General features: G+C 52.5%; 52 protein-coding genes, 3 tRNA genes and 1 pseudogene (2 of these 56 running past the window's edge). 26 read left to right on the forward strand and 30 right to left on the reverse strand.

What is annotated here, in order from left to right:
* Positions 1–1,977, forward strand: the 3' portion of a protein-coding gene (locus RSJ68_06440; protein WNU96118.1) for a BCCT family transporter. The gene continues 51 nt to the left of window position 1, outside the view; 1,977 of the gene's 2,028 nt are visible here — the last part of the coding sequence; the start codon falls outside the window, past its left edge; it ends in the stop codon at positions 1,975–1,977.
* A gap of 244 nt (positions 1,978–2,221) precedes the next feature.
* Here the strand turns inward: RSJ68_06440 and RSJ68_06445 are convergent, their stop codons facing one another.
* Positions 2,222–3,196, reverse strand: a complete 975-nt coding sequence (locus tag RSJ68_06445; GenBank protein WNU96119.1) for an IS5 family transposase — start codon at positions 3,194–3,196, stop codon at positions 2,222–2,224.
* Positions 3,197–3,390: 194 nt separating this feature from the next.
* Between RSJ68_06445 and argS the strand changes: the two genes are divergently transcribed.
* The gene (gene argS / locus RSJ68_06450; protein ID WNU96120.1) at positions 3,391–5,289 is read left to right on the forward strand and encodes an arginine--tRNA ligase; all 1,899 of its coding nucleotides are present in this window, start codon (positions 3,391–3,393) and stop codon (positions 5,287–5,289) included.
* Between the two features lie 164 nt (positions 5,290–5,453).
* On the opposite strand, the gene RSJ68_06455 is transcribed toward argS, so the two are convergent.
* Together RSJ68_06455 and RSJ68_06460 are read right to left on the reverse strand one after the other, a co-directional pair.
* On the reverse strand, positions 5,454–6,449 hold the full coding sequence (locus tag RSJ68_06455; protein ID WNU96121.1) for an ornithine carbamoyltransferase: 996 nt from the start codon (positions 6,447–6,449) through the stop codon (positions 5,454–5,456).
* Positions 6,450–6,584: 135 nt separating this feature from the next.
* Entirely contained in the window at positions 6,585–7,394 is an 810-nt protein-coding gene (locus tag RSJ68_06460) for a methylated-DNA--[protein]-cysteine S-methyltransferase (GenBank protein WNU96122.1), read from the reverse strand.
* Between the two features lie 253 nt (positions 7,395–7,647).
* Between RSJ68_06460 and RSJ68_06465 the strand changes: the two genes are divergently transcribed.
* Positions 7,648–8,205, forward strand: coding sequence for a YbhB/YbcL family Raf kinase inhibitor-like protein (locus RSJ68_06465; protein WNU96123.1), 558 nt, complete (start codon positions 7,648–7,650; stop codon positions 8,203–8,205).
* Here the strand turns inward: RSJ68_06465 and RSJ68_06470 are convergent.
* The 11 genes from RSJ68_06470 to RSJ68_06520 all read right to left on the reverse strand — a co-directional run bounded on the left by RSJ68_06470 (position 8,183) and on the right by RSJ68_06520 (position 19,145).
* On the reverse strand, positions 8,183–8,998 hold the full coding sequence (locus RSJ68_06470; GenBank protein WNU98362.1) for a helix-turn-helix transcriptional regulator: 816 nt from the start codon (positions 8,996–8,998) through the stop codon (positions 8,183–8,185). The two genes, RSJ68_06465 and RSJ68_06470, sit on opposite strands and share 23 nt — an antisense overlap.
* A gap of 1,043 nt (positions 8,999–10,041) precedes the next feature.
* Positions 10,042–11,187 (reverse strand): succinyl-diaminopimelate desuccinylase, encoded by a 1,146-nt coding sequence (gene dapE / locus RSJ68_06475; protein ID WNU96124.1) that lies wholly within the window; start codon positions 11,185–11,187, stop codon positions 10,042–10,044.
* Positions 11,188–11,355: 168 nt separating this feature from the next.
* Positions 11,356–12,297 carry a ribosome biogenesis GTPase YlqF gene (gene ylqF / locus RSJ68_06480; protein WNU96125.1) on the reverse strand — a complete coding sequence of 314 codons (942 nt, stop codon included), beginning with the start codon at positions 12,295–12,297 and terminating at the stop codon, positions 11,356–11,358.
* Between the two features lie 157 nt (positions 12,298–12,454).
* Positions 12,455–12,685, reverse strand: a complete 231-nt coding sequence (locus tag RSJ68_06485) for a protocatechuate 3,4-dioxygenase (protein WNU96126.1) — start codon at positions 12,683–12,685, stop codon at positions 12,455–12,457.
* Positions 12,686–12,727: 42 nt separating this feature from the next.
* Positions 12,728–13,582, reverse strand: a complete 855-nt coding sequence (gene rapZ / locus RSJ68_06490; protein ID WNU96127.1) for an RNase adapter RapZ — start codon at positions 13,580–13,582, stop codon at positions 12,728–12,730.
* Positions 13,563–14,525, reverse strand: coding sequence for an HPr(Ser) kinase/phosphatase (gene hprK, locus RSJ68_06495; protein ID WNU96128.1), 963 nt, complete (start codon positions 14,523–14,525; stop codon positions 13,563–13,565). The genes rapZ and hprK overlap by 20 nt, the downstream gene beginning before the upstream one ends.
* A 3-nt stretch (positions 14,526–14,528) precedes the next feature.
* Complete coding sequence (ptsN, locus tag RSJ68_06500) at positions 14,529–14,978, reverse strand: PTS IIA-like nitrogen regulatory protein PtsN (protein ID WNU96129.1); 450 nt, start codon at positions 14,976–14,978, stop codon at positions 14,529–14,531.
* A gap of 281 nt (positions 14,979–15,259) precedes the next feature.
* A complete protein-coding gene (ubiA, locus tag RSJ68_06505; GenBank protein ID WNU96130.1) occupies positions 15,260–16,177 on the reverse strand; it encodes a 4-hydroxybenzoate octaprenyltransferase in 918 nt (305 codons plus the stop codon).
* Between the two features lie 434 nt (positions 16,178–16,611).
* Complete coding sequence (locus RSJ68_06510; GenBank protein ID WNU96131.1) at positions 16,612–17,355, reverse strand: pseudouridine synthase; 744 nt, start codon at positions 17,353–17,355, stop codon at positions 16,612–16,614.
* 116 nt (positions 17,356–17,471) lie between these two features.
* Positions 17,472–18,335: a UTP--glucose-1-phosphate uridylyltransferase GalU gene (galU, locus tag RSJ68_06515; protein ID WNU96132.1), complete on the reverse strand. Its 864-nt coding sequence runs from the start codon at positions 18,333–18,335 to the stop codon at positions 17,472–17,474.
* Positions 18,336–18,527: 192 nt separating this feature from the next.
* Positions 18,528–19,145, reverse strand: a complete 618-nt coding sequence (locus RSJ68_06520) for a CoA pyrophosphatase (protein WNU96133.1) — start codon at positions 19,143–19,145, stop codon at positions 18,528–18,530.
* A 174-nt stretch (positions 19,146–19,319) separates the two neighbouring features.
* Between RSJ68_06520 and RSJ68_06525 the strand changes: the two genes are divergently transcribed.
* From RSJ68_06525 to RSJ68_06590, 14 genes and pseudogenes are all read left to right on the forward strand, one after another.
* Positions 19,320–21,179, forward strand: a complete 1,860-nt coding sequence (locus RSJ68_06525) for a tetratricopeptide repeat protein (GenBank protein WNU96134.1) — start codon at positions 19,320–19,322, stop codon at positions 21,177–21,179.
* A 55-nt stretch (positions 21,180–21,234) separates the two neighbouring features.
* Positions 21,235–21,822 carry a lipoprotein insertase outer membrane protein LolB gene (gene lolB, locus RSJ68_06530; GenBank protein ID WNU96135.1) on the forward strand — a complete coding sequence of 196 codons (588 nt, stop codon included), beginning with the start codon at positions 21,235–21,237 and terminating at the stop codon, positions 21,820–21,822.
* A gap of 27 nt (positions 21,823–21,849) precedes the next feature.
* On the forward strand, positions 21,850–22,695 hold the full coding sequence (gene ispE / locus RSJ68_06535) for a 4-(cytidine 5'-diphospho)-2-C-methyl-D-erythritol kinase (protein ID WNU96136.1): 846 nt from the start codon (positions 21,850–21,852) through the stop codon (positions 22,693–22,695).
* Positions 22,696–22,701: 6 nt separating this feature from the next.
* A tRNA-Gln gene (locus tag RSJ68_06540) sits at positions 22,702–22,777 on the forward strand.
* An 11-nt stretch (positions 22,778–22,788) separates the two neighbouring features.
* Positions 22,789–22,864: transfer RNA gene (locus tag RSJ68_06545), tRNA-Gln, on the forward strand.
* A gap of 11 nt (positions 22,865–22,875) precedes the next feature.
* Positions 22,876–22,951: transfer RNA gene (locus RSJ68_06550), tRNA-Gln, on the forward strand.
* 244 nt (positions 22,952–23,195) lie between these two features.
* The gene (locus tag RSJ68_06555) at positions 23,196–24,179 is read left to right on the forward strand and encodes a ribose-phosphate pyrophosphokinase (protein WNU96137.1); all 984 of its coding nucleotides are present in this window, start codon (positions 23,196–23,198) and stop codon (positions 24,177–24,179) included.
* 66 nt (positions 24,180–24,245) lie between these two features.
* Entirely contained in the window at positions 24,246–24,818 is a 573-nt protein-coding gene (locus RSJ68_06560; GenBank protein ID WNU96138.1) for a 50S ribosomal protein L25/general stress protein Ctc, read from the forward strand.
* 334 nt (positions 24,819–25,152) lie between these two features.
* Positions 25,153–25,263: pseudogene (locus RSJ68_06565) on the forward strand (IS5/IS1182 family transposase).
* A gap of 15 nt (positions 25,264–25,278) precedes the next feature.
* On the forward strand, positions 25,279–25,596 hold the full coding sequence (locus RSJ68_06570; GenBank protein ID WNU96139.1) for a helix-turn-helix transcriptional regulator: 318 nt from the start codon (positions 25,279–25,281) through the stop codon (positions 25,594–25,596).
* 48 nt (positions 25,597–25,644) lie between these two features.
* A complete protein-coding gene (gene glnD / locus RSJ68_06575; protein WNU96140.1) occupies positions 25,645–28,206 on the forward strand; it encodes a [protein-PII] uridylyltransferase in 2,562 nt (853 codons plus the stop codon).
* A 333-nt stretch (positions 28,207–28,539) separates the two neighbouring features.
* Positions 28,540–29,157 carry a hemolysin III family protein gene (locus tag RSJ68_06580; GenBank protein ID WNU98363.1) on the forward strand — a complete coding sequence of 206 codons (618 nt, stop codon included), beginning with the start codon at positions 28,540–28,542 and terminating at the stop codon, positions 29,155–29,157.
* A gap of 118 nt (positions 29,158–29,275) precedes the next feature.
* Positions 29,276–30,169 (forward strand): DMT family transporter, encoded by an 894-nt coding sequence (locus tag RSJ68_06585; protein WNU96141.1) that lies wholly within the window; start codon positions 29,276–29,278, stop codon positions 30,167–30,169.
* 23 nt (positions 30,170–30,192) lie between these two features.
* A complete protein-coding gene (locus RSJ68_06590; GenBank protein ID WNU96142.1) occupies positions 30,193–30,552 on the forward strand; it encodes an STAS/SEC14 domain-containing protein in 360 nt (119 codons plus the stop codon).
* Positions 30,553–30,628: 76 nt separating this feature from the next.
* Here RSJ68_06590 and RSJ68_06595 read toward each other — a convergent pair whose 3' ends face one another.
* Both RSJ68_06595 and RSJ68_06600 read right to left on the reverse strand, forming a co-directional pair.
* Complete coding sequence (locus RSJ68_06595; GenBank protein WNU96143.1) at positions 30,629–30,853, reverse strand: branched-chain amino acid ABC transporter; 225 nt, start codon at positions 30,851–30,853, stop codon at positions 30,629–30,631.
* An 82-nt stretch (positions 30,854–30,935) separates the two neighbouring features.
* Positions 30,936–31,139, reverse strand: a complete 204-nt coding sequence (locus RSJ68_06600) for a cold-shock protein (GenBank protein WNU96144.1) — start codon at positions 31,137–31,139, stop codon at positions 30,936–30,938.
* Between the two features lie 312 nt (positions 31,140–31,451).
* On the opposite strand from RSJ68_06600, the gene clpS reads away from it, so the two are divergent.
* Positions 31,452–31,763 (forward strand): ATP-dependent Clp protease adapter ClpS, encoded by a 312-nt coding sequence (gene clpS, locus RSJ68_06605; GenBank protein WNU96145.1) that lies wholly within the window; start codon positions 31,452–31,454, stop codon positions 31,761–31,763.
* Position 31,764: 1 nt separating this feature from the next.
* Complete coding sequence (gene clpA / locus RSJ68_06610) at positions 31,765–34,050, forward strand: ATP-dependent Clp protease ATP-binding subunit ClpA (GenBank protein ID WNU96146.1); 2,286 nt, start codon at positions 31,765–31,767, stop codon at positions 34,048–34,050.
* Between the two features lie 68 nt (positions 34,051–34,118).
* On the opposite strand, the gene RSJ68_06615 is transcribed toward clpA, so the two are convergent.
* Complete coding sequence (locus RSJ68_06615) at positions 34,119–34,484, reverse strand: transcriptional regulator (GenBank protein ID WNU96147.1); 366 nt, start codon at positions 34,482–34,484, stop codon at positions 34,119–34,121.
* 144 nt (positions 34,485–34,628) lie between these two features.
* Here RSJ68_06615 and RSJ68_06620 point away from each other — a divergent pair, with 144 nt between their 5' ends.
* On the forward strand, positions 34,629–35,606 hold the full coding sequence (locus tag RSJ68_06620) for a factor H binding family protein (protein WNU96148.1): 978 nt from the start codon (positions 34,629–34,631) through the stop codon (positions 35,604–35,606).
* 120 nt (positions 35,607–35,726) lie between these two features.
* Positions 35,727–37,148, forward strand: coding sequence for a surface lipoprotein assembly modifier (locus tag RSJ68_06625; GenBank protein WNU96149.1), 1,422 nt, complete (start codon positions 35,727–35,729; stop codon positions 37,146–37,148).
* A 286-nt stretch (positions 37,149–37,434) separates the two neighbouring features.
* Here the strand turns inward: RSJ68_06625 and RSJ68_06630 are convergent, their stop codons facing one another.
* The 3 genes from RSJ68_06630 to RSJ68_06640 form a co-directional block, all read right to left on the reverse strand.
* Positions 37,435–38,310, reverse strand: a complete 876-nt coding sequence (locus RSJ68_06630) for a metal ABC transporter permease (GenBank protein WNU96150.1) — start codon at positions 38,308–38,310, stop codon at positions 37,435–37,437.
* 106 nt (positions 38,311–38,416) lie between these two features.
* On the reverse strand, positions 38,417–39,142 hold the full coding sequence (locus RSJ68_06635) for a metal ABC transporter ATP-binding protein (GenBank protein ID WNU96151.1): 726 nt from the start codon (positions 39,140–39,142) through the stop codon (positions 38,417–38,419).
* A gap of 521 nt (positions 39,143–39,663) precedes the next feature.
* On the reverse strand, positions 39,664–40,647 hold the full coding sequence (locus tag RSJ68_06640) for a porin (GenBank protein WNU96152.1): 984 nt from the start codon (positions 40,645–40,647) through the stop codon (positions 39,664–39,666).
* Positions 40,648–40,961: 314 nt separating this feature from the next.
* Between RSJ68_06640 and RSJ68_06645 the strand changes: the two genes are divergently transcribed.
* The 5 genes from RSJ68_06645 (at position 40,962) to RSJ68_06665 (ending at position 48,490) form a co-directional block, all read left to right on the forward strand.
* Positions 40,962–42,587 (forward strand): peptide ABC transporter substrate-binding protein, encoded by a 1,626-nt coding sequence (locus tag RSJ68_06645; GenBank protein WNU96153.1) that lies wholly within the window; start codon positions 40,962–40,964, stop codon positions 42,585–42,587.
* Between the two features lie 249 nt (positions 42,588–42,836).
* Entirely contained in the window at positions 42,837–44,633 is a 1,797-nt protein-coding gene (locus RSJ68_06650; GenBank protein WNU96154.1) for an aminopeptidase P family protein, read from the forward strand.
* A 328-nt stretch (positions 44,634–44,961) separates the two neighbouring features.
* Positions 44,962–45,882: an oligopeptide ABC transporter permease OppB gene (gene oppB / locus RSJ68_06655; GenBank protein WNU96155.1), complete on the forward strand. Its 921-nt coding sequence runs from the start codon at positions 44,962–44,964 to the stop codon at positions 45,880–45,882.
* A 72-nt stretch (positions 45,883–45,954) separates the two neighbouring features.
* Positions 45,955–46,863: an oligopeptide ABC transporter permease OppC gene (gene oppC / locus RSJ68_06660; protein ID WNU96156.1), complete on the forward strand. Its 909-nt coding sequence runs from the start codon at positions 45,955–45,957 to the stop codon at positions 46,861–46,863.
* A gap of 22 nt (positions 46,864–46,885) precedes the next feature.
* Complete coding sequence (locus RSJ68_06665; protein WNU96157.1) at positions 46,886–48,490, forward strand: ABC transporter ATP-binding protein; 1,605 nt, start codon at positions 46,886–46,888, stop codon at positions 48,488–48,490.
* A 489-nt stretch (positions 48,491–48,979) separates the two neighbouring features.
* On the opposite strand, the gene RSJ68_06670 is transcribed toward RSJ68_06665, so the two are convergent.
* From RSJ68_06670 to RSJ68_06715, 10 genes are all read right to left on the reverse strand, one after another.
* Positions 48,980–49,249 carry a hypothetical protein gene (locus RSJ68_06670; GenBank protein ID WNU96158.1) on the reverse strand — a complete coding sequence of 90 codons (270 nt, stop codon included), beginning with the start codon at positions 49,247–49,249 and terminating at the stop codon, positions 48,980–48,982.
* A 1-nt stretch (position 49,250) separates the two neighbouring features.
* Complete coding sequence (locus tag RSJ68_06675) at positions 49,251–49,640, reverse strand: phage holin family protein (GenBank protein WNU96159.1); 390 nt, start codon at positions 49,638–49,640, stop codon at positions 49,251–49,253.
* 205 nt (positions 49,641–49,845) lie between these two features.
* Positions 49,846–50,280 carry a DUF883 family protein gene (locus RSJ68_06680; protein ID WNU98364.1) on the reverse strand — a complete coding sequence of 145 codons (435 nt, stop codon included), beginning with the start codon at positions 50,278–50,280 and terminating at the stop codon, positions 49,846–49,848.
* A 274-nt stretch (positions 50,281–50,554) separates the two neighbouring features.
* Positions 50,555–51,445: a succinate--CoA ligase subunit alpha gene (gene sucD / locus RSJ68_06685; GenBank protein ID WNU96160.1), complete on the reverse strand. Its 891-nt coding sequence runs from the start codon at positions 51,443–51,445 to the stop codon at positions 50,555–50,557.
* A 10-nt stretch (positions 51,446–51,455) separates the two neighbouring features.
* Positions 51,456–52,622 carry an ADP-forming succinate--CoA ligase subunit beta gene (gene sucC / locus RSJ68_06690; GenBank protein WNU96161.1) on the reverse strand — a complete coding sequence of 389 codons (1,167 nt, stop codon included), beginning with the start codon at positions 52,620–52,622 and terminating at the stop codon, positions 51,456–51,458.
* Between the two features lie 98 nt (positions 52,623–52,720).
* Positions 52,721–53,008 (reverse strand): hypothetical protein, encoded by a 288-nt coding sequence (locus tag RSJ68_06695; protein ID WNU96162.1) that lies wholly within the window; start codon positions 53,006–53,008, stop codon positions 52,721–52,723.
* Positions 53,009–53,207: 199 nt separating this feature from the next.
* Positions 53,208–54,641: a dihydrolipoyl dehydrogenase gene (gene lpdA, locus RSJ68_06700; GenBank protein ID WNU96163.1), complete on the reverse strand. Its 1,434-nt coding sequence runs from the start codon at positions 54,639–54,641 to the stop codon at positions 53,208–53,210.
* Positions 54,642–54,835: 194 nt separating this feature from the next.
* On the reverse strand, positions 54,836–55,105 hold the full coding sequence (locus RSJ68_06705) for a hypothetical protein (protein ID WNU96164.1): 270 nt from the start codon (positions 55,103–55,105) through the stop codon (positions 54,836–54,838).
* Between the two features lie 194 nt (positions 55,106–55,299).
* Complete coding sequence (gene odhB / locus RSJ68_06710; protein WNU96165.1) at positions 55,300–56,487, reverse strand: 2-oxoglutarate dehydrogenase complex dihydrolipoyllysine-residue succinyltransferase; 1,188 nt, start codon at positions 56,485–56,487, stop codon at positions 55,300–55,302.
* A 112-nt stretch (positions 56,488–56,599) separates the two neighbouring features.
* A protein-coding gene (locus RSJ68_06715) for a 2-oxoglutarate dehydrogenase E1 component (GenBank protein ID WNU96166.1) crosses the window boundary here: on the reverse strand, positions 56,600–57,671 show its end. 1,757 nt of this gene lie beyond the right edge of the window; 1,072 of the gene's 2,829 nt are visible here — the last part of the coding sequence; its start codon lies off the right edge, out of view; its stop codon occupies positions 56,600–56,602.

The raw sequence follows: 57,671 nt of genomic DNA on the forward strand, positions 1-57,671 counted from the left end.
GTTTCCGTTACGCTGTCCTTCGTGCTGCTGGTCATCGGCATCGCGCTTTTGATTCCGCAGCAGGCAGAAACCGTCCTCAATGCCGCTAAAACAGGCATTTTCAAAAACTTCAGTTGGTTTTACATCTTGGCATTTTCAGCCTTCTTCTTCTTCCTGCTCGCACTTTCGGTCAGCAGCTTCGGCAACATCAAGCTGGGCAGCAACGAAGAAGAGCCTGAATTTAGCTTTTGGTCTTGGCTCGCCATGCTGTTCGCGGCGGGTATGGGCGTCGGGTTGATGTTTTTCGGCGTCGCCGAACCGCTCACCCACTACCTCTCCCCCATCACGGAAGGCGGCGACGGGATCAAACAGCAAGACGCTTTGCTCCATACGCTTTTCCACTGGGGCGTACATGCCTGGTCGGTTTACGCCGTCATCGCCTTGGCGCTTGCCTATTTCGCCTTCCGCTACAAACTCCCGCTCTCGTTGCGTTCCTGCTTTTATCCGTTATTGAAAGAGAAAACCGACGGCAAGGCGGGCGACATCATCGACATACTTGCGCTGGTCGCCACCCTGTTCGGCATCATTACCACGCTCGGCTTCGGTGCGACGCAGCTGGGCGCAGGCTTGGAGCAACTCGGCTGGATTAATGAAAACACCTTTTCCATGCAAACCGTCGTGATTTTCATCGTCATGGGCATGGCGATTGCATCCGCAGCCTCCGGCATAGGCAAGGGCGTGAAAATATTGAGCGAATTGAACTTGACATTTGCCTTCGCGCTAATGTTTTTCGTCCTCGCCACCGGCCCGACCCTCCATCTGCTCTCCGCCTTCAACGACAACCTCGGCACTTACCTGAGCAACCTCGTACAACTCAGTTTCAAAACATACAGCTACGAACAAAACCATACCGAATGGTTCGGCGGCTGGACCATCTTATACTGGGCATGGTGGTGTTCTTGGGCGCCTTTCGTCGGACTCTTCATCGCCCGCATCTCGCGCGGACGCACCATACGCGAATTCATTTTCGGCGTTTTGGCGGTTCCCTCCCTGTTCTGCGTCATCTGGTTCACCATCTTCGGCGACACCGCCATCTGGATTAACGACCACACCGCAGCAGGCGCATTGGGCGAATTGACCGGCACGCCCGAAAAACTCCTCTTCCGCTTCCTCGAATACCTCCCCCTGCCAACCCTCACAGGGCTTGTCAGCCTTATGGTGATCGCCCTCTTCTTCATCACCTCCGCCGACTCCGGCATTTACGTCCTCAACAACATCGCCTCCCGTGACAAAAGCCTGACCGCCCCGCGCTGGCAGGCAGTGATGTGGGGGCTGTTGATGTCTGCCGCCGCTATCGTCCTTTTGCGCTTCGGCGGACTGCCCACCCTGCAAACCATGACCCTCATCGTCGCCCTGCCTTTCGCCATGCTCATGCTGATCATGTGTTTCAGCCTCTGGCGCGGATTAAACGCCGACCACAAATACTTCACGACCGCCGTCACCCCCTCCAGTGTCTATTGGAGCGGCGACAACTGGCAGGACAGGCTCGAACGCATGCTGAACCAAACACAGGAACAAGACATCCTCAAATTCCTCAAAACCACCGCCCTGCCCGCCATGCGCGAACTGAGCGAGGAGCTGTCCGACAAATACAGCCTGAGCGTCGACATCCAAACCCACTTTGACCGCGAAGAGCCTGCCGTCGAATTCACCATCCACAAAGAGTCCCTGCGCGACTTCATGTACGGCATTAAAACCATCAAGCGCGAAGTGTCCGAACAGCTTATCAAAGACGGCCACCTCCCGCACATCCGCCACAACGTAACCTACGAGCCCTACACCTACTTCTTCGACGGCCGCAGCGGCTACGACGTGCAATACATGAACCGCCGCGAACTCATCGCCGACATCCTCAAGCAGTACGAGCGTTACCTCAACCTCCTGACCGATGTCGGACAAGAACTCATGTCGCACCGGCAAACCGAATTGGCAGAATAAGTTTTTGTTTAAATAAATTGCAACAAAGGTCGTCTGAAAACTGGATTTCCCGTTTTCAGACGACCTTTTGTCATGCGTACAACAAACTACACATTCCGAGACCTTTGCAGAAAAGCCCTTCCCTCGACAGCCGAAACCCAAACACAGGTTTTCGTCTATTTCCGCCCCTAATTGCTCCTGATTTTACCCAAACACCCCCTTAATCCTCCCCGGACGTCCCATAATCAGGCATCCGGGTTACCTTTTAGGCGGCAACAGGCACACTTAGCCTGTTAGCCGCTTTCAACAGGTTCAAACACATCGCCTTCAGATGGCTTTGCGCACTCACTTTGAGCAGACCAAAATAGGCTGCCCGGGCGTAGCGGAACTTGCGGTGCAGCGTCCCGAAGCTTTGTTCGACCACATAACGGGTCTTCGACAAATATCGGTTGCGGTGGGCTTTGCGCATAATGCCGTCTAACAACTGATGCTCTTTCAGATGTTGCCGGTTTTCCTTGCTGTCGTAGCCTTTGTCGGCATAAACGGTCGTACCTTCGGCAATACCCTCCAACAAAGGGGAAAGATGGTTGCACTCATGGGTATTGGCAGGAGTGATGTGCAGTTTCTCGATATAGCCTTCCTCATCGGTACGGGTATGTTGTTTGTAACCGAGTTTGTAGAGGCCGTTTTTCTTTGTCCGGCGGGCATCGCTGTCTTTGCTCGGTGTGGTTTGGCCGCTGACTTGTCCTTCCTCGTCGACTTCTATGGCCTGACGCTGTTTGCTGCCGGCGGTCTGAATAATGGTGGCGTCAATGACGGCGGCGGATGCCTTCTCTAATTTTAGGTTTTTTTCGGCCAGTTGTCGGTTAATCAGTTCCAGCAATTCGGACAGGGTGTCGTCTTGCGCCAGCCGGTTGCGGTAGCGGCATAAGGTGCTGTAATCGGGGATGCTCAGTTCGTCAAAACGGCAAAACAGGTTGAAGTCGATGCGGGTGATGAGGCTGTGTTCGAGTTCGGGATCGGAGAGGCTGTGCCATTGTCCGGGCAGGACGGCTTTGAACATGGACAACAGGGGATAGGCGGGACGGCCGCGGTGGTCTCTAAGGTAACGGGTTCTTTGACGGTTCAGGTATTGTTCGATCGGTTGCCAATCAATCACCTGATCCAACTTCAATAGCGGGAAGCGGTCGATGTGTTTGGCGATCATGGCTTGTGCGGTTTGCCGGAAGAAGGTGCTCATAGGAAATCCCCTAAATGTCTTGATGGGAATTTAGGGGATTTCGGCAAAGGTCTCATCGTCTGAAAACGGGCATGGCAGGTTACGCCGAAACTGTCCGCATTTTTTCAGACGACCTTTCACCTTAGCCCTGTTTCAACACCCCAAATTCTTTTAAAATACCGCCTGATTTGAATTTAACCGAGAGACCGAATTTCATGAACCTACATCAAACCGTCGAACGCGAAGCCGCCACCGCCTTTGCCGCCGCAGGCATCGCCGACAGCCCCGTTGTTTTGCAGCCGACCAAAAACGCCGAACACGGCGATTTCCAAATCAACGGCGTAATGGGTGCGGCGAAAAAAGCCAAACAAAATCCGCGAGAGTTGGCACAAAAGGTCGCCGAAGCATTGGCGGACAATGCCGTGATTGAAAGCGCGGAAGTGGCCGGCCCGGGCTTCATCAACCTGCGCCTGCGCCCCGAATTTCTCGCCCAAAATATTCATGCGGCTTTAAACGACGCGCGTTTCGGCGTGGCAAAAACCGACAAACCGCAAACCGTCGTTATCGACTATTCCTCGCCCAATCTGGCAAAAGAGATGCACGTCGGCCATCTGCGTTCCAGCATCATCGGCGACAGCATTTCGCGCGTGTTGGAATTTATGGGCAACACCGTCGTCCGCCAAAACCACGTCGGCGACTGGGGTACGCAGTTCGGCATGTTGGTCGCTTATTTGGTTGAGCAGCAAAAAGACAACGCCGCATTTGAACTGGCGGACTTGGAGCAGTTTTACCGCGCCGCCAAAGTGCGCTTTGACGAAGATGCCGCCTTTGCCGACACCGCGCGCGAATACGTTGTGAAACTGCAAGGCGGCGATGAAACCGTGTTGGCGTTGTGGAAACAGTTTGTCGATATTTCGCTCTCGCACGCCCAAGCCGTTTACGACACGCTGGGCTTGAAGCTGCGCCCTGAAGACGTGGCGGGCGAATCGAAATACAACGACGATTTGCAGCCCGTGGTCAATGATTTGGTTCAAAAAGGTCTGGCTGTTGAGGACGACGGCGCGAAAGTCGTGTTCTTGGACGAGTTCAAAAACAAAGAAGGCGAACCTGCCGCATTTATCGTGCAAAAACAAGGCGGCGGCTTCCTTTACGCCTCCACCGATTTGGCGTGCCTGCGCTACCGCATAGGCCGTCTGAAAGCCGACCGCCTGCTGTACGTCGTCGACCACCGCCAAGCCCTGCACTTCGAACAACTTTTCACCACTTCCCGCAAAGCAGGCTATCTGCCGGAAAATGTAAAAGCCGAGTTCATCGGTTTTGGCACTATGATGGGGAAAGATGGAAAACCATTCAAAACGCGTTCAGGTGACACTGTCAAATTAGTTGATTTATTAGACGAAGCAATAAAAAAAGCTGCAATAGTTATCAAGGAGAAAAGCCACCTAGCACAACTGTTAGAAAAAATCCAAAACGCATTCCATGTTGATGTCCAGCTTGGTGATTTAAAAATTAAATTAAATACCGATGAATTAATTATTACATTAAATGACAACTATAGTGCAGCTATTCCTTTAAGTAAGCAATTCACAATTAAAGATGCTAATAATGTAGCTGAATATAAGGATGTAGCTTTCGATAATATTTTTGAAAACTCCAAAAAAATTGGCATCGGCGCGGTTAAATACGCCGACTTGAGCAAAAACCGCACCAGCGATTATGTGTTCGACTGGGACGCCATGCTCTCGTTTGAAGGCAACACCGCCCCCTATCTGCAATACGCCTACACCCGCGTGCAAAGCGTGTTCCGCAAAGCCGGCGAATGGGACGCAACCACGCCAACCGTTTTGACCGAACCGCTGGAAAAACAGCTTGCCGCCGAGCTTCTGAAATTCGAAGACGTGCTGCAAAGCGTGGCGGACACGGCGTATCCGCACTACCTCGCCGCCTACCTCTACCAAACCGCCACCCTGTTCAGCCGCTTCTACGAAGCCTGCCCGATACTCAAAGCCGAAGGCGCAACTCGCAACAGCCGCCTGCAACTGGCGAAGCTCACCGGCGACACGCTGAAACAAGGCTTGGATTTGCTGGGCATTGATGTGTTGGATGTGATGTAAGGCATTTCCCATAAGCAAAGGTCGTCTGAAAACGGATTTTCAGACGACCTTTGTCTATGTAATGAATAATGGTGATTCTCAAAAATAGGATAACCCGCTGCCGCCATTTCCATCCATGGGAACAGCAGCGGTTAACAGTTTTCTATTTCGGCATTACGTTGAGATTAATCCCCCAACGCCGCCACCATCACCGCTTTAATCGTGTGCATCCGGTTTTCCGCTTGGTCGAACACGATGCTGGCTGGGCTTTCGAATACTTCTTCCGTTACTTCCACGCCGTTTAAGCCGAAGGTTTCGTAAATCCATTCGCCGACTTTGGTTTCGCGGTTGTGGAAGGCGGGCAGGCAGTGCATGAATTTGACCTGCGGGTTGCCCGATGCCGCCATCAGTTCGGGGGTAACGCGGTAATCTTTCAATAAATCAATGCGTTCCTGCCACGCCTCTTTCGGCTCGCCCATGCTGACCCACACGTCGGTATGGATAAAATCGACGCCTTTGACGGCTTCTTCCGCGTTTTCGGTGAGCAAAATCTTTCCGCCGGTTTCTTCGGCGACGGCGCGTGCGCGGGCGACGATGTTTTCAGACGGCCACAAGGTTTTCGGTGCGCCGATACGCACGTCCATACCGAGCTTCGCGCCCAACACCAGCAGCGAATTTGCCATGTTGTAACGCGCGTCGCCGACGTAGGCAAACGCGGTTTGGTTCAAGGGTTTGCCGCTGTGTTCGCGCATGGTCAGCGCGTCGGCGAGCATTTGGGTCGGGTGGAACTCGTTGGTCAGACCGTTGAACACAGGCACGCCGGCGTATTTCGCCAATTCTTCGACCATGTCCTGCCCGAAGCCGCGATATTCGATGCCGTCGTACATTCTGCCCAAGACGCGGGCGGTGTCTTTGATGCTTTCCTTATGCCCGATTTGGCTGGCGGACGGCTCCAGATAAGTTACCCCCGCCCCTTGGTCGCGCGCGGCGACTTCAAACGCGCAGCGGGTGCGGGTCGATGTTTTTTCAAAAATCAGGGCGATGTTCTTCCCTTTCATCCGCTGCACTTCGCGCCCTGCCTTCTTAGCGGCTTTCAACTCGGCAGCAAGGTCGAGGTAGGCGGTGATTTCTTCGGGTGTAAAGTCTAAAAGTTTCAGGAAATGGCGGTTTTTCAGGTTCATATTCGTATTTCTCCTTTCCGGCAGGTCGGGCGTTGATGAGCAATCTGCCGCTGCTCTATTTTAGTCAGATCGGATTTTCGAATCCGATCATTTCAATCGGCGTTGTCGGATACCAGTATCGGACCCACCTCAAAATCAAAACAAGGTCGTCTGAACTTCGCCGCGTTCCAAAGCAAGCAGCGACTGTTTGCGGTTCAAGCCGCCTGCGTAGCCGGTCAGCTTGCCGTCGCTGCCGATAACGCGGTGGCAGGGAATCAGGATGGACACTTTGTTCTGCCCGTTGGCGGCGGCAACGGCGCGGACGGCTTTAGGATTGCCCAAACACTGCGCCTGCTCCTTGTAGCTGCGCGTTTCGCCGTAAGGAATCGCCAAGAGCGCATCCCATGCCTGCTTTTGAAATTCGGTACCGATCTGCTCCAAAGGCGTGGCAAAGGTTTTCAGACGACCCTTGAAGTATACGTCCAATTCCTGCCGCAGAAGTTGCGTTCGCTCATCTTCCCGAAACACAAACCGTCCGCGCAAGGCTTTTTGGACGGCGGTGATTTCCTGCTCCATATGCTTCTGCCCGACAAACTCCAGCAAACACAAACCCTTGCTGCCAAATACCGCCAGCATCTCACCCAAAGGCGTGGCAATGGCGGCGGAGGTCAGTTCGTTCGGACTGTCGGGATAACTCGCTTCCAACAAACGGATGGCACGGCGGATACGGACATATTCTTCAGGCGCGCAGCCGATACGGTCGATAAAATCCTGCTCGAACTGCTTGGCTTCGTGTTCCGTCAGATTGGGATACGGCATGACTTCACACTCAAAAACTTGGGTTTCGAGCCAATGGCGGATTTCATCCCATTTTGACGGCAGATTGTTTAAGGAAGGCAGGGTAATCATTCGTTTGCTCCGTATCTCTATCATGGATTGGACGGCAAAATCCCCAATTTTCGCCATTCCCGCACGCCGATGCAGGAACGGGCTACGACGGAAATCTTGAGGGTTGGGTTGCGGCAATTCCTAAATATTCGATATTTCTAAAGCCTCAGGGAAAGGAATTAAAGACTTCAGACGACCTGCAAAGGGTCGTCTGAAACCACGATTTTTGCATTTGCGCATTTCGGCACATCATCCAACCGTTTCGGCACATTCCTGCCGCCGTTGACAGCCTATAATGAATCCACTTATTCATCAAGCAAAGGAATCATCTATGCAAACCCGCATCCTCTCCGCAGTACTGCTGGCTTTTTCAACCGCTGCCTTTGCCGAGGGCGCATTCACGCTGCAATTCGACAACCCGTCCAAAGACGGCGGCTTCACGCAAAACCAGCTTTTGAGCGCGCCTTACGGCTTTGGCTGTTCGGGCGGCAATGCTTCGCCCGCGCTGTCGTGGAAAAATCCGCCCGCAGGGACAAAAAGTTTCGTCCTGACCGTTTACGATAAAGACGCGCCGACCGGCCTGGGCTGGATGCACTGGGTGGTCGCCGACATTCCCGCCGATGTCCGCCGCCTGCCCGCAGGCATTACCGCGCAAGGCGGCAGGCTGCCCAAAGGCGCACTGCAAACCCGCACAGACTTCGGCACTCCGGGCTACGGCGGCGCGTGTCCGCCCGAAGGCAGGAAACACCGCTACGAATTCACGCTCACCGCGCTGAAAGTCGCCAAGCTGCCGAACATCACCGCCGAATCTACACCCGCGCTGGTCGGTTTCTTTACTAAGGCAAACAGCTTGGGCGAAGCAAAATTCACGGTCGAACACCGACGCTGACCTGCCCCGTGCGCCGATATGCCGCCGGCTCCGCTTCCGAGCGAACCGCCGACGGCACGCAACCGAACCGCTCTTTGAAGCGCGCGCTGAAACGGGACGGGCAGTCATAGCCGACCGCGCCGGCAATCTGCGCCACCGGCCATTGCGTAACCTGCAACAGCGTCAGCGCGCGCATCATGCGTACATCCGTCAGCAGCGTACGGAAATTCGTGTCCTGCCGCGCCAACCGCCGCCGCAACGCAGCCTCGCTGCAATTAAGCCGCTGCGCCAACATCGCCGATGACCAGTCCGCAGCCATATCGGCGGTAATCAGTTTGCGGATTTGCCGCATCAGGTTGACGCCTTCGTACACGGCAAAACCGATGCCGTCATGCTGCAACCACGCCAACACGCCGCAAAGCGCGGCCTCCGCCGCATTGTGCGGCACTTCTTCATCCGCCAGCACCGCAGCCGCATAATCAAACGCCGCGTTCATCCGCCCGGGGTGCGGCAGCTTCACCGCATCGCACACTGCCTGCGCCGTCCCGTATTGTGCGGCAAACCTTTCTATGGCTTCCTGTTCGAAAGCAATCCATTGCGCCTGATAGAGGTCGTCTGAATCGGGAATATTGATGACGTCAAACGTCTGCCCGCCTGCCAACGCGACCGCTTCACCCGCCGCAATCCTCAATTCGCGCCCCGCCCACCGCAGCTTCTTGCATCCGCGCCGCACGATAACCACGGTCGGTTCATGTACCGCCACACTGCGGTACAAGGCGGTATGATGTTGCACGATGCCGCCTAAAGCACCCAATCGTTCACGCGTATGAAAGTAATTTGACGGCACGGTTATATTCCTCAATGTTTCAACACACAGGGCTGCACATAAGCGCAGCCCTGTTTACCCTGATTTGGAAGGGGTTACTTCCCAAAAAATAAACCAAAATTCTACTGCCCTGAAAGGCCGGGTTTCAACCATATTCCGTCGGCGTACCTGCAACTTGGCTCCCTCCCCTGCGGGGGAGGGTTGGGGAGAGGGTAAAACGGGGCAGATACAGACAATATTTCCGTTGCCGTCCTAATGCCTTCTCCCTAACCCTCTCCCACGGGAGAGGGAATGGATTGCCGTTCAAATAAATCGTTCTACATAAAAATCAATGCGTTATCTCGAACTCACGTTAGGCCTAATCAAATTGTCGGACATCCATATCCGACAAGCAATCTGCTTTTCAGACGGCCTTGCAAATTTAAGTTTGACATGCGTTCGAAATAAGGCAGTTAATGCGAAGCGAAATTCCGTCGGCGTGCCTGCAACTTGGCTCCCTCCCCTGTGGGGGAGGGTCGGGGAGAGGGTAAAACGGGGCAGATACAGACAATATTTCCGTTGCCGTCCAATGTCCTCTCCCTAACCCTCTCCCACGGGAGAGGGAATGGATTGCTATTCAAATAAATCGCTCCACATAAAAAATCAATGCGTTATCTCGAACTCACGTTAGGTCTAATCAACTTGTCGGACATCCATATCCGACAAGCAATCTGCTTTTCAGACGGCCTTGCAAATTTAAGTTTGACGTGCGTTCGAAATAAGGCAGTTGATGCGAAGCAAAATTCCATTGGCGTACCTGCAACTTGGCTCCCTCCCCTGTGGGGGAGGGTTGGGGAGAGGGTAAACCGGGGCAGATACAGACAATATTTCCGTTGCCGTCCCAATGCCCTCTCCCTAACCCTCTCCCACGGGAGAGGGAATGGATTGCCGTTCAAATAAATCACTCCACATAAAAATCAATGTGTTATCTCAAACTCACGTTAGGTTCAATCAAATTGTCGGACATCCATATCCGACAGCCCATCTTCTTTTCAGACGGCCTTTTCAGCCAACAACCGCGCCAATATCCCCTCATACACCGCCGACAGCTTCGGAATATCGTCCAGCCGCACGTTTTCGTTGATTTGGTGGATGGTGGCATTGGACGGGCCTAATTCGATGAGTTCTTTCGCAATGGCTTTGATGAAGCGTCCGTCCGAAGTGCCGCCGGTGGTGGACAATTCGGTCTCTACGCCGCAGGTTTCGGCAATGGCGGCGCGTGCCACGTCGGTCAGTTTGCCCGCGTGGGTCAGGAAGGGCTGCCCCGAACACGACCACTGCAAATCGTATTGCACACCGTGTTTGTCCAAAATGGTGTGAACGCGTTGTTTCAGCCCTGCTTCGGTGGACTCGGTGGAGAAGCGGAAATTGAATTTGACGTTCAGCTCGCCCGGAATGACATTGGTCGCGCCTGTACCGCCGTTGATATTGGAAATTTGAAAGCTGGTCGGCGGGAAGTATTCGTTGCCTTCGTCCCAGACTTCCTGCGTCAGCTCTAACAAGGCCGGGGCAAAAGTGTGGACGGGGTTGATTGCCAAATGGGGATAAGCAATATGTCCTTGCTTGCCTTTGACGGTCAGGTTGCCCGACAGCGAGCCGCGTCGGCCGTTTTTAATCATATCGCCCAATTTGTCCACGGCGGTCGGCTCGCCGACGATGCAGTAGTCGATAAGCTCGTCGCGCGCTTTCAACACATCGACGACTTTGGTCGTACCGTCCAGCGCGTCGCCCTCTTCGTCGGAAGTAATCAGAAGCGCAATGCTGCCTTGGTGGTCGGGATGTTCGGCAACGAAGCGTTCGCAGGCGGTAACGAAGCAGGCGATGCTGGTTTTCATGTCCGCCGCGCCGCGCCCGTATAATCTTCCGTCGCGCTCGGTCGGCTCGAACGGGGGCGAATCCCATTTTTCAACAGGGCCCGTCGGCACGACGTCGGTATGCCCTGCAAAACAGACGACGGGAGCCTGCGTGCCGCGTCGCAACCAGATGTTTTTGGTGTCGCCGAAATGGAGTTCTTCAGCCGCAAAACCGATTTTGTGCAGGCGTTCGGCAAGCAGTTTTTGGCAATCTCGGTCGTCGGGGGTAACGGACGGGCGGGAAATCAACGCTTTGGCGAGTTCTAGGGATTGGGTTTCGGTCATTTTTTGGTTTTCTTGTTGATTGTGAATATTTGGAACAGGTCGTCTGAAAATAAGTTTCGGGTTTCAGACGACCTTTTTGTAGCAAATTATATAGCGTTCGATGCTTGAATTCATTCCTATGCGGAAATGGAGACACGGATATTTTCTATTTTAGCCCACCATACCGCCCTACTCGTCCGCAGGCTTCTGCCCTTTACGTTCTGCCTTTCTGGCTTCGCGAATGGCTTTGAGTTCGGCTTCTTTTTGGCGGGCTTTTTTGAGCCATGTTTCCCATTGGTTCGGCGTTTCGAGGGTGATTCTGCCGATTTTGCCTTCGCGGAAGTCGGTGAGGATGTTTTCGGCGGCTTTTTGGTAGTTGACCCGTCCGCCGCTGAGGACTGCGCCGCGTTTTTTGGCTATCCATTCAAGCCAGGAGTTGTCGTCCCAGTGGCTGCTGGGATCTTTGTCGGCTTGGTAGCGTTCTTGCAACATGGGGAGGTAGTGGCGGCGGAGGTAGTCTAAAAGCTCAAGGGCGACTTCTTCTTCGTCCAGCGCGTTGCGTCCGACTGCGCCGCCGGCGGCGAGGTTGTAGCCGCCTTCTTCGACGATGATTTTCGGCCACAGCATTCCGGGGGTGTCGTAGAGCCAGAAGTCGTCGGCGAGGAAGAGGCGTTGTTCGGCTTTGGTGATGCCGGGTTCGTTGCCGGTTTTGGCGGATTTTTTGCCTATCATGCCGTTGATGAGGGTGGATTTGCCGACGTTGGGGATGCCGCAGATGAGGACGCGCAGGGGTTTTTCTATGCCTTGGCGGTGGGGAATCATGGCGCGGCAGGCTTGGGTGATTTTGCCGTGTGCGCCGGTTTCGGAGGAATCGAGGGCGATGGCGCGGGTGTCGGGGCGGCTATTGTAGTGTTCGAGCCAGATTTTGGTGCGCTCGGGGTCGGCAAGGTCTTGTTTGTTGAGGATTTTGAGTTTGGGTTTGCCTTTGGAAAGCTGGGCAAGCAGGGGGTTTTCGCTGGAGGCGGGCATACGCGCGTCCAGCATTTCAATCACCATATCGACGCTTTTGATGCGTTCGGCGATGGCTTTTTTTGCTTTGTTCATGTGGCCGGGAAACCATTGGATTGCCATGTTCTTTTTCTTTCTGTCTGATTTGCGGTGGGGTCGTCTGAAAAGCGGTTCGGCGGTGTTTTCAGACGACCTTGAGGTTTGTCCGTTTTCTGTGCAAAGGTCGTCTGAAAGCCTTCGCGGTTTTTCAGACGACCTTTTGGTTTGGGGCGCTCAAGGTTTAGAGGTTGCCGTGTTCGTAGCGGTAGTAGCCGGCTTCGTCCATACATTGCTCAAGGGATTTGGATTCGCGTCCGTGTTTGGCGTCGTGTTGCGCTTGTGATTTGCAAACGTTGATTTGGCGGGAAACGTCGGATTCGCTTGCGCCGGTACGGTGCCAGCGGTAGGCAGGGACTTCGGCGGCGCAGGCGGCGAGTATGCAGGCGAGTGCGAGGGTGATGATGGGTTTCATGGTTTTCTCCTTTTATATCGAAAAGGTCGTCTGAAAAGGGAATCAACGTCCGGACAGGTTTTGCGCCTGTCTGTGGCGGACCAGCAGTTCGTAATGCCCTTGCAGGCGTTGGGCGAGTTTTTCGACGACATAGACGGAACGGTGCTGCCCGCCGGTACAGCCGATGGCGATGGTAACGTAGCTGCGGCTTTCTTTTTGCAGGCGCGGGAGCCAGTGGTTCATAAAGTGGTCGATATCGTCCACCATTTCCTGCGCCAGGGGCTGCTGGTCGAGATACGCTTGAATGGGGGCATCCATGCCGGTGTAGGGGCGCAGCTCGGGATCGTAATAGGGATTGGGCAGGCTGCGCATATCGAACATGAAATCGGCGTTGTTCGGCACGCCGTATTTGAAGCCGAAAGACTCGAGGATAACCAAAAGCCCCCTGCGTTCGATGTTGAGCCATTGTTGAACGGCATAACGCAGTTGCTGCGCGTTCATTTTGGATGTGTCGATGCAATAGGCGATGTCTTTGAGCGGGAACAGCCATTCGCGCTCTTTTTGCAGGCTTTCCAGCAGGGTAAGGTTCAGCCCCGACAGCGGATGGCCGCGCCGCGTTTCGGAAAAACGGCGCACCAGCACGCTTTCTTCTGCCTCCACAAACAATACTTCGACCTGATGGCCTTCATCGCGCAGGTATTGGATTTGCTCCTGCGCTTCCTGAATGTTGATGCCGGAGCGGACATCGACGCTCACGCCGAGTTTGGTTTCATCGGCGCGTTCGATGTGGTGCAGCACCAGCGAAGGCAACATTTCCAACGGCAGGTTGTCCACGCAGAAATAGCCGAGGTCTTCAAGCTGTTTGAGGGCAACGGACTTGCCCGAGCCGGACAATCCGCTAATCAGGACGATTTTCATGGTTTTGTTCGTTTTCTTTGAGTTGTGTTTGATGGCGTTCGAGGAATTCTTTGGTACTGTCTTTGCCGCGCAACTGGAGGATGTAGTTGCGTACCGCCGCTTCAACCAATACGGCAAGGTTGCGGCCCACGGCGACAGGCAGGGTGACGGAACGGACGTTAACGTTGAGGATGGACTCGGTTTCCGTGCGTATGCTCAAGCGGTCGAGCTGCTTCATGTAATCGTCGTCGGCAGCGACCAGGTTGATAATCAACTGGAGGATTTTTTTCGGACGGATGGAAGTTTCGCCGAAAATGTGGCGGATGTTGAGTATGCCCAAACCGCGCACTTCAAGGAAATCACGCAACATCGGCGGGCAGCGGCCTTCGAGCGTTTCAGGGCCGGTACGGAAAAGCTCGACCGCATCATCGGCAATCAGGCTGTGTCCGCGTGAAATCAATTCCAACGCCAACTCGCTTTTACCCAAGCCGGAATGACCGGTAATCAACACGCCGACTTCAAATACATCGAGGAATACGCCGTGTTTGACGATGGAAGTCGCCAGCGTGCGTTGCAGATAAATCCGCAACACGTCCATCAAATACGGGCTTTCGAGCTTGGAAGTCAAGAGCGGGATGTCGTTTTTATGACAGTAGTCGCGCAATTTGGGCGAAACCGCCAGACCGTTGGCAACGATGACCAGCGACATGGGGATATCGAAGAGTTCGCCGAAATCGTAATTCAACTCGCCCGATTCGAGGCGCTTGAGATATTCGGCTTCGGCAACACCGACGACTTGGATTTGATTGGGATGGATAAAATTCAAATGGCCGACCAACGCCAAAACGGGTTTGTCGGCCTCTACTCCGATGCGGTTGTCTGCACCCGAATTGCCTGCCGCCCAAGCAAGTTGGAGCTTGTGCTGATTGTCGGAAAACAGGCGGCGGACGGATATACTGGGCATTCTTTACTCTTCTGCCAGAAGTTTGCGCACCTCCTCGGCAGAGGTCGCGGACATCAAGGCTTCACGGACGGCTTTTTGCGAGAACCTGCCCGCCAGTTTGGACAAGACTTCCAAATGCTCGCCGGTCGCATTTTCCGGCACCAACAAAGTGAAAATCAGGGATACGGGTTTGCCGTCGGGCGCATCGAAAGCGACCGGTTCTTTCGTGCGGATAAACGCGCCGGTGGCTTTTTTCACGCAGGCATGACGGCCGTGCGGGATGGCGACGCCCTGCCCCAAGCCGGTCGAACCCAGCTTTTCGCGGGCAAACAGGCAGTCGAAGACATCGCCGTGAGGTAATTCTGCTTCATGTTCAAGCAGCAGGCCCGCTTCTTCAAACAAGCGTTTTTTGCTGCCGACTTCCAAGTCTAAAACGATATGGGACAAAGGCAAAATTTCGCCGATAAGGCTCATAGAAATCTCTTTTGATGTGGCAAAATGAAATGGAATTGTACCGACTGTCTGTACAAACCTCAATCCTGAACACGCAATTTACACTCAGATTGCTAACAAGAAACGCTGCTTCTTTGATATTTCTTAACTCACACACAAGGTCGTCTGAAAACGGCGGCAAGTGTTTTACAGCAGGTTTGGCTACCAGACAAAACTCCGCCGCTATTATCAATCCGTCCCTCCCAAAAAGCAAAACGTCGTCTGAAACCCTTTTCAGACGACGTTTTAACCATTTTATTGCCTTACAACCGCGTGGCAGCCAAAGCCCACAAATAATGCCCCGCCAGACCCAAAAACCACAGCAGGCCGATATAGTTGTTATCCAGAAACACTTTAAAACAAGTCTGGCGGTCGCGCGTTTTGATGGCATGGTATTGACCGATTTGCAGCCACACCACCGCAGGCAGCATGATCCAATACGGCCATGTCGCGCCGATTTTCACACCCAACACCGCCATCAGCGCGGTAAACCAAAAATGGCAGAGCATAGAAGCGGAAATATCGTGATCGCCGAACGTGATCGCCGAAGTTTTAATCCCGATTTTCAAATCGTCTTCCTTGTCCGACATCGCATAAATCGTGTCGTAGGCAAGCGTCCACAAAGCATTGGCGGTAAACATCAGCCACGCCGTAGAAGGCACGCCGCTGCGGACGGCGGCAAACGCCATCGGAATCCCGAAAGAAAACGCCAGCCCCAAATAAAACTGCGGCAGCGGGAAAAACCGTTTGGTAAAGGGGTAAGTCATCGCCAAAAACAGCGCGGGAACGCTCATCACCCAAGTCAACAGGTTCAGCGGCGTCATGCAGAGGGCGGCAAGCAGGCAGAGGATGACGGTCAGCAGAATCGCTTCCGTTTTAGAAACCAACCCACGGGCAAAGGGGCGGTTTTTCGTGCGCTCGACCAAACCGTCAAAATCGCGGTCGGCAAAGTCGTTGATCACGCAGCCTGCGCTGCGCATAAAGAATGTACCGGCGGTAAACGCCCAAAAAATATCCGCTTCCGGAATGCCTTCCGAAGCGACCCATAACGCCCAATAGGTCGGCCAAAGCAGCAGCAACGTGCCGATAGGCTTGTCGATGCGCATCAGCTTGCCATATATTAAAATGCGGGCAACGGCGTGGCGGTTGAGAAAATGTAGGAGAAAACGTCTTATCTTCATGTAGGTAATTTAAATTCTATGGCAAACCCGGACAAACCTCGCATCCCTTTTCAGACTTTGCCGTTACCTTATTAAAATTTTTGTAACTGTTTCAACGGAAACTTGCCTATTATAAGCTAATTTTCAAGAATGATGATTAAATTTAAACATTTATGACAAAAATTAAACAGGATGCCATTTGAGATACTGAAAATGAATCTAGAAAACGCAGTGCAAACATCTAAAATAAAATACCTAAAAATCAATAAGAAACCAATTTAAAATACCAATTCTCTACTACACACCCAACTTACCCAAATCTCCCATTTAATACGAAAAGTTCCTCCTTTATTACAAAATAAATAATTGGCATCCCCAAGAATAAGGTCGTCTGAAATGCAACCTACCAGTTTTCAGACGACCTTATCTTACTGCAAACATCAGGCTTACGACATTTAAAACGATTCATCCGCCCGCAGATAACGCCATTTGCCGGGCGGCAGTTTGCCCAGTTTGACTTTACCCATTCGAATCCGCTTCAGCCCGACGACGCGCAAACCGACGAGTTCGCACATACGGCGGATTTGTCGCTTTTTGCCTTGTTTCAACACGAAACGCAGCTGGTCTTCGTTTTGCCATTCTACTTTGGCAGGACGCAGTTTCTCTCCGTCCAAACTCAATCCGTGGTTGAGCAAGGCAAGTCCTTTTTCGTCCAATTTGCCGCGCACGCGTACCAAATATTCTTTTTCACTGCCGCTGTTTTCGCCGATAAGCTGCTTGGCGATGCGGCCGTCCTGCGTCAACACCAGCAACCCGACGGAATCGATGTCCAGCCTACCGGCGGGCGCCAAGCCGAATTTGTGTTTTTCGCTGAAGGGGATACGGCTGTCGTCCCCTTCCCAACGGTTGTCGGCGGTAATCAGCTCGGCGGCGGATTTATAGCCTTTTTCCGCCTGCGCGCTGACGTAGCCGACGGGCTTGTTGAGCAGGATGGTAACGCGCTCTGCCTGTTTTTCATGCGCCTGCCGGTTGAGGTCGATGCGGTCGCGTTCGGTTACTTTCTGACCGAGTACGGCGGTTTGCCCGTTGACCTTGACCCAGCCTTGCTCGATGTAGCTGTCTGCCTCGCGGCGCGAGCACAAGCCCAATTGCGCCATACGCTTGGAAAGTCGCATGGTTTCTTCGGATGTATTGTCCATAATATGTCTGAATTTAAAAGAGAAAACGGATTATATCACTGCAATAGGAAAGGTCGTCTGAAAAGAAATCAAGAGACTCTTTCAGACGACCTTATCTTTTCAAGACTAGATCAGGCTTAAGAATATTGTTTTAAGAGTTCGCGGAACTGCGCGCCGGTTTCCGGATGTTTCAAGCCGTAGGCAACGGTAGCTTCGAGATAACCCAGTTTGCTGCCGCAGTCGTAGCGTTTGCCGTCGAAGGCATGGGCGAGGACGAACTCGTGATCCAACAGGCGGGCAATGCCGTCGGTCAGTTGGATTTCGTTGCCTGCGCCGCGTGGCAGGTTTTCCAGAAGGCTGAAAATGCGCGGGGTCAGGATGTAACGGCCGACAACAGCAAGATTGGACGGCGCTTCTTCGGGCTTCGGTTTCTCTACAATATTGGTAATCCGTTGAAAGCTGTTTAATTTTTCCACTTCTACAATGCCGTAAGAACCGGTTTGCGACGGATCGACGGTTTCCACGCCCAAAACGCTGTTGCCGCTTTGATTGTAGATATCGACCATTTGCTTCAGTGCGCCTTTGGGCGCGTCAATCAGGTCGTCGGCGAGAATAACGGCAAAGGGTTCGTCGCCCACTGCGGCACGGGCGCACAATACGGCGTGTCCTAAACCCAAAGCCTCGGCTTGACGAATGTAAAGGCAGGTAATGTTAGAAGGCAGAATGTCTTTAACGTGTTCCAGCAGTTTGTCTTTTTGACGCATTTCCAGCTCGGTTTCCAGCTCGTAGGCTTTGTCGAAATGGTCTTCGATACTGCGTTTGTTGCGGCCTGTAATGAACACCATTTCTGTGCAACCTGCTTCTACTGCTTCTTCTACCGCGTATTGAATCAACGGCTTATCGACGATAGGCAGCATTTCTTTCGGACTGGCTTTGGTGGCAGGCAGAAAGCGCGTACCCATACCGGCTACAGGGAAAACGGCTTTTTTAATCGGTTTCATAAATTTTCCTCTTACTTTATATTTCAAAGTATCCAGCTATCCGGGGGAGTACAATAATTCATCGGCTTCATTCCCAGACCACATTATCAAAAATGATTTTGTAATAATCATCAATGTGTTAATTGTAACATGACATAATTTCACTGTAACAACCCCAACCGTAAAGCACAGCAAAATCCTGTATCCGTATTTTCACTCTACACCCTTCTGACCGGCACAATAATACCGGTAACGTTCTGCCAACCCATACAATATCAGCGCAGTCAATCCCCAAATATCGTAATGCAAATACGGCAAAACAGGCGTAGCGATCATATTGCCTTCATGAATGAAGCTGCGGCTGCCATAGTTGCCCATATCCAGTGCGAAATCCAATGGCAAGTAAAAGATTTCAGCCACTTCCCCACTATTGGCACAAGTTGGCGGATTTTCCGGACAGAGTGCCAAAACCGGATGTACTTCATAACCGGACGGCGTGTAATAAGGCGGCAACAGTGGAAAAACCTGCCAAAAATGCGGTGCAATCCCCGTCTCTTCTTCAGTTTCACGCAATGCTGTCACAATAAAGTCTTTATCCCCTTCGTCTGACCTTCCTCCGGCAAAAGCAATCTGCCCGGTATGGTGGCGCAGGGTATCGGCGCGACGCGTCAGCAAAATTTGCCACTGCCCTTCCCGCCGAACGACTGCCAGCAAAACGGCGGCTGTTTTACCTTCCTGCCGGACAAAACGGTTTCGTTCCTCTTGCGCTATGCTGGCATAACGAGATGCCTGCCCGAAAAAATCCACAAGATCGGTCTGCCTCATCTCCATATACAGACTCCGAAAACAATGATTGATAGGTCGTCTGAAAAAAGAATATTACATTAGGTTTACGGTTGCTTAAAGCTCACGAATCTACAAAGACAAGCGCTTGTGATAAAGTATCGGCTGTTTTCACGACGGATTATCCGCGCTTCAGTCCGTTTTTTTGAATAAAGGCTTATCATGTTTTTGTCTCCGTCCCATATCCGCACACTGGCAGCAGCCGTCATACTGCTGTTTTCTGCCCAAACCATTGCCGCCAAGCAAGAATCTGCACCAGAAGTCAAAATCCAATCCCAGACCATTCAGAAAAAAAACCGCCGTACGCCTGAAGCAAGGCTCGCCGAACAAGAGCGCTTGATTGCTGCAAACGATCGCGCTTGGAAAATTTTCACGCTTTTAGGCGGCGAAATGGCTTTGCAAAAAGGGGATGCCGGTATGGCCTTGGGTACCTATATGCATATGCTCGACCGCACAAAATCACCCGACGTAGCAGAACGCGCATTGGAAATGGCGGTTTCACTCAATGCATTCGAACAGGCCGAGCTGATTTATCAAAAATGGCGGGAAATCGAACCTGTTCCGGGTGCAGCGCAAAAACGCATGACCTGGCTGCGCGACCTTCTAATCGGAAAAAACGACAAACGCCTCAGCGGCTTGGATGAAGTCCTTGCAGGCGCTACCGAAGAACAAAACCGCCGTATTTTCCTGCTTCTGGCCCAAACCGCCGTCCAGCAGCCTGATTTAGCGGAAAAGGCCTCGGCACCAGTTCATAAAGAAACACTCAAATACCCTGAAATGCCTGAAGCGGCGATTGCAGATGCCATTTACAGCGCATACGACGGCAAGAAAAAAAATGCCATTGCCGCCCTGCAAAGACTCGCCAAACTGGATTCAGAAATCCTGCCCCCGACCATGCTCACCTTGCGCCTGATGGCGCAACGCAGTCCGGAAATCCTCAACGGATTCTTCGAACAAACCGACACGCGCAAACTGTCATCCGTATGGCAGGAGCTTGAAATCACCAACCTGGTTGCCAACCACCGCCCCGACAAGGCATACAGTCGTCTGAAAACGTTACTGGAAGACAACCCCTCGCCCGATTTGTTTATCCAGGCTGCGATACTATCCTCCAGCCGTAAAGATGACTTATCCGTTGTCAACAATTACCTCGAAAAAGCCTACCAATCCGGCACAAGCCAACAACAAAGCCGTGCCGCCCTGATCGGCGCCATGACTTATGCCGATGCCAAAGATTACGTCAAGGCCAAACAATGGCTCGGCAAAATCAATTCTGCGGATTACATTTTCGACAAAACCGTTCTCAGCGCCTCGCTCGAAGCCGAACAAGGCAACGGCAAAGCCGCGTGGGAATTGGCACAACGTGCGCTCAAACTGCCCGAGCAGCAAGGACGCTTTTTCGGTGCGCGCGAATTGCAACGTGTTTCCCTGTTTGCCATCGCCAAACACGACAACCCTAAGAAAGCACTATCAGAGCTGAATACACTTATGGCAAAAGCTTCCAAACAGCCTGATGCCAACCAACTGCTGCCCGACATCCTCTACCAACGCGCCATGGTTTACGACAAAATTGGAGAGCGCGACAAAGCCATTGCCGACCTTCGCCGCCAGTTGGAAATATCCCCCGACAGTACCAGCGGCATGAATGCTCTAGGCTATATCATGCTTTCTTCCCCGAAATATGATTTAAACGAAGCATTCAAACTGATTCAGGCCGCGTATCAGGTTGATCCGGAAAACCCCGCCATCAACGACAGCCTCGGTTGGGCATATTATCTGAAAGGCGATGCCGAAACTGCCTTGCCCTACCTGCAATACGCCTTCGAACAATATCCCGACGCCGAAGTCGCCTCGCATTTGGGCGAAGTTTTGTGGAAGCTCGGCAAGCCCGAAGATGCCAAAGCCATTTGGAACGAAGGTTTGAAACAAGAAGGCGACATCGGTTTATTGAAAGAAACCATGCGCCGATTCAATATTCCCGTTCCCCCGCGCAAAAAACACCCCTCCGCCAAAACAAAATAAAAAACAGGTCGTCTGAAAACTTTTCAGACGACCCTTCCCCTGCACAGGATTTATCATGAAACAGACCAATATATTATCCGCAGCCGCCCTAACCCTCCTCATCACCGCCTGCGCTCGCCCCGAGCTCCCGCAGCAAAATGGTTGGCAACCGGCTGAAACAGTCAACGATTTTTCCGCCGAAGGGCGAATCGCCGTCAAACTCGAAGGCAAAGGCTCTTACGCCAACTTCGATTGGACATACCAAAACCAAGTTCAAACCATCAACATCAACACCCCGATCGGCAGTACCGTGGGGCAGTTGTGTCAAGATAATCAAGGCGTATTGGCCGTCGACAACAAAGGCCGTACATATGAAGCCGCTACCGCACAAGAACTCAGCACCCGCCTATTGGGATTCGAACTCCCTATCCAATATCTGCACATTTGGGCAAGCGGAAAACGTGTAGCCGGCGCACCATACCAACTGCTCCCGGACAGCCGCCTGCAACAATTCGACTGGACAATTTCCCGCACACTCAACAGCAACGGCAAACCCAAAACCCTCCTATTGGAAAGCCCGAAACTCACTCTGCGCTTGGCATTCGACAACCTCGACGATCATCCCGAGGGCAACACCCAAACCCAATGTGCCGCCAGAAAATAACCATCTCGCCAGACAACCGTAAACAAAATGATTCCAAACGAAGCACAAGCCTTCCCGGCTCCTGCCAAACTCAATCTGGATCTCAGAATCACCGGGAAACGCGCAGACGGCTACCACAACCTAGAAAGCATTTTCTGCCTGATTGACTTATGTGATACCGTTTATCTGAAACCACGTTCAGACGACCTTATCATACTCCACACACCGACAGGCGGTATTCCACCGGAACAAGACCTGGCATACCGTGCCGCATCTTTACTGCAAAAACACACTAACTCAAAATCAGGTGTTGAAATTTGGTTGGATAAAAAAATCCCGACAGGCGCCGGCTTGGGAGGTGGCAGTTCGGATGCGGCAACCGTACTCACCGTATTGAACCATTGGTGGGAATGCGGATTATCCCGCCAGCAGTTAATTGATTTAAGTGCGACTCTGGGCGCAGATATTCCCTTCTTCCTTTTCGGCAAAAATGCCTTTGCCAAAGGTATAGGCGAGCAATTATCCCCTATCGACATACCGAAGCAATGGTATGTCGTCATCAAACCCAAGGCCCATGTTTCCACTCCCAAAATTTTCTCGCATAGGAACTTGACACGAAATTCCAAACCAAGCATAATGCCGACTTTCCATTCTTTGCAGCCGTTTAGAAATGATATGCAGGCTGTTGTTTTTCAGGAATATCCTGAGGTTTGGAAAGCTTATTGTGAATTATCCGAATATGGTTCTGCACTAATGACAGGATCTGGAGCGTGTATATTTCTCTCTACGGATAGTCGGCAAGAAGCAAACAATATATACCAACAAGTTTCACAATCATATGAAGCATATTGTGTTGAAGGTTTAGACATTCATCCATTGTTTCAAATGATTTGATAAAGTTGGGGAGTCGTCAAGCGGTTAAGACACTGGATTTTGATTCCAGCATGCGAAGGTTCGAATCCTTCCTCCCCAGCCAAATCCCTTTGTTGGGGAGTCGTCAAGCGGTTAAGACACTGGATTTTGATTCCAGCATGCGAAGGTTCGAATCCTTCCTCCCCAGCCAACACCCTTTATTGGGGAGTCGTCAAGCGGTTAAGACACTGGATTTTGATTCCAGCATGCGAAGGTTCGAATCCTTCCTCCCCAGCCAAATAAGAGCGTGTAAGTTTCCTTACACGCTCTTTTATGTTAAGAATCAATGACAACGCTGAAAAACTTTGTTTTGTCGTGATAAATTTGGGGCGAAAAAAGACGGAACGGCAATGCAACGCCGCAAATTTAATTCACTATGCCGGTCATTATGCGTATAATAACGCCCATAATGTCTTGGACATAAAGCAGAGGGAAGCATGACGTTTTCTGAGCGGAAGTTAAACATAAAAACAGGTGAAAATATGGCCGCATACGACAGTTTGATGGTATTTACCGGCAACGCAAATCCGGAGTTGGCGCAACGCGTTGTCAAACACTTGGATATTTCGTTAGGCGAAGCCTCCGTATCCAAATTCTCAGACGGCGAAATTGCCATCGAATTAATGGAAAACGTCCGTGGTCGTGATGTTTTTATCCTGCAGCCCACCTGCGCCCCAACCAATGACAACCTGATGGAAATCCTGACGATGGCCGATGCGCTGAAACGCGCTTCCGCCGGTCGTATTACCGCGGCAATTCCTTATTTCGGCTATGCCCGCCAAGATCGCCGTCCGCGTTCTGTGCGCGTTCCGATTTCCGCCAAACTGGTGGCTAATATGTTGTATTCCGCAGGTATCGACCGTGTTTTGACTGTTGATTTGCATGCCGACCAGATTCAGGGGTTCTTTGATATCCCTGTTGACAACATCTACGCCACTCCTATTCTGTTGAATGACATCAAACAGCAGCGGATTGAAAACCTGACCGTAGTCAGCCCCGATATTGGCGGTGTAGTCCGCGCCCGTGCTGTTGCAAAATCATTAAATGCCGATTTGGCAATTATCGACAAACGCCGCCCGAAAGCCAATGTGGCGGAAGTCATGAATATTATTGGCGATATTCAAGGCCGTACCTGTCTGATTGTCGATGACATGATTGATACTGCGAATACGCTGTGTAAAGCTGCCGTCGCTTTGAAAGAGCGCGGAGCAGAACGTGTCTTGGCATATGCCAGCCACGCCGTATTCTCCGGAGAGGCAGTCAGCCGTATTGCCTCGTCCGAAATCGACCAAGTTGTCGTTACCGACACCATCCCTCTGTCTGAAGCGGCCAAACAATGCGACCGTATCCGTCAAGTGACGATTGCCGGCCTTTTGGCTGAAACGGTCCGCCGCATCAGCAATGAAGAATCCGTCTCATATCTTTTCAATGAAGAAGTGATGACAGGCAGCATGTTGCTGCCATAACCCCGAAGCCGTCTTAAGCTGGTCGCGGCCGATGACGGTAGTTTTATTTAATTTGGAGTATTTAACATGACTTATGAAATTCAAGCCTCTGTTCGTGAAGCACAAGGCACTGGTGCGAGCCGCCGCCTGCGTCGCGAAGGCCAAATCCCCGGTATTTTGTACGGTGAAGGTCAAGAGCCCGTTGCAATTGCTGTGGATCACAAAACTGTATTCTACGCATTGGAAAAAGAATCTTTCCACACTGCACTGATCAAACTGTCCCTGAACGGTGAAACCAAAGACGTTATCGTCCGTGATTTCCAAATGCACCCATTCCGTCGCGAAGTTCAACATATCGACTTCCAGGCCGTTAAAGCCGACCAACCGGTACGCATCCGTGTTCCCCTGCACATTGTTAACGCTGAAAACTCTCAAGCCGTGAAACTGCAAGGCGGTCGCGTATCCCTGTTGAACACTACTGTTGAAGTGATTGCCCGACCTGACAATATTCCTGAATACTTAGAACTGGACTGTGCCGAAGTCGTTGCAGGCGACATCCTTCACCTGTCTGACATCCAACTGCCTGAAGGTGTAGAATGTGCTTCTCTTAAACGTAACGAAAACTTGGCGGTTGCTTCTGTCACCGGTAAAAAACGTTAATTCCTTATACACGAAAAAGCTGCTCTATATAGAGTGGCTTTTTTTATGTTCTTACATAAATATTTTTACATAAATATTTAATAAGTCTACAGCTACTTGATTTGAATCAAAGCTCCAAATTGAGTTTCATTTATAATCGCCGACATTGGAACTGAGACAACACTTCTCAAAGTCCTCAAGATTTTCTGATCAGTAGATGATACATCTGCTTTGATTTAATACTCTCTATCTCTTTCCTCTTGATGTGTGTGTGTTTGGGTGTGGCTCTTGCCACCCCTTTTTTTTGGCTTTTATGTGAAGTAAAATCCGTAACAGCAAATTCTTAACTTTTAACTATAGTGGATTAAATTTAAATCAGGACAAGGCGACGAAGCCGCAGACAGTACGGATAGTACGGCAAGGCGAGGCAACGCCGTACTGGGTTAAAGTTAATCCACTATATTTATCCGGAAACAAAATCATGAGCAATAAATTGACTCCCCCTGCCGAACTGCCTAATGAGCAGGATTTACGGGCGGTCTTGGCGTACAACATGCGGCTTTTCCGCGTGAATAAAGGCTGGTCTCAGGAAGAGCTGGCGCGGCAATGCGGTTTGGACAGGACTTATGTATCGGCTGTGGAGCGCAAACGCTGGAACATTGCGCTGTCGAATATTGAAAAGATGGCGACAGCTTTGGGCGTAGCTGCGTATCAGTTGCTGCTGCCGCCGCAAGAACTACTAAACCTGATGACCAATCCCTCCGATACCCAACAAAGGTCGTCTGAAAACGATATTTAACTGCCGAATCATCTTTATTCAACTCCCCATAACTCGAAAGAATAAAAAATGTCTGCAAACCTGTCTTCAGCATTGGAAACCTTCAAACAGCAGTGCACTGCCGCCGAAGCGCATTATTTGAAAGCCAACCGTGTGTCGGTATTTTTCAGGGAATACACGGCGGCAGTCGAAACCTTGTTGGCGGCATTGTGGGCAGAGCATTTTCAAAACAGCGCATTATGCCTGATGGCGACCGGCGGCTTCGGGCGCGGCGAACTGTATCCTTATTCTGATTTAGATTTGGCAGTCGTGTCGTCTGAAACCGTTTCAGACGACCTTCAGGAAAAAATTGCGGCTTTCGTGCAGGCTTTATGGGATATGAAACTTTCGCCGTCGGTCAAAAGCGGCACCGTTGACGAACTGTGCGAAAGCGTGCGCGATGATATTACGGGGGACACGGCGTTTTTAGAGGCCCGTTTTTTGTTCGGCAACCGCCAAACAGCGGACGAGTTGACGGAAAAAATGAACGCGCAACGCAATGTAGCCGCGTTTATCGAAGCAAAACTGGTGGAGATGGAACACCGCCATGCCAAATCGCAAGGTTCGGGAGCGGTATTGGAGCCGAACATCAAAAGCTGTCCCGGCGGTCTGCGCGACATCCACACCCTGCTTTGGATAGCGAAGGCGCAAGGCTTAGCGGCCAACCTGCCTGCGCTGGTCAAACAAGGCATTCTGACGCGCACCGAAGCCGGCATGCTTTCACACGGCTACCGCCGCCTCGCCCACATCCGCATCCATCTGCATTTAAACGCCAAGCGCGCCGAAGACCGCCTGCTGTTCGATTTGCAGCCGCAAGTCGCCGAAAGCATGGGCTATAAGGGTGTGAACCTCCGCCGCCAAAGCGAAGAATTGATGCGCGTGTTTTACCGCGCGATTAAAACCGTCAAACAATTAAGCGGCATCCTCACGCCCATGCTGCAAAGCCGCGTTTCCTCGACGCCGATGCGCGTTACCCTGCGGATTGACGACGACTACATCCAAGTGAACAACCAAATCGCCGCGCGGCACACCGATATTTTTTTCAGACGACCCGAACACATTTTCAAAATTGTCGAAATCATGCAGCAGCGCAACGACATTACCGCGCTCGAACCACAAACCCTGCGCGCTTGGTGGGGCGCGACGCGCAAAATCAACCGCAGCTTCTACCAAAATCCCGAAAACCGCCGCCGCTTCGCCGGCTTTTTCCGCAGCGGCAACGGACTGACCCAAACCCTGCGCTTTCTCAACCTCTACGGCGTGTTGGGCCGCTATCTGCCCGCGTGGGAAAAAATCGTCGGGCTGCTCCAGCATGACCTGTTCCACATCTATCCTGTGGACGACCACATCCTCGCCGTCGTCCGCAATGTCCGCCGCCTTGCCCTAGACATGCACAGCCACGAGCTGCCCTACGCCTCCGCGCTGATGCAGTCCTTTGAAAAACAAGACATCCTCTATCTCGCCGCCTTCTTCCACGACATCGCCAAAGGACGCGGCGGCGACCATGCCGTACAAGGCATCGCAGACGCGCGCCAATTTGCCGCCGACCACTTCCTGACCGAAGAAGAAAGCGACCTGCTCGCCTGGCTGGTCGAAAACCACCTGCTCATGTCCACCGTCGCCCAAAAAGAAGACATCCAAGACCCCGACGTACTCGATGCCTTCTGCAAACGCGTACAAACCCACGAACGCCTCAGCGCACTCTACCTCCTGACCATTTCCGACATACGCGGCACCAATCCCAAACTGTGGAACGCATGGCGCGCCAGCCTGCTGGAAAGCCTGTTTCACGCCGCCGGGCGCTACCTCGCAGGCAACGGCGGCAATCCGCACGCCCTCTTCGGCCGCCGCCAGCAAGAAGCCGCCGAATTGCTTACCCGCGCCGCCGTCCCCGAAAAACAGCAGAAAAAACTATGGAACACGCTCGGTTCCGCCTACTTCGCCCGCCATCAGTCCCGCGAAATCCTGTGGCACGCCGCCAACCTCGTACACGACTTTGAAACACCCATCGTCCGCAGCCGCATCCTGCCCAAAAGCGACAGCTTTCAAGTCATGGTCTTCATGCCCAACGGCCCGCGCCTGTTCGCCCGACTTTGTCGCATCTTCAGCCGCCACGGCTTCGACATCCTCGCCGCCCGCGCCTTCATCACCGAACACGACTACATCCTCGACACCTTCATCGTACAAATCCCCTCGCAGCACGCCCCCGAAGACTACCCCGACATCCAAAGCGCACTCGAAGCCGAACTCAACAGCTTTATCCACGGACACACCGTTGCCGAAACCCAAAGCCGCAGCCGCCGCATCAGCCGCCGCAGCCGTTACATGCCGATCGCGCCAAGCATTACCATCACCCCCGAAGAAGACTATCCCGACTGGTACTCCGTCGAAATCACCGCCGTCAACCGACCCTTCCTGCTCGCCGACATGGCGGAAGTCTTCTTCGCCCACAACGTCAGCCTGCGCTACGCCAAAATCTCCACGCTGGACGAACGCGTCGAAGACAGCTTCATCGTCTTCAGTCCCGATTTGAAAAACCCGAAAACACAGTCATCGTTGAAACAGGCTTTGTTGGAACAATTGTCGGTGTGATGGTTGGATTTAAAGGAAAAGCAAGAGGTCGTCTGAAAACCTGTTTTCGGCTTTCAGACGACCTCTGTTTTTGGTTTGGAGACAGTTTTCAATCAAAAACCTATTTCTTTCGTTTGCCTGTCGATGTAAATCCGACTGAGGCAACAGGCAATCGCACATACGGTTTCTTCTCTATTCGAATCCAGTACAAATGGCTCTCTACACATCAAAAGGTCGTCTGAAACCAAGATTTGTTTTTTCAGACGACCTTAACTTATCTTTATCCTTTTATCCTAGCCCCGCCTTTGCCTTTCGCGTACACTTTCTACACCTAAAGAAATGAGAACTACTCTTATGTATCACGGTGAACGCTTCAATGCGTACAGCCATTTGGCAGGCTCGATGCTAGCAGTGGCGGCATTAGTGCTGATGACTGTCAAGGCAAACGGTCCCTACCAACTTGCCTCGGCACTCACCTACGGCATCTGCCTAATCCTGCTCTATCTTGGCTCCACGCTTTACCACAGCATTCCCCAGCCCAAAATTAAAGCAATTTTGCAAAAAGTGGATCACTGCATGATTTACCTGCTGATTGCTGGCAGCTATACCCCGTTTACGCTGATACCCCTTAAAGGCAGCTGGGGGTGGTCATTGTTCGGCGTATCCTGGGGCTTGGCACTCTTCGGCATTATTCAAGAGCTGACTATCGGCAGAAAAAGCGAAAAACGGCTGCTCTCCATGATGATTTACGTCATTATGGGTTGGCTGATTTTGGTTGCCGTATCACCACTGGTGCGCACCCTTCCCTTTGCCGGGCTGTTTTGGCTGGCGTTGGGTGGTATTTTATACAGCGCAGGCATTTATTGGTTTGTTAATGATGCCAAAATCAAACACGGGCACGGCATCTGGCACCTATTCGTTCTAGGCGGCAGCATAGCGCAGTTTCTCTGTATTTATTTCTATGTTCTTTAATCCGTCAAAAGGTCGTCTGAAAACAAGATATACTTTTCAGACGACCTTTTTAAATATTTATTCCCCGAAGACCCCTACATCATTATAATGAACGCCCCATCTATCCATTAATATCGAAATGAAACAAACCGCGACTAAGGATCCGCTCGGTTCCGCATGGATTATCATCGCCACCCTCGGTTTTACCGTCATGAACCTCTGCATCAAAGCGGCAGCGGGAAAATTCGGCTTCAGCAGCGGCGAATTGGTTTTCTGGCGCATGAGTTTTGCAGCCGTCATGCTTGCCGCCATAGCGAAAATGCGGGGAGACACATTTGCCACGCGGTATTGGAAAATCCACCTCAACCGCAGCGTCATCGGCGCAGCGGCGATGTTGTGCCTGTTTTATGCCGTTACCCACCTGCCGCTGGCAACAGGCGTAACCTTAAGCTACACCTCGTCGATTTTTTTGGCCGTGTTCTCATTTTTGATTTTAAAAGAACGGATTGCATTTTATACGCAGGCAATATTGGTATTCGGCTTCATCGGTGTCATCCTACTGCTAAACCCTTCGTTCAAAGGCGGGCAAGAAATTGCCGCATTGGCAGGCTTGGCAGGCGGAGCGATGTCGGGTTGGGCGTATTTGCAGGTACGCGAATTGTCCCTGCTTGGCGAACCGGGCTGGCGGGTCGTGTTTTACCTGTCGGTAACCGGCGTCGCCATGTCGGCGGTTTGGGCAACGCTGACCGGCTGGCATCCCTTGTCTGCCGAGGCATTACCCTACTTGGCAGGTATCGGGCTGTCCGCGACCATCGCCCAACTCTGCATGACCCGCGCTTATAAAGTCGGCAACAAATTCACTGTCGCCTCACTCTCCTACCTGACTGTCGTTTTCTCCGCATTGGCGGGCGTAATGTTTTTAGGAGATAGCATTACTTGGCAGGAAACCTTTGGTATGATTATTATTGTAGCAAGCGGCGTATTGAGCGGTATCCGGCCGGTTGCGATTAAAAAATGGTTTTCCGGACATTAACGTCCTCAAACAAGGAGAGCATAATGATTTCCATCCGAGAGCAGTCTTATGGTTTGAATGTAGCGTTGTATAACGAGTTTACGCTGGACGACTTCCGCCAACTCGAATCCGCCCTGTTGGAAAGCAAACAAAAAATCCACCTTCCCGACATACTCTTGGATTTGTCCATGCTGAAAGACTTCACCATCGATATGGCTGTCGAACAGATAAAATTCCTCAATCAACACGAAAACGACTTCGGCCGTGTTGCCGTCATTACAGACGACATCTGGATCAAACTCGGCGCACGCCTCTCCAGCCTCTTGACCAACCAACACCCCAAATATTTTGATGATGCTACAAAGGCTCAAGAATGGCTGCTGGCAAGCAACCTCAAACCTTAATCTCAAAAATAAACGGCACGCCAAGGTGTGCCGTTTATTTTTTGCATTTTCAATTTCTTAAAACCTGAAACTGTTTTTACTTGCCCCCCAAATGGCGGCGGTAAAACCGGTCAATATCCGCTATCGCCTTTTCATCATTCGGCCTCAAATCGATTTTCAAATCGGCAAGCCGTATCAGCATCAGGTCTTCTTGTTCCGCCACCGCGCAACTGACTTCCCCGCTGCTGCGCAGATGCGTGATGAGTTCGTCCAACTGCCGCAGGGCGTTTTCATAAGCGGCGTTTTGTTTGTCTTCTGCCATATGGATTCCGTTTCTCATAGACAATAAAAAATGGCGGGGAATCAATCCCGCCATTATTCTACGGCATAAGCCGCACGTTTAATTAAGCAGCCTGAATGTTAGCAGCTTGTTTGCCTTTAGGGCCGGTGGTTACGTCGAAAGACACGCGTTGGCCTTCTTTCAGGGTTTTGAAACCTTCCATGTTGATCGCTGAGAAGTGAGCGAACAGATCTTCGCCGCCTTCGTCAGGAGTGATGAAACCAAAACCTTTAGCGTCGTTAAACCATTTTACGATACCGGTTGCCATTAGAAACTTCCTATACTTAAAAATTAACAAAATCAGCAAAATAAGGCATACAGCAAACTTAAACGTTCAGCGTTTCTCCCTAGCTTTATATACTTGGTCGAGTGCCGGCTTCTGCTTAACCGTCTTTTTACATTTGTTAAGCCAAAACGTCAAGCCATACAAGGGAAAAAGTGCGAAAATGGCGGAAACCGACCAAAATACAACAGAAATCGAAATAAACCTTATAATCACTATATTTATAGATTCATTTGATATCAAACCTTTCACAAGGTCGTCTGAAAACAAATCCTCTTCCACAAAGCCAAAATATTTATGAACAACCCAAACACACATCACGAATCCGATACACTTTTAAGCGACCAAAAAACCGCCCCGCCGAAACGTTACGGCGTATTTTTGCTGAACGACGATTACACCACGATGGAATTTGTCGTCGAAATCCTGACCGAAATCTTCATGCTCGGACAGGAGCAGGCGGTGGCGGTGATGCTGTTGGTTCATCACGAAGGCAAAGGCTTGTGCGGCACTTACACACGGGACATCGCCCAAACCAAGCAGCAGCAGGTCATGCAGCGGGCAAAAGCCGAAGGGCATCCGCTGCAATGTATTGTCGAGGAGATTTAATATGCTTTCACCCGAATTGGAACAGATTTTGCAGCAGCTTTACCGCGAGGCGCGTAAGGCTCATTATGAATTTATCAGCCTCGAGCATCTGCTTTTGGTGTTAATCGAAGAAGACGCCTCCGTCCCCAACGTCCTCAAGCTCTGCGGCGCAGATTTGAAAGTGTTGTCCGAACAGCTCGCCGCCAGCGTTGCCGAAAATACCCCGCAGATTCCCGACCACCTTTTAGATACGGTCGAAACCCAGCCCACGCTCGGCTTCCAGCGCGTCATCCAGCGGGCGATGGTGCATACCCAATCCGCAGGCAAAGGCTTGGTCGAGCCTTTGGACGTTTTGGTGGCGCTGATGAGCGAAACCGACAGCCATGCCGTCTATTTCCTCAAACTGCAATCGGTTACGCGTTTTGAAGTTTTGCGCTGCATTGCCCACGGCGCAACCGAAGACGACGAACACAAAGGCTTTTCAGACGACCCCGACAATGATTCAGACGACCCCGTTGAATCGAAAAGCGGCTCGCTGTCGGACTACACTGTAAACCTCAACACCGAAGTCAAAGCCGGCCGCATCGACCCCTTAATCGGCAGAAAACACGAAATGGAACGGCTGGTGCAAATTCTGTGCCGCCGCCGCAAAAACAATCCGCTTTTGGTCGGCGAAGCAGGCGTGGGCAAAACCGCGCTGGCGGAAGGCTTGGCGCATCAAATCGTCAACGGCGACATTCCCGACGCGCTCAAAAATGCCGAAGTGTACGCGCTGGATATGGGTTCGCTTTTGGCGGGCACGAAATACCGCGGCGATTTTGAAGCGCGGGTCAAATCCGTCTTGAAACAGCTCGAAAAAATCCCGCACGCCATTTTGTTCATCGACGAAATCCACACCATCATCGGCGCGGGCAGCACCAGCGGCGGCACGATGGACGCGTCCAACCTGCTCAAACCCGCGCTGGCGAAAGGTTCGCTGCGCTGCATCGGCGCGACCACTTACGACGAATACCGCACCATTTTCGACAAAGACCACGCCTTAAGCCGCCGCTTCCAAAAAATCGACGTGGTCGAACCCACCGTCGCCGAAACCGTGCAAATCCTGCGCGGCTTGAAACCTATGTTCGAAGGCTTCCACCAAGTACGCTACACGCAAGGCGCACTCGAAGCCGCCGCCGAACTCTCCGCCCGCTACATCAACGAGCGTTTCCTGCCCGACAAAGCCATCGACGTAATGGACGAAGCAGGCGCGGCGCAACGGATTTTGCCCAAATCCAAACAGAAAAAAGTCATCGGCAAAGCGCAAATCGAAACCGTCATCGCCAAAGTCGCGCGGATTCCTGAAAAAACCGTGTCGCACGACGACAAACAAGTGCTGCAATTCCTCGGACGCGATCTGAAAAACATGGTTTACGGTCAGGAAAACGCCATCGACGCGCTGGTTGCCGCCGTCAAAATGTCGCGCTCCGGTCTCGCCCTGCCCGACAAACCCATAGGCAGCTTCCTCTTCTCCGGCCCGACCGGCGTCGGCAAAACCGAAGTCGCCAAACAGCTTGCCTACTCGATGGGCGTACCGCTGCAACGCTTCGACATGTCCGAATACATGGAGCCACACGCCGTATCGCGCCTCATCGGCGCGCCGCCGGGCTACGTCGGCTTCGACCAAGGCGGCCTTTTGACCGAAGCCGCCAACAAACACCCGCACTGCGTATTGCTCTTGGACGAAATCGAAAAAGCCCATCCCGACATTTTCAACGTCCTCCTGCAAGTTATGGATGCAGGCAAACTGACCGACAACAACGGCAAGAGCGCGGATTTCCGCAACGTCATCCTGATTATGACCACCAACGCAGGCGCGGAAAGCCTCAGCCGCCCCAGCCTCGGCTTTACCGCCAAGCGCGAACGCGGCGACGAAATGCAGGCGATCAACAAACTCTTCACGCCCGAGTTCCGCAACCGCTTGGACGCGATTATCCCGTTTGCGCCCTTGTCCGAACCCGTCATCGCCAAAGTCGTGGACAAATTCCTGCTCCAGCTCGAGCACCAGCTCCTCGACAAAAAAGTCGAAGCCGAGTTCACGCCGGCATTGCGCAAATATCTGGCGGAAAAAGGTTTCGACCCGCAAATGGGCGCACGCCCGATGCACCGCCTGATTCAGGAAAAAATCCGCAAACCGCTCGCCGACGAACTCCTGTTCGGCAAACTCGCCGACGGCGGCTTCGTGCGGATAGACTGGGATGCGGCAAAAGAAGAAGCCGTGTTGAAATTCAAGAAAAACAAAGCCAAACCTGAAGCAGCAGCGGTTTGACGGATAAAGGCAAAAGGTCGTCTGAAAACGAGATTTCCGTTTTCAGACGACCTTTTTTTGATTAAAACTCAATCCTCCGCTTTATGAAGCAAAGTAATCAACGCCTCCTGCTTTTCCGGCGTCAGCGCGCGGAAATATTTCAACAACAACGCCTCTTGCGGGGAAACTGCCCCACCTTCTTCCAACATTCGTCCGTGCCGCAGCCATTCTCCGCTGGTATCCAGCCATTTCGCCAGCGTTTCGATTTTATCGGGCGTCGGAATCGAACGTCCGACCAACCAATGATGGAAAGCCTGCGTACTGACGGATTGATTGGGATGGCGCAGATTGAAGCGGTTGGCAAGGCTGGCGTTGGAAAGATTATCCAAACCCGCCAGCCTGATTGCGGTTTTTAAACGTTGGCTGAAATCAATTTTGTCTTGTTCGGTATGCATAATCGAGAATTATGAATAGCCGACTGTTGCAAAATTTAACAGTTCTGTTGTTTTTGTAAATTATTTACTTGATATTTTCAAATGACTGGTTGATAATACACCTGCATTTCAATTATCAAACCAATCATTACAAAGGAAGCATCTATGTCTTTACAAAAAATAAGCGCAGTAACTATTATCGCCCTGAGCCTGGCGGCTTGCAGCAGCGGCAGTGATTCTCCCAACAGCACCCTGCCCAACACTAACCCGACTGTAACCAATCCGTCCAACGGCAGCCAAACAAATAACGGCAATGCCGCTGCTGCCAACAATCAAAATAATCCCGCCAGTAATGGCAATACTGCTGCAAACAACGGGAATAACCCTACCAATAGCGGTAACACTGCTATCAATAATCCGCTGCCACGTGTTGATTTTTCGGTTTCATACGGCGGGTTGAAAACCAATGCAATCAAGGATATTCAAAAATTAGCTAAAGATTTGGGAGCACCAGGGGCAACCGTTAAATCATACAATGTAACACTGGGCAATCAATCCAGCAGCGGCAGCGATCTTAAGTTATCCGAATACCCGCTCAAAAAATTAGCACTCAATCAAGACTACCGAGAAACCGCCATTGCGCGTGCCGAAGGTAACGATTACACCGTTACCCGAAGCGGTAAAGCCCATATCTACCGTCAAAACTATTCTTTGATTGCAGGTATCAATCCGACTAATACAACAGTTAGAGGATCAGGAGTCAATGAATCAGAAAAACTTGACGATACTTATATCCTGATTAAAGGTCAAACTACCCAAACCCTGCCGACTGCGGGCAAATTTGACTACTCAGGTATTGCAAGCGATGGCGCAAGCAAAGGCAAATTGGCTTATTCTGTTGACTTCGACAGCAGAAAAGGCAGCGGTAAAATTACCGGAATCGGCAGCGACATCAATCTGAATGAAGCGTCTATCCGGGAAATCAGCCATACCAACGAAATCGATAACACAGTAATTAAGGGACACGGTATTCAAGGCTCTTCCAACCGTGGCGATTATGCTCTCGGCTTCTTCGGTCCGAATGCGGAAGAAATCGTCGGTACGGTCAATGACGGTGAAATCGGTTTTGCCGGCTCCCGCTAATATTGATGTAATATGACCAAAAGGTCGTCTGAAAACGTTTCAGACGACCTTTCGACCATTTTTACCGCGTTATCCGTATAATGACAGGATACTCTGGCAATCCATATCCCACTGAATAAAATGAATAAAAACCATCTCGTCTTACTGATGCTCTCTTTCCCAACGGCCGCCCTTGCCGATACACCCGTTGTCCGTGTACCTGCGCCTGTATTTTTTGACAAGCAGCCTAACAGCGAAACACCCTCAAAAGATTTTACCGACGACAAACCCGCAGAACAGAGGCTTTCAGACGACCTTTCTGCCGATTCCTCATTGGAAGCACAGATCAACCGCGCATTAATCGGAAGGGACTGGAAGATGCTGGAAGGTTTGTTGGCGCAATATAAAGCCGCGCCCGACCGGGATGCCGTTTTATACGATTATGCTTTAGGCGCCTTGCGGCGCAGTCAGTTGCGGCATGGTGAGGCTGTATCGCTCTATCGCGGCATTTTGGCAAAACATCCCGATTTGGCGTATCCGCGTTTCGATTTGGGCGTAATGATGTTTGAAAACAAACAGTACCATGAGGCAAAAGCTGAATTGAAACGGGCAAAACCGGATTTGCAGCCGCCCATGCAGCAACTTGCCGACCGCTATCTTGCTTCCATTGAATCGGCGCAAAGCTGGCAGCCCGATGTTTCGCTGCAATACGAGCAAACCGATAATGTGAACAATGCTTCGTCCGAGCGCGTTATAGAATGGAACGGCAGACGCTGGAATAAAACCGCTGACAGCCTGCCGCAAAAGGCGCACGGTATCCGCTATGGCGCAGGCGTGTCGCGTGAAATCAATGTGGGCGGACATCATTTTGTTTACGGCAGCCTGAGCGGCGACGGCGTGCATTATTGGGACAATCAGGATTTTAACGAGCAAAGCCTGCGCTTGGCGGCAGGCTATAAAAACCGTTCGGCGGTGCAATCTTTCGGGGTTGTGCCATTTGTCGAACAAAACTGGCTGGGCGGCAAACGCTATAATCGCGAAACCGGTATCCATACCGATTTTTCACGTCGTCTGAACGAAAAATGGCGGCTCTCGCTCAATGCAGGCTATATCAAAAAATACTATCGGAACAGCGGTTCGGCAGCGCGTTACAACAGCCATATGCCGCTGGCGGGGGCAACGCTGGCATACTCTGCGCCGAAAAACTGGCTGCTCTACGGCGGCGCAGACTGGTCCCACGACATGACCAAAGAAGCGGAGCAGGCATCCGTGCGCAAGGGCATACGCTTCGGAGCGGCGAAAGCGTTTGAGAACGGATTCGGCATCCGTACCAACCTACGCTACGCCCGCCGTACCTTTGATGCGCCGGGAAGCCTGGTGTACCGTCTGACCCGTAAAGACCATGAATATCAAGCAAATGCCTCTGTTTGGCACAATAAAATTTCATGGAAAGGCTTAGTGCCGCATTTGAATTTCCGTTATCTCAAAATCGACAGCAATATGAGCGGCTTCTATTCCCGCAAAAGTATGCAGACATTCGTCAGCGTGGAGAAACAGTTTTGAAGCAGCAGGGATAAGGGGTTGGAAAAACACTCTGCCGCCATCCGCCGAGATTCCCGCGCAGGCGGTGATCCGTCGGACATCTTAAGAAACAGGTATTTGAAAAACAGTTGCCCAAATTGAAAGAAATTTCCGCCTTATCGGGAATAACGCCGATTGAAACGTTTCTATTTGAATGACAACAAATCGGTTTCAAAAATCCAATCGGTAAACCCGATAAAAAGGTCGTCTGAAAGCCCAAGCAGCTTTTCAGACGACCTTTTTGATTTTCAGCTTGCACAACTGCCCTTCACAAGGCCTTGTGCTTGCGACGCTTGAACCATTTGCCCAATATACCGCCCTCCCCTCCGAACACCAGCGATACGGCATACAGCACGCCGCAGCACAAGATAATCGCAGGTCCCGACGGAATTTCGACGTGATAGGAAAACAGCAGTCCGGCAAAACCGCAGACCAGTGCGATAAAGACGGACAAAGCCATCAGAGCGCCCATGCTTTTCGCCCAGAGCCGCGCGGTAATCGACGGTAGCATCATCAGACCGACCGACATCAGCGTACCGAGTGCCTGAAAGCCTGCAACAAGGTTCATCACCACCAAAATCAGGAAAACGACGTGCCAAAAGCCGCCCTTCCCGCCGACCGCCTTCAGAAACAGCGGGTCAATGCTTTCCAAAACCAGCGGGCGGTAAATAATCGCCAATGCCGTTACCGTGACGCTTGCCGAGGCGGCAATCAGTTGCAGCGCGGGAATATCCACCGACAAGACCGACCCGAACAAGAGATGCAGCAAATCGACGCTGCTGCCGTTTTTACTGACCAAAACCACGCCAATTGCCAGACTGCTCAGGTAAAAGGCGGCAAAGTTGGCATCTTCCTTCAACGATGTAAAACGGCTCGCCAAACCCGCCAACAGCGCCATCAGCAAGCCTGCTGCAAACCCGCCGACGCTCATTGCAGGCAGGCTCAGCCCGGCAAACATATAGCCGATTGCCGCACCGGGCAGGACGGCATGACTCAAAGCATCGCCCACCAGGCTCATGCGCCGCATGACCAGGAACACGCCGACCGGAGCGGCACTCAAAGCCAGACAGAATACCGACGCAAGCGCATAGCGCATAAAGTCGAATTCCGCAAAAGGGGAAATCAGCAAATCGTATAAATTCATGGTATCCGGTCAATAAGGGAAAACTTCTGAAAATGGGAAACGTCGTCTGAAAATCCTTCGCCGCATCTTTCAGACGACGTACTGCCTTACGAGGGGGCGGCGCAAACTATACGTCGCACCAGTCCTCCGACTCCTGCCGCTGCATCAGCATATTCGCGCGGGCAAGGTTTTCATCGGTCAGGACGGACGGCGTCCTGCCCGCCGCAACCTTTTCCCGGGCCAGCAACAGCGTGTCCGAAAAATAATCGCGTACCTGCGCATAATCGTGTAACACCGCGATAATTGCCTGCCCTTCCTCATTGCATTGGCGCAATACGTCCAAAAGCGCGTAAGTCGTGCGCGCATCGACGGCGTTGAAAGGTTCGTCCAAAAGCAGGAATTTTGCCCCCTGCGCCAGCATACGCGCAAATAAAACGCGCTGAAACTGGCCGTTGGACAAATGCGCGATCTGCCTGTCGGCAAAATCCCGCATACCGACGCGCGCAAGCGCATCCAAAACACGGGTACGCTGCGCCGCGTCAACCCGTCCGAAGAAGCCGATTTCGTACCACAAACCCATCGCCGCCAGTTCGAAAACCGTCATCGGCTGGCCGCGGTCGATGTCCGACTGCTGCGGCAGATAGGCGATGTCTTTGCGTTGCAGGTTTTGCAGGAGGACGCGTCCCGTATCGACTTGCTGCAAACCCATGACCGCTTTTAAGAAAGTTGATTTGCCCGCCCCGTTCGGCCCGCAGACCGCCCACATCGAATGCTCGGCAAATTCGATGCCGACATGGTGTACGGCAGGCCGTGTCCGGTAGCTGACCGTCAGATTTTCAACAACGATACTCATGCAACCGCCCAAAAATACATGCCCCAAACCGCCGCCAAAGCGAAAAGCGCAATCAGCAGGCGTTGGAACAATCCGGTGAGTAAAATGGAATTCATAACAATATCGAATTAAAGACGATGTGTTCAAAATGAAACAAAAGCAAAGATGATACTTTATAACATTATGATTGTAAACATAAAGGCAGTATCCGGATATAGGCACGATTCTTGTAGACAAGGCATCTGCCGTTTTCAGATGACCTTTTTCAAAGCCGGTGCAGGAGGGTTGCCCGTATAAGCAGCGTGTGCCTTGCCCATGAAGAAACGACCCGGCTTATCGTCCGATTCAGGAGTCAGTAGGCCAGATATGGGTATCCGACGTTGCCAACATTCAAACCCTAATTAGGTAATGTGGAAAATTTCAAGCAGTTGTCGGATACAAGTATCCTACCTACATCAGCAAGCAATGAAGCCAATTACAAAAGGTCGTCTGAAAACCCATATTCAGGTTTTCAGACGACCTTTTATGCTTCAAATCCCGTGTTATTGCAGGCTGTGTTCCAGCGAAATGCCTGCCGCCCAGCCGGTTTTGGGGTCTTTGCTTTCTTTGACTACGCCTGAGTTGAACGAGAGGGTCGTGCGTTTGGAAAATTTGTATTCGGTGTTGAACGCGAGCTGTTTGTAGTTCTTGCCGGTATCGGAGCGGCCGTAGGCGACGCCGAGTTTAGGGGTGATGTTGCCCATGGTGTAGCCGGCGGTCACTTGGAAATCGCGGGTGTTGGTATTGGTTTTGGTTTCGTCTTCCCAGTGGAATTTGTCGGCGACATTGCGGGCGTACATCATGCCGGCGGCGAGGTAGAGGTTGTCTTTGTCGTAGCCGACTTTCATGGAATGAACCTGTCTGTCTTTGGTATCGTCAGGCGAGCCGTTGCGGGCGTATTCGAGGGCGTAGTGGGCGTTGAAGCCGTTGGTCGGGTGTTTGTAGTGCAAACCTAAGCCCGCCATCCAGTCGCCGTTGCGTTTCCTGTCTTTATATTTGTTGGCACCGGGCGCGATTTGGACGCGGTAGTTGAAGCCGTTGTCGAAGGTTTTGGATTCGTAGTTCAGGGCGATTTCACGGCCGCCGAAACGGGTCATGCGCCCCATGGTTTGGGTGTGGTTGTTGCCGTTGAACGCGTCTTGTTCGCCGGTCAGGTAGTGCATGGGGGTACTGAGCCAGCCGGCGCGGACGGTACCGAAATCGCCGCGCAGACCGATATAGGAGTCGTCTGTACTCCAGCCGTTGTAGTCGAAGGCGACGAATGAATTGATGCCGTAGATGAGCTTGAGGTCTTTGTCGAGTTTTTCACTGCCCATAATCCAGATACGGCTGTTGTTGTCGGATATATCGGTAGCGGATTGCCCTTTGCCGTTGCGTTCGTGTTCGATAGAAGTAAATATCCGTCCGCCGATTTTGGCTTCGTTATCGGATGCCAATGCGGGGACGGCAAGCGGGACGGCAACCGCAATCATTAATAACTTCTTCATTTTATTCTCCTTTTGCTTGATTTTTCTGAGGCTGCGTTTAAACAGGGTTTTATACTATTTGAGGCGTGCAAAAAAATCAATATTTTTGTAATCACTTGTAACTTTTATTTCAAAAAATGTTTTTTACGGCGTTTTTTTGTGTTATCTTGCAAACCGATTTCCAAAACAGGCGGATTTTTTCAAATATCCATAGAGAATAAATCTTTTTATTCGCCAAAAATCAGAATATTTCCCTACCATGTAGTCATATGTAGTTTTTTTATTTTTGCAAAACGCAGGATGGAGGGAGAGATAGCGAGAAGAGGAGAAAAAACGTGCTGCCGAACAAACCTTATTCCATATCGGCTTTATCGCTTGCCATAGTGCTTGCGCTGTCGGCGTGTCATCGCGAAGTCAAGCCCGCGCCCGAATTCAAGCGCAGCGAATACAATAAAATCGTCATCAGCAACGCGGTCGAACCGAGTACGCTCGACCCGCAAAAAAGCTCGGATATGGCGGCAGGCGCGATTATCCGTCAGATGATGGATGGCTTGGTCAGTACAGATGCCGAAGGCAAAACCATTCCCGCTTTGGCGTTGAAATGGGAGCCGTCAGACGAAGGGCGCGTTTGGACGTTCCACCTGCGCGATGCAAATTGGAGCAACGGCGACCCGATTACCGCCGAAGATTTCGTTTACAGCTTCCGCCGCCTCGCCGATCCCGCAACCGCCGCGCCTAACAGCAGCTATTTGGAAGACGCGAAAATACAGGGTGCGGCGGAAATCCTGCAAGGCAAGGCGAAGCCGGATACTTTGGGCGTCAAGGCTTTGGACAAGAAAACGCTGCAATTTACGCTCACCGCGCCCGTGCCGTATTTCCCCGATATGCTGATTCAGCAGTTCACCTACCCCGTCCACCGCGCCACGGTCGAGAAATTCGGCGAAAAATGGACGCAGCCGGGCAATTATGTTTCCAGCGGCGCATACATCCTCAAAGAATGGCACGTCAACAGCCACATCACCATGGATAAAAACCCTGCTTATTACGACAGCAAAAAAGTATCCATCCCGCGGGCGGTGTTCCTCGCCAGCGGCAAAGAATACGACCGCTACCGCGCCGACGAAGTGGACGTTACCTACGGCATCCCTTCCGACCAGATTAAGATTGCCGAGAAAGAATTTCCCGGTCAGGTTCGGCGCGCGACTTTGCTGTGTTCTTGGTTTTTAGAGCCGAACTTGGAATCCGCCGAATTTAAAAATCCCAAAGTCCGCCGCGCGCTCAACCTGCTGACCGACCGCGCCATCATTACCAAGGTTGCCGCACGCGGCGACAAGGAAGCGTTCCAGCTTACCCCGCCGAATATGCAGGGCGGCGGCGAGTCTGCGCCTGCGTGGAAGCCGCTGAAACGCGAAGCGCGTATTGCCGAAGCAGAAAAACTCTTGCGCGAAGCGGGTTATAGCGAAGAGAAACCGTTCGAGTTCCAAATCGTCTATACCACCAGCGAGGCCGCCAAAAAACAAATCACCGCGCTGCAATCCATTTGGAAGGCGACCGTGCCGTTCGTTCGCCCCACGTTGATGAACGAAGAATGGAAAACCTTCTTGGACAAGCGCATGCAGGGCAATTTCAGCATGGCGTTCGCGGGCTGGTGTTCCGACTACAACGACCCTGCAGGCATGCTCAATATTTTCAAATCCAACAATCCGAACAACGCCTTCCATTACAAGAATCCCGAGTTTGACAAGCTGATGAACAGCACGCTCGAAGCGGGCATTTCCGCCGAAGAACGCGCTCGCCGCTACGTCAGCGCCGAGGCGATGCTGCAACGCGACGACGCCTTTATCCCGCTGTATCACCAAGTCAGCATCAATCTGGTGAAACCCGACATCCAAGGCTACTCCGACCGCGACCCGCTGAAAAACTATACTGTCAAGAATTGGTCGTTTGCACCCAAGAAGTGATTTGATAACATAGACACGTTTTTCAGACGACCTCACTGTACATCAAGTTATATTGGATTAACAAAAATCAGGACAAGGCGACGAAGCCGCAGACAGTACAGATAGTACGGAACCGATTCACTTGGTGCTTCAGCACCTTAGAGAATCGTTCTCTTTGAGCTAAGGCGAGGCAACGCCGTACTGGTTTAAAGTTAAGCCACTATAAAAAGGTCGTCTGAAACCGCGAAACCTTATTGGAGAATCCCGTTCATGAATACCGTATCGAATTACCTGTCCGCATTGCGCGACGCCATGAAAGCGCAAGGTTTGGACGCACTCGTCATCCCCTCCGCCGACCCCCATCTTTCCGAATACCTGCCCGCACACTGGCAGGCGCGCCGCGAGTTGTCGGGCTTTACCGGCTCGGTCGGCACGTTCGTCGTAACCGCCGATGAAGCAGGCGTTTGGGTGGACAGCCGCTATTGGGAACAAGCCACCAAACAGCTTGCAGGCAGCGGCATCGAGCTGCAAAAAAGCGGGCAAGTTCCGCCATATAACGAATGGCTCGCGGCAAACCTGCCCGAAAACGCCGCCGTCGGCATACCTTCCGATATGGTGTCGCTCACCGGCAAACGCACTTTGGCGCAATCCCTGACCGCCAAAAACATCCGCATCGAACACCCCGACGACCTGCTTGACCGCGTATGGAGCAGCCGCCCAGCCATCCCCGCCGAAACCGTGTTCATCCACGACCCCGCCTACATCTCTGAAACTGCCGCCGAAAAACTCGCCCGCGTGCGCGCCGTCATGGAGGAAAAAGGCGCGGATTACCACTTGGTTTCCTCGCTTGACGACATCGCTTGGCTGACCAACCTGCGCGGCAGCGACGTGCCTTTCAATCCCGTTTTCGTGTCCTTCCTGCTTATCGGCAAAGACAACGCCGTCCTGTTTACCGACCAAGGTCGTCTGAACGCCGAGGCTGCCGCCGCGCTGCAAACCGCCGGCATTACAGTCGAACCTTATGCCCAAGTTGCCGACAAACTCGCGCAAATCGATGGCGCGCTGCTCATCGAGCCGAACAAAACCGCCGTCAGCACGCTCGTGCGCCTGCCCGAAAGCGTGCGCCTTATCGAAGGCATCAACCCCTCCACCTTCTTCAAATCCGTCAAATCCGAAGCCGACATCGCCCACATCCGCGAAGCGATGGAACAAGACGGCGCGGCATTGTGCGGCTTCTTCGCCGAGTTTGAAGACATCATCGACAATGGCGGCAGCCTGACCGAAATCGACGTGGACACCATGCTCCACCGCTACCGCAGCGCACGTCCGGGCTTCATTTCATTGAGTTTCGACACCATCGCAGGCTTCAACGCCAACGCCGCCCTGCCGCATTACAGCGCAACGCCCGAAAGCCACAGCACCATCAGCGGCAACGGCCTCCTGCTCATCGACTCCGGCGCGCAATACAAAGGCGGCACGACCGACATCACCCGCGTCGTCCCCGTCGGCACACCGAGTGCCGAACAAAAACGCGACAACACCCTCGTCCTCAAAGCCCATATCGCACTTGCCGAAGCCGTGTTCCCCGAAAACATCCTCTCGCCGATGATAGACGCCATCTGCCGCAAACCCCTGTGGCAGGCGCAATGCGACTACGGCCACGGCACAGGCCACGGCGTAGGCTATTTCCTCAACGTCCACGAAGGCCCGCAAGTCATCGCCTGCGCCGCCGTTCCCGGTCCGCAGCACGCCATGAAAAAGGGCATGGTGACCTCCATCGAACCCGGACTCTACCGTCCCGGCAAATGGGGCATCCGCATTGAGAACCTCGCCGCCAACCAAGCCGTCGCCAATCCGCAGGAAACCGAGTTCGGCAGCTTCCTCTACTTCGAAACCCTGACCCTCTGCCCCATCGACACCCGCCTGATGGACACCGCCATGATGACCGACGGCGAAATCGACTGGGTCAACCGCTACCACGCCGAAGTCCGCTGCCGCCTCGAGCCGCTGACCGAAGGCGCGGCAAAAGCATGGCTGATCAAACGCACCGAACCGCTGGCGCGTTAACCGCAAAGGTCGTCTGAAAAAGGCCGTAGCGTGGGCTTTGCCCACGAGAAACACCAGCAAAAAGGTCGTCTGAAACCAAAAATCCGATTTCAGACGACCTCCGAAACAAACCCAAAACGCAGGCTTCCGCCCGCGACTGCCACAATAAAAAACCGTCCGAAATCCTATTCTAAAGTTTTCAGACGACCATAAAACAAAAGCCCGCACACTCCAAAACCAAGGGCCTGACTACAAAGAAGAGAAACCACCCCAAGCGTCCGAACCCCATTCAGACGACCTTCCCGTATTCAGGCATATTCCGACCCACCAAGCCCCGAGCAGGTACGATATGCTGAAATTCATCATCCGCCGCATACTTTCCGCCATCCCCACCATGCTGGTACTGATTACCGTCTCATTCTTCATGATGCGGCTCGCACCCGGCAGCCCCTTCACCGGCGACAAAAACGTACCGCCCGCCGTACTGGCCAACATCGAGGCCAAATACCACCTGAACGACCCGATGTACCTGCAATACTTCAACTATCTCAAACAACTCGCCCACGGCGACCTCGGCCCCTCGTTCAAATACAAAGACTACAACGTCAACGAGCTGCTCGCCCAAGCTCTGCCCGTCTCCGTCGAACTGGGCGTGTACGCCTTCATCGTCTCCACCGTCTTGGGCGTACTCATGGGCACCATCGCCGCACTCAGGCGCAACACCTGGGCGGACTACACCATCATGACCGCCGCCATGACCGGCATCGTCGTCCCCAGCTTCGTCAAAGCCCCCATTATGATTTTCATCTTCGCCATCACCCTCAAATGGCTGCCGGCCGGCGGCTGGAATGACGGCTCGTTGACCAGCCTCATCCTGCCCGTCGCCGCCCTCTCCATCGGCTATGTCGCAGGCCTCGCCCGCATCACGCGCGGCGCGATGATAGAAGTGTTGAACAGCCCCTACATCCGCACCGCCCGCGCCAAAGGATTATCGATGAACAGCATCGTCCTGCGCCACGCCCTGCGTCCCGCCATGCTGCCCATCCTCTCCTATCTCGTTCCCGCCTTCGTCGGCATCATCACTGGCGCCATCGTCATCGAAAGCGTCTTCGGGCTGCCCGGCATCGGACAACTCTTCGTCAACGGCGCGCTCAACCGCGACTACGGCATGATCTTGGGGCTGACCATCCTCGTCGGCGTACTGACCATCGTCTTCAACGCCATACTCGACATCCTCTACGCCCTGATCGACCCCAAAATCCGCTATTAAAAGCAAAAAAGGTCGTCTGAAAACCGGTTGCGATGTTTTCAGACGACCCCCGAACAAAAAACGGAGAACACCATGCTATTCAACAAGAAAAATTCCCGCGCCATAGCAGACGCCGCCGAACAGGCACAAGTACACGGACGCAGCCTGTGGCAGGACGCATGGCGGCGTTTCAGCAACAACAAAGCCGCCCTGTGCAGCGTCTTCATCCTTGCCGCCATTATCCTCTTCGTTATCGCCGTCCCCTGGGTCAGCGCCTACACCTACGACCACACCGACTGGGACAACATGCAAATCCCGCCTTCCTTCGCCACCCGCCACTACTTCGGCACCGACCTGCTCGGACGCGACCTCTTTACCCGAGCCGCCGCCGGCGGACGCATCTCCCTGCTCATCGGCATCGCAGGCGCACTTGTCGCCGTCGTCATCGGCACGCTCTACGGCGCGCTCGCAGGCTTTTTCGGCGGCAAACTCGACTCCGTCATGATGCGCCTGCTCGAAATCCTCAACGCCTTTCCGTTTATGTTTTTCGTCATCCTGTTGACCACCTTCTTCGGACGCAACCTCTTACTCATCTTCGTCGCCATCGGACTCGTCTCATGGCTTGACGTCGCCCGCATCGTCCGCGGTCAAACCCTCAGCCTCAAACACAAAGAATTCGTCGAAGCCGCCCGCATCACAGGCGTATCCCGCCGCCGCATCGTTACCCGCCACATCATCCCCAACGTACTCGGTGTCGTCATGGTTTACGCCTCCCTGCTCGTCCCCGGCATGATCATGTTCGAATCCTTCCTCAGCTTCCTCGGATTGGGCGTACAAGAACCCATGACCAGTTGGGGCTCCATGCTCCAAGACGGCGCAGCCTCCATGGAAGCCGCCCCGTGGCAGCTCCTCGTCCCCTGCTTCTTCCTCGTCGCCACCCTCTTCTGCTTCAACTTCATCGGCGACGGCCTGCGCGACGCACTCGACCCCAAAGACCGCTGACACACACAACGAGGACACACCCATGACCACCCCATTACTCACCGTCGAAAACCTCGACATCCGCTTCCAGCTCCACGAAAAAACCGTCCACTCCGTGCGCAACATCAGCTTCCAAGTCGCCAAAGGCGAAACCCTCGCCCTCGTCGGCGAATCCGGTTCCGGCAAATCCGTTACCGCCATGTCTCTCATGCGCCTTTTGCCCGAAAACACCACCCTTTACGGACAAGACTCACGCATCACCTTCGACGGCACATCCATCCTCGACGCAGACGAAAAAACCCTCCGCAGCCTGCGCGGCGGACGTATCAGCTTCATCTTCCAAGAGCCCATGACCTCGCTGAACCCCTTCATGAAAATCGGCACCCAGCTCACAGAAGCCCTGCGCGTCCACAACAAAACCATCACCCGCAAAGCCGCCCGCGAACGCATCCTCGACCTCCTCAACCGCGTCGGCATCCGCGAAGCAGAACGTCGTCTGAAACAATACCCCCACGAATTCTCAGGCGGCCAGCTCCAGCGCATCATGATCGCCATGGCGCTGCTCAACGACCCCGCTCTGCTCATCGCCGACGAACCCACCACCGCCCTCGACGTCACCATTCAAGCAGAAATCCTCGACCTCCTGCACGACCTCCAAAAACAAATGGGCATGGCGATTATCTTCATCACCCACGACCTCGGACTCGCCGAACACTACGCCGAAACCGTCTGCGTCATGAAAGACGGCGAAATCGTCGAGCGCGGCAAAATCAAACAAGTCTTCGCCAACCCGACCCACCCCTACACCGCCCAACTCATCCACTCCGTCCCAAAAGGCATGAAAGACCCCGTAGAAGGCAACCCGCCCGAGCTCATCCGTGCCGACAACATCAACGTCCACTTCACCCTCAAACACAACTTCTTCGGCAAACCCCTCAAAACCTTCCACGCCGTCAAAAACATCAGCCTCGCCATCCGCCAAGGCGAAACCCTCGGCATCGTCGGCGAATCCGGTTCCGGCAAATCCACGCTCGGCAAAGCCATCATGCAAATGCTCCCCTACCAAGGCAGCATACACTTCGACGGCAGCGACCTCGCCGCCCTCACCCCCGAACGCGCGCGCCAGCTCAAAGCCGAACGCCAAATGGTCTTCCAAGACCCCTACGGCTCACTCTCCCCTCGCCTCACCGTCGGCGAAATCATAGGCGAAGGCCTCACCGTCCACCGCCCCGAAATGACCAAAACCCAGCGCACCGAACTCGTCCTCAAAGTCCTGGACGAAGTCTCCCTGCCCGCCGACGCCCTCAACCGCTACCCGCACGAATTCTCAGGCGGACAACGCCAACGCATCGCCATCGCCCGCGCCCTCATCCTGCGGCCCAAGTTCATCCTCCTCGACGAACCCACCTCCGCCCTCGACCGCTCCGTCCAAATCAAAGTCGTCGAACTGCTGCGCGGACTCCAAACCAAATACGGACTGACCTACATCTTCATCAGCCACGACCTCTCCGTCGTCCGCGCCGTCAGCGACAACGTCGCCGTCATGCAGCACGGAGAACTCGTCGAATACGGCAGCGCAGACCAAATCTTCCACCACCCGCAGAAAGACTACACCAAACGCCTCATCAACGCCGCCTTCGACCTCTGACCCAAGGTCGTCTGAAATCAAAAGTAGCGTAGGCTTCGCCCACGAACCCTGCCAACCTCAGAAGGTCGTCTGAAACCCAACTTTCAGATGACCTTCTTTCTAATCTCATCTACTTCATCGCAAATTTCAACGCAAACTTTACCAATCCAACCCATAATTACCTTCAGCAGCCGTCATTCCCGCGCAGGCGGGAATCCATCGGAAACCCTAAGAAACAGATATTCAAAAACAGTTGCCGAAATTCAAAAGTGGATTCCCGCCTGCGCGGGAATGACGGCAAACAAATATCCCGTCGGGACTCCCCCAAACTGCAACCGCACAACCCGTAGCGTGCACTTTACCCGCAAACTACCCAAATAAAAAAACCGCCCCAAACCCAAATTCAACAGCCGTAGCGTTGTCAGTTTCGCCTATAAATCCTAAATACAAAAAGGTCGTCTGAAACCCGACTTTCAGACGACCCTGTTTCTAATCTCGAGCTATCTCGAGCTACTTCATTAAAGCTTTCATCACAAACGCAACCAAAAGTGCGCCGAAACGGTATCTGCGGGGAATGGCGAGTCCGGCAGTTTTATATAAAAAACCCGTGCGTTTAAGCTCTCCACCCAAATCAAGAAGGGTCATCAAACCGTTTGATACGCCACTGTCCTGCAATTTTGATTTACGCTGTTTCAGATAGGATGCCTTAATTCTCACTTGAATAAGTTTTGCTTCCAATTGCAGCAGTTCTCGTGCTTCATCACGCTCCGATTTATTCATTTCATTCTCCTTCCTGCATATCCAAACCACGCAGGCAGGCAATGTCTGCACGGATGTCCTGCAAAGTAGCAGCGATTTGATTATTTTGGTTGCGCCAGTTATAAATCACCCTGTAAAGCAGAATGGTGATCACAGCAATGCTGGCAGCGGAAATACCGAAAAACACCCATATCGCTGCACTATCCGTCAACACCCGATTCAGTCCAAACAACAGGCTGATGAATGCAACCAACATCAATATCCCAGATACGACCAGCCATATGATGATGAGAAACACATTTTTTGCCTGCTCAGACAAATCCAAATTCAAAATCTGCATTCGAAGCAAAAGCAAATCAATACCCTGGTTCAGCAGGGTTTTTGTATGTTCTATATTCTGTCTGATACCCATATTTTTTCCAATTTCTTAATATTCCGGCATAGGAACTGCAAAATTTTTTTACTGTCAAACCATCAAAAAATGGTAACCAACCTAAAACCGAAATAACAAAACGCCGTCTGAACAAGATTTTAACAAATCGCGTGCTCGGACGGCATTTATGTCAATCAAACTGATATATCAGTCAAGGATCCCGATAATATCAATCAATTGGCGATTATCTACGGTTCAGCAATACGCCAACAACCAATCCGGCCAGCGCAGCAAAACCCATAGCGTAATAAGGATTGTCATGAACGACTTCGTCGGCTTGACGCGCACCGCTTTTAATGCGGTCACCAGCTTCTTCACCGAATTCTACCAAACGTTTTTTACCTTCCTTCAAACCATCTTCGGCAAAATCTTCCAAGTCGTCATATTTTTCGCGCACACGGTCAGCGTGATATCTGATTTTGTCGCCAGCTTCTTCTTCGAAACGGAGCATGCGGTCTTTGGCAGCACCGAGTTTTTCCTGCAATTTCTCTTTGGCTTTCTTGCCTTCTTCAGAACCGGCTTCCACACCTTTGCTGTACAGCTCTTCAATATCATTCATTACATCTTGAATGTCATTCAACAAGCTTTCCTTGCGGGAATCGAAATTTTGCTTTTTCATCATTATTTCCTTAGATTGGTGTAGGTTAATCGGTCTAAGTCTATTTGTTTGTTTCAAAATGTTAACACTTTTGAGTTAAAATGACCGACCGTTAAATGACAGATTGTTCATCTGTTAAAAGATTATAACTCTTTTGAACTTATTCTCAAGTCAATTCGGATAAAGAAACCGGCTAAATGTGTAAAGATTAACGCATTAGATAAAAAGGTCGTCTGAAAGCCTGTTTCCAAATTTTCAGACGACCTTTCGGCTTTTCAGTCAAAACGACCAAGCGTTACGCCAAGCCTTTTGCTTTCAACACTTCCAGCATGGTGCTGCCCAATTCGGCAGGGCTGCGGGTGTAGGCGATGCCGGCTTTTTCGAAAGCTGCGAATTTTTCTTCCGCAGTACCTTTGCCGCCGGAGATAATCGCACCGGCGTGGCCCATGCGTTTGCCTTTAGGAGCGGTCACACCTGCGATGTAGCCGACAACAGGTTTGGTTACGTTGGATTGGATGTATTCGGCTGCTTCTTCTTCCGCAGTACCGCCAATTTCACCGATCATGATGATGGCGTCGGTATCGGGGTCTTCTTGGAAGAGTTTCAGCGCGTCGATTTGGTTCATGCCTGGAATCGGGTCGCCGCCGATACCGATACAGGTTGATTGACCCAAGCCCAGTTTGGTGGTTTGTGCCACGGCTTCGTAAGTCAATGTACCGGAACGGGAAATGATGCCGATGCGGCCAGGAGTATGAATGTGTCCCGGCATAATGCCGATTTTACACTCACCCGGAGTAATCACGCCCGGGCAGTTTGGGCCGACCAAACGTGTGCCGTTGCCGTTGGTTTCCAAATAGCGTTTGGCTTTGAGCATGTCCAGAGTCGGTACGCCTTCGGTAATCACAACCACCAAGCCTACGCCGGAATCAACCGCTTCAACGATAGAATCCAACACAAACGGAGCGGGAACGTAAATTACGGATGCGTCTGCGCCGGTTTCTTTAACGGCTTCTTTCATGGTGTTGAACACGGGCAGGTTCAGGTGGGTTTGACCGCCTTTGCCCGGGGTAACGCCGCCGACGACTTTAGTGCCGTAAGCCAGAGCTTGTTCGGAGTGGAAAGTACCGTTTTTACCGGTGAAACCTTGAACCAATACTTTGGTGTCTTTATTAATCAATACGCTCATTCTTTTCTCCTTAGGCGTTTACGGCTGCGACAATTTTTTCGGCTGCGTCATTCAGGCCGTCGGCGGAAGTCAGTTTCAGACCTGATTCGTTCAGGATTTTCGCGCCGAGTTCGGCGTTGTTGCCTTCCAAACGGACAACGACAGGCACGTCAACGTTGATTTCTTTAACGGCTGCCACAATGGCTTCCGCAATCATGTCGCAACGGACGATACCGCCGAAGATGTTGATCAATACGCCTTTGACGGATTTGTCTTCGAGAATCAGTTTGAACGCTTCAACCACGCGCTCTTTAGTCGCGCCGCCGCCTACGTCGAGGAAGTTGGCAGGTTGGCCGCCTTTGAGTTTGATGATGTCCATGGTTGCCATCGCCAAACCTGCGCCATTCACCATACAGCCGATGTTGCCTTCCAGCGCAACGTAGTTCAGGTCGAATTCGGAGGCTTTCAGCTCGCGTTCGTTTTCTTGAGATTTGTCGCGCAATTCGGCGATTTTCGGCAGGCGGTAGAGCGCGTTGCTGTCGATACCGATTTTGCCGTCCACGCAGGCCAGCGCGCCGTTTTCGCGGACTGCCAGCGGGTTCACTTCAAACAGAGCGAAGTCGTTTTCGACAAACGCTTTGTACGCGCCGGTCATCAGTTTGACGAACTCGTTGATTTGTTTGTCTTTCAAGCCCAGTTGGAACGCCACTTCACGCGCTTGGCAAGGTTGCAGGCCGACCAGCGGGTCAACGGTTACTTTGAAGATTTTTTCAGGGGTTTCGGCGGCAACTTTTTCGATTTCCACACCGCCTTCGGTCGAAGCCATGAACGTAATGCGACGGGTAGAACGGTCGACCACCGCGCCCAAATACAGCTCGGTTTGCACCGGATACATGTCTTCGCAAACCAAAACGCTGTTGACCGGCTGACCGTTGGCATCGGTTTGATAAGTAACCAGATTGGTACCAATCAGGCTTTCTGCCACTTCTTTGGCTTCTTCACGGCTTTTGACGACTTTTACGCCGCCCGCTTTACCGCGTCCGCCTGCGTGGACTTGGGCTTTGACGACAGCAAATTTGCCGCCCAGTTTGTCGTAAGCGGCTGCGGCTTCCTCGCCGTTGTGTGCCAAAATACCGCCTTGCACAGGCAAGCTGTAGCCTGCCAGCAGTTCTTTAGCCTGATACTCGTGTAGATTCATGGATTTCTCCTTTAGATTAGTGGAATGCCCTGAGACTGCCCATAAATGGCAACCCCGTGCGTTTCAGACGACCTTTCGGCGGTCGGAAAATCGTCGTTTCACTTGCTGAACGGCAACCACATCCGCGCAAGCAGATACATGATTGCGCCGCCGCCCCCGAGGATAAAAAAGACGATGCCTTTTTTACGCGAATTCGGGCAGAGCAGGTAAACGGCAAGGCTGAAACTGATAAACAACAATGCCACGCGCCAAACCAATTCTTTGTCTTTGAAGCGGTTGAGCGTATAAGTTTCGGTCATCATCACATACATTTGCCACAACGCGGCCATACACATGCTGATGATGCCCATCGGTATAAACAGGATACCGATTACTTCTTTATTCATAATCAAATGCTGTCTGTGAATGTGTCGCCGATTATATAGTAGATTCTGCTTAAATCGTCATTCCGGCCAGGGAACAATAGCAACTGATACGCTCTATTTTCTCTCTATACCTATCGGAACATTGCTTCCGAACATTCATCTTTCCGAAAAGGTCGTCTGAAAAAGTTTCAGACGACCTTTTATGCTTTACTTGACCTCATCAGCCGTGCAAAGCGCGTTTGTCGGCGGCCAGTGCGGCTTCGTGAACCACTTCGGACAAGGTCGGATGGGCATGAATGATGCGGGCGATGTCTTCGCTGCTGGCGAAGAATTCGAGCGCAGTGACGCCTTCAGTAACCAATTCGCTGACGACCGGACCGATCATGTGTACGCCCAAGATGCGGTCGGTTTTGGCATCTGCCAACACTTTGACCGTACCTTTGGCTTTACCCATTGCCAACGCGCGACCGTTTGCGCCGAAGCCGGAAGTGCCTTTTTTGTATTCCACGCCTTCGGCTTTGAGCTGCTCTTCGGTTTTACCGACCCAAGCGATTTCGGGATCGGTGTAAATCACGAACGGTACGCTGTTGAAGTCGATATGCGGTTTCTGACCGGCGATGCGCTCGGCAACAGCAACGCCTTCGTCGCTGGCTTTGTGCGCCAGCATCGGGCCGCGAACCACGTCGCCGATTGCCCAGACATTAGGCAGGTTGGTGCGGCATTCGCCGTCCACTTTGATAAAGCCACGCTCGTCTTTTTCCAAGCCGACGGCTTCGGCATTCAGACCTTTAGTATTCGGAATACGGCCGATGGCGACGATGAGTTTGTCGAAGACTTCGGTTTTGGCTTCACCTGTGGCAGTTTGGTAGGCAACGGACACGCCTTTGCCTTCAGATTTGATGTCGCCGATTTTCACGCCCAGTTCGATGTTCAAGCCCTGCTCTTTGGTGAAGTATTTGAAAGCTTCTTTGGCGATTTGCTGGTCGGCGGCAGCAAGGAAAGTCGGCATGGCTTCGAGGATGGTGACTTGCGAACCGACGCGGTTCCATACCGAACCCATTTCCAAACCGATCACGCCTGAACCGATAACGCCCAGTTTGGCAGGCACTTCGGTCAGGTTCAATGCGCCTTCGTTGTCCAATACATTTACATTGTCGATGGCAACCTGCGGCAGCGGACGCGGCACGGAGCCGGTCGCTACGATGACGTGTTTGGCTTCGATAACGGTTTTTTCGCCTTTGTTATCGACTTCGATTTGGTAGGCATCGCCGTTTTTGCCGGCAAATGAAGCCGTACCGAACAGGCTGGTTACTTTGTTTTTTTGGAACAGGAATTTCACGCCGCCGGTAAGCTTGGTTACGATGGCGTCTTTGCGCGCAATCATTTTCGCTGCGTCGAATTTGATGTCGCCGACACTGATGCCGTGTTCGGCAAAATCATGCTGCGCAGCATGGAAATGTTCGCTGGATTGCAACAGGGCTTTGGAAGGAATGCAGCCGACGTTCAGGCAGGTGCCGCCCAGCGCGGGCGCGTCGCCTGCTTTGTTGACGCCTGCATCGACACAGGCGGTTTTGAAACCCAGTTGGGCGGCGCGGATGGCGGCAACGTATCCGCCGGGGCCTGCGCCGATGACTACTACATCGTATTGAGACATGTGAAAAATCCTTTGTTGTTTGATATTTTTGCCGCAGGAAAACCTTCGGCAAAATTTCATCCACTATATTTTGCATAAGAGGTCGTCTGAAAGCGCGGCTTCAACGAAGTTAAAGCTCATTCTGCCTTTTTCAGAGTGCGAAGCCTGCCCGCAGGCACGACCTTTTGAAACTTCAGCCCGATTGTTCAGCCGCATCAGCGGCGGCAGGAATGCGGGCTGTATTCCCTGACTTCCTGTCCGGTGAAATTGTTGTAAACGCGGACGGTAGCATGCGGATAACGTTTGCACAAAACGCTGCGGGCGACGGGAATGCCTGCTTTGTTGCTATCCATTTCAAAACGCTTGTTCAACATTCTGCCGCGCGCGTCGTAGGCGTTGACGGAATATTCCTTGCCTTCGAATGCGGCACACGCGCCAAGCAGGGAAACGACAGCCAAAAGCGGAAACAGGGAAATGGGTTTCATGGATACGCTCCTATGGATTTTCATACCGTTTGCTTCTGCACGGAAAATGGCAGCAACAAACTTCCTTCCTTAGATTTCAAACATCCCGCCGTTTTCAGACGACCTTTTTTCGTTTCGAGGTCGTCTGAAAATCAGTAAGCAGCCCGATTTCAAACTGCTTTGTTTTAATCCGCTTTATATCCCTTTGGAGGCGTTTACAAATCCAACAATAGGCGTGCCGGATCTTCCAGCGCGTCTTTGATGGCAACCAAAGTCAACACGGCTTCGCGGCCGTCGATGATGCGGTGGTCGTAAGAGAGCGCCAGATACATCATCGGACGTACGACGACTTGGCCGTTTTCCACGACTGCGCGCTCTTTGGTCGCATGCATACCCAAAATGGCGGATTGCGGCGGGTTGATAATCGGGGTGGACATCATGGAGCCGAACGTACCGCCGTTGGTAATACTAAACGTACCGCCGGTCAAATCTTCCAGCGCGATTTTGCCGTCTTTGGCTTTTTTGGCGTAATCGACGATGGCTTGTTCGATGTCGGCAATGCTCATTTGGTCGGCATCACGCAGAATCGGAACGACCAAACCGCGCGGGCTGCCGATGGCGATACCGATGTCGAAGTAACCGTGATAAACGATGTCGCTGCCGTCAACGGAGGCATTGACCACCGGATATTTTTTCAGCGCAGCAACGGCTGCTTTGACGAAGAAAGACATGAAGCCGAGTTTGACGCCGTGTTCTTTCTCGAATTTTTCTTTGTATTTCGCACGCAAGTCCATGATGGGTTTCATGTTGACTTCGTTGAACGTGGTCAGAATCGCGTTTTCTTGTTGCGAAGCCAAGAGACGCTCGGCAACGCGGGCACGCAGACGACTCATCGGAACGCGTTGCTCTGGACGTACGCCCGCCGGAACAGGTGCAGGTGCAGACGCGGCAGCGGGTGCAGCGGCAGGTTTGGCGGCGGCGTTTTGCACGTCTTCTTTCAAGACGCGACCGTCGCGACCGGAACCTTGCAACGCGTTCACATCCACGCCGGTTTCGGCTGCCAGTTTGGCGGCGGCAGGCATGGCGGCATTGGTTTGCGCAGCGGCGGGAGCGGCTTCAGGCGCAGGCGCGGCGGCTGGGGCTTCAGCAGAAGCGGAAGCGATAGCAGCGGTGTCGATGCGTGCCAACACTTGCTCGGCGGCAACGGTTTCGCCGTTTTGGGCAATGATTTCAACCAATACGCCGGCTTGTGGGGAAGGTACTTCCAAAACCACTTTGTCGGTTTCGATGTCAATCAGGATTTCGTCGCGCGCTACGGCTTCGCCGACTTTTTTCTTCCATTCCAAAAGCGTGCCTTCGGATACGCTTTCGGACAGCATGGGTACTTTTACGTCAATAATCATTTTGTGTCTCCGGATGGTCGTTGGTTTTCAGACGACCTGTTGTGTGTTATCTCTTTTGTTTGGCGGGCGTTCCGTCTGAAGTATTTCATTCGGAACGCCGCACCGTATTGCGTTACAGCGTCATTGCGTCTTCAACCAGTTGTTTCAGCTGGGCGACGTGTTTGCTCATATAGCCGACGGCTGGCGATGCGCTGCTCGGACGGCCGGCATAAGACAGTTTTTGGCTTTCGCCGATAACGTCTTCCAAGCGGTGGCGGATTTGGTAGAACGCGCCCTGGTTCTTCGGCTCTTCTTGCGCCCAAACCACGGATTTCGCGTTCGGATATTTCGCTAGTTCTGCACGCAACTCGTCGTATGGGAACGGATAAAGCTGCTCGACGCGGACGATGGCGACATCGTTTTCCAGTTTGCGCTCGGCGCGACCTGCTTCCAAATCGTAGTAAACCTGTCCGGCGCAAAGAATCACGCGTTTCACGCTTTCATTGTTGCCACGCTCGGCGGTATCGCCGATAACGGGGCGGAAGCGCGAACCTTCGGTAAAGTTTTCCAGCGGACTCATCGCACCTTTGAAGCGCAACAGGCGTTTGGACATGAAAATCACCAGCGGTTTGCGGTATGAACCCAAGACTTGGCGTTGCAGCAGGTGGAACATTTGCGACGCTTCGGACGGCATAATAATTTGCATATTGTGTTCGGAGCACAGTTGCAACCAACGTTCTACGCGGCCGGATGAGTGTTCCGGACCTTGACCGTCGTAACCGTGCGGCAGGATGGTGGTTAGACCGCAGAGACGACCCCACTTGGTTTCGCCGGACGACAGGAACTGGTCGATGGTCACTTGCGCGCCGTTGGCAAAGTCACCGAACTGCGCTTCCCAAATGGTCAGTTTGTCGGGCGCGGAGCAGGCGAAACCGTATTCGAACGCCATAACCGCTTCTTCATTCAAGATGGAGTCGATAACGAGGAATTCGCCTGCGCCTTCGCCCATATTGCGCAGCGGTACATAAGTGCCGTCATCCCATTTTTCACGTTTTTGGTCATGCAATACGGCATGGCGGTGTGAGAACGTACCGCGTCCGGAGTCTTCGCCGGAAATGCGCACGCCGTGGCCTTTGGTGACCAGGCTGGCGTATGCGAGGGTTTCCGCCATACCCCAGTCAATCGGCTGACTGCCCGCAGCCATG

The organism is Neisseria sp. DTU_2020_1000833_1_SI_GRL_NUU_006, assembly GCA_032388755.1.
Lineage (GTDB): Bacteria > Pseudomonadota > Gammaproteobacteria > Burkholderiales > Neisseriaceae > Neisseria > Neisseria sicca_C.

Coding starts and splice junctions, on each gene's coding strand:
- RSJ68_06445 (WNU96119.1), bottom strand. CDS start 3,196: ATGAGCACCTTCTTCCGGCAAACCGCACAAGCCATGATCGCCAAACAC.
- argS (WNU96120.1), top strand. CDS start 3,391: ATGAACCTACATCAAACCGTCGAACGCGAAGCCGCCACCGCCTTTGCC.
- RSJ68_06455 (WNU96121.1), bottom strand. CDS start 6,449: ATGAACCTGAAAAACCGCCATTTCCTGAAACTTTTAGACTTTACACCC.
- RSJ68_06460 (WNU96122.1), bottom strand. CDS start 7,394: ATGGCGAAAATTGGGGATTTTGCCGTCCAATCCATGATAGAGATACGG.
- RSJ68_06465 (WNU96123.1), top strand. CDS start 7,648: ATGCAAACCCGCATCCTCTCCGCAGTACTGCTGGCTTTTTCAACCGCT.
- dapE (WNU96124.1), bottom strand. CDS start 11,187: ATGACCGAAACCCAATCCCTAGAACTCGCCAAAGCGTTGATTTCCCGC.
- ylqF (WNU96125.1), bottom strand. CDS start 12,297: ATGGCAATCCAATGGTTTCCCGGCCACATGAACAAAGCAAAAAAAGCC.
- RSJ68_06485 (WNU96126.1), bottom strand. CDS start 12,685: ATGAAACCCATCATCACCCTCGCACTCGCCTGCATACTCGCCGCCTGC.
- rapZ (WNU96127.1), bottom strand. CDS start 13,582: ATGAAAATCGTCCTGATTAGCGGATTGTCCGGCTCGGGCAAGTCCGTT.
- hprK (WNU96128.1), bottom strand. CDS start 14,525: ATGCCCAGTATATCCGTCCGCCGCCTGTTTTCCGACAATCAGCACAAG.
- ptsN (WNU96129.1), bottom strand. CDS start 14,978: ATGAGCCTTATCGGCGAAATTTTGCCTTTGTCCCATATCGTTTTAGAC.
- ubiA (WNU96130.1), bottom strand. CDS start 16,177: ATGAAGATAAGACGTTTTCTCCTACATTTTCTCAACCGCCACGCCGTT.
- RSJ68_06510 (WNU96131.1), bottom strand. CDS start 17,355: ATGGACAATACATCCGAAGAAACCATGCGACTTTCCAAGCGTATGGCG.
- galU (WNU96132.1), bottom strand. CDS start 18,335: ATGAAACCGATTAAAAAAGCCGTTTTCCCTGTAGCCGGTATGGGTACG.
- RSJ68_06520 (WNU96133.1), bottom strand. CDS start 19,145: ATGGAGATGAGGCAGACCGATCTTGTGGATTTTTTCGGGCAGGCATCT.
- RSJ68_06525 (WNU96134.1), top strand. CDS start 19,320: ATGTTTTTGTCTCCGTCCCATATCCGCACACTGGCAGCAGCCGTCATA.
- lolB (WNU96135.1), top strand. CDS start 21,235: ATGAAACAGACCAATATATTATCCGCAGCCGCCCTAACCCTCCTCATC.
- ispE (WNU96136.1), top strand. CDS start 21,850: ATGATTCCAAACGAAGCACAAGCCTTCCCGGCTCCTGCCAAACTCAAT.
- RSJ68_06555 (WNU96137.1), top strand. CDS start 23,196: ATGGCCGCATACGACAGTTTGATGGTATTTACCGGCAACGCAAATCCG.
- RSJ68_06560 (WNU96138.1), top strand. CDS start 24,246: ATGACTTATGAAATTCAAGCCTCTGTTCGTGAAGCACAAGGCACTGGT.
- RSJ68_06570 (WNU96139.1), top strand. CDS start 25,279: ATGAGCAATAAATTGACTCCCCCTGCCGAACTGCCTAATGAGCAGGAT.
- glnD (WNU96140.1), top strand. CDS start 25,645: ATGTCTGCAAACCTGTCTTCAGCATTGGAAACCTTCAAACAGCAGTGC.
- RSJ68_06580 (WNU98363.1), top strand. CDS start 28,540: ATGTATCACGGTGAACGCTTCAATGCGTACAGCCATTTGGCAGGCTCG.
- RSJ68_06585 (WNU96141.1), top strand. CDS start 29,276: ATGAAACAAACCGCGACTAAGGATCCGCTCGGTTCCGCATGGATTATC.
- RSJ68_06590 (WNU96142.1), top strand. CDS start 30,193: ATGATTTCCATCCGAGAGCAGTCTTATGGTTTGAATGTAGCGTTGTAT.
- RSJ68_06595 (WNU96143.1), bottom strand. CDS start 30,853: ATGGCAGAAGACAAACAAAACGCCGCTTATGAAAACGCCCTGCGGCAG.
- RSJ68_06600 (WNU96144.1), bottom strand. CDS start 31,139: ATGGCAACCGGTATCGTAAAATGGTTTAACGACGCTAAAGGTTTTGGT.
- clpS (WNU96145.1), top strand. CDS start 31,452: ATGAACAACCCAAACACACATCACGAATCCGATACACTTTTAAGCGAC.
- clpA (WNU96146.1), top strand. CDS start 31,765: ATGCTTTCACCCGAATTGGAACAGATTTTGCAGCAGCTTTACCGCGAG.
- RSJ68_06615 (WNU96147.1), bottom strand. CDS start 34,484: ATGCATACCGAACAAGACAAAATTGATTTCAGCCAACGTTTAAAAACC.
- RSJ68_06620 (WNU96148.1), top strand. CDS start 34,629: ATGTCTTTACAAAAAATAAGCGCAGTAACTATTATCGCCCTGAGCCTG.
- RSJ68_06625 (WNU96149.1), top strand. CDS start 35,727: ATGAATAAAAACCATCTCGTCTTACTGATGCTCTCTTTCCCAACGGCC.
- RSJ68_06630 (WNU96150.1), bottom strand. CDS start 38,310: ATGAATTTATACGATTTGCTGATTTCCCCTTTTGCGGAATTCGACTTT.
- RSJ68_06635 (WNU96151.1), bottom strand. CDS start 39,142: ATGAGTATCGTTGTTGAAAATCTGACGGTCAGCTACCGGACACGGCCT.
- RSJ68_06640 (WNU96152.1), bottom strand. CDS start 40,647: ATGAAGAAGTTATTAATGATTGCGGTTGCCGTCCCGCTTGCCGTCCCC.
- RSJ68_06650 (WNU96154.1), top strand. CDS start 42,837: ATGAATACCGTATCGAATTACCTGTCCGCATTGCGCGACGCCATGAAA.
- oppB (WNU96155.1), top strand. CDS start 44,962: ATGCTGAAATTCATCATCCGCCGCATACTTTCCGCCATCCCCACCATG.
- oppC (WNU96156.1), top strand. CDS start 45,955: ATGCTATTCAACAAGAAAAATTCCCGCGCCATAGCAGACGCCGCCGAA.
- RSJ68_06665 (WNU96157.1), top strand. CDS start 46,886: ATGACCACCCCATTACTCACCGTCGAAAACCTCGACATCCGCTTCCAG.
- RSJ68_06670 (WNU96158.1), bottom strand. CDS start 49,249: ATGAATAAATCGGAGCGTGATGAAGCACGAGAACTGCTGCAATTGGAA.
- RSJ68_06675 (WNU96159.1), bottom strand. CDS start 49,640: ATGGGTATCAGACAGAATATAGAACATACAAAAACCCTGCTGAACCAG.
- RSJ68_06680 (WNU98364.1), bottom strand. CDS start 50,280: ATGAAAAAGCAAAATTTCGATTCCCGCAAGGAAAGCTTGTTGAATGAC.
- sucD (WNU96160.1), bottom strand. CDS start 51,445: ATGAGCGTATTGATTAATAAAGACACCAAAGTATTGGTTCAAGGTTTC.
- sucC (WNU96161.1), bottom strand. CDS start 52,622: ATGAATCTACACGAGTATCAGGCTAAAGAACTGCTGGCAGGCTACAGC.
- RSJ68_06695 (WNU96162.1), bottom strand. CDS start 53,008: ATGAATAAAGAAGTAATCGGTATCCTGTTTATACCGATGGGCATCATC.
- lpdA (WNU96163.1), bottom strand. CDS start 54,641: ATGTCTCAATACGATGTAGTAGTCATCGGCGCAGGCCCCGGCGGATAC.
- RSJ68_06705 (WNU96164.1), bottom strand. CDS start 55,105: ATGAAACCCATTTCCCTGTTTCCGCTTTTGGCTGTCGTTTCCCTGCTT.
- odhB (WNU96165.1), bottom strand. CDS start 56,487: ATGATTATTGACGTAAAAGTACCCATGCTGTCCGAAAGCGTATCCGAA.